This window comes from Herminiimonas contaminans, assembly GCF_015645465.1.
GTDB lineage: Bacteria > Pseudomonadota > Gammaproteobacteria > Burkholderiales > Burkholderiaceae_D > Oxalicibacterium > Oxalicibacterium contaminans.
This window is the reverse complement of sequence record NZ_JADOEL010000020.1, coordinates 1-57671: the sequence shown is the minus strand read 5'-3', so window position 1 is coordinate 57671 and position 57671 is coordinate 1. Positions and strand designations below refer to the sequence as shown.

The following is a 57671-nucleotide window of genomic DNA, read 5'->3' as shown; positions in this document are numbered from 1 at the left end:
CCCTGTTAGCGCGCCGCCTCTGCCAGCGTAAATGCCAGTGCATTGTGGCGTTCAATGACATGTCCGAGGTCTATTGTTGTAATCTGGCCATCGCGGATGACGACGCGGCCATTAATGATGCTGCAGGCAACATTTGGCGGGGTGCAAAACACCATTGCCGCGACCGGATCGTGCAAGGCACCGGCGAAGCCGATTTGCCGCACATCGAACATGACAATATCGGCCGACATGCCGGGTTTGAGCGCACCGATATCGTCGCGATTCAAGACTTTGGCACCACCCAGCGTGGCGACTTCCAGCGCCTGCCTGGCGGTCATCGCATCCGGCCCGAAGCCGACCCGTTGCAATAGCATCGCCTGTCTGACTTCGGCCATCATGTGACCGGAATCGTTGGAGGCGCAGCCATCGACGCCCAGGCCGACAGACACGCCCGCATCCAGCATCTTGCGTATCGGTGCGATACCGGATGCCAGTCGCATGTTCGAGCAAGGGCAGTGCGCGATACCGGTATGGGTGTGAGCAAATAAATTGATACCTGCGTCGTCCAGCTGCACGCAGTGTGCATGCCAGACATCGTGCCCGACCCAGCCGCAGTCTTCTGCGTATTCGGCTGGTGTCATATTGAATTTTTCACGGCTGTAAGCAATGTCGTTGACGTTTTCCGCCAGATGGGTATGCAGCGATACATTGAAGCTGCGTGCCATGCTGGCAGACTCGCGCATCAGGTCGCGTGATACCGAAAAAGGCGAGCACGGTGCAACCACGATGCGCTGCATCGCATGACGTCCGGCATCGTGATAAGTCTCGATCAGGCGCTGCGTATCGCGCAGGATGTCGGCTTCCTGTTCCACCACACGATCCGGTGGCAAACCGCCTTTGGACTGGCCCACGCTCATAGCACCGCGCGCCGCATGGAAGCGCATGCCTATCTCTTGCGCTGCTTCCAGGCTGTCGTCGAGGCGGCAGCCGTTGGGATAGATGTAGAGGTGATCGCTGCTGGTGGTGCAGCCGGACAGCATCAGTTCCGCCATCGCAGTCTGCGTCGACACCTGGATCATTTCCGGCGTCAGGTTGGCCCAGATCGGATACAGATTGGTCAGCCAGTTGAACAATTCACCGTTCTGCGCAGCAGGAACCGCCCGCGTCAGGCTTTGATACATGTGGTGATGGGTATTGATCAGGCCGGGCAGTACGACGTGATGGCTGGCGTCTATGACTTCATCGGCAGTCTGTGGCAGCGTAGCGCTGGGACCGACTTGTTCGATTACGTTGTCGCGAATAAATACTGCGCCGTTGCTGATTTCTTCGCGTTGCTCGTTCATGGTGACGAGTACGCGGGCATTCTTGATGAGCAGTGTTTTTGACATGATGGTACCTGTCTGTTTAAGACTCTATTTGGACGATGGCCATCATCAGACAGCCCCGCCGACATTGCCGGTGGTGGACCGGTTGCCAGTTACCTTTTTTGTGTCGCCAAAAAAAGGTAACCCAAAAAGGGTTTAAGACAGGTGCAACGCGCTGCTGGCGGCAGCGTCGATACGGTGGTGGGCGAATTGCAATTCACGTCGTCGCCGCATCGAAAAACATGCATGTATAGATTAAGGCATGTCAGCTGGTTTTTTCAACGATTTTTATCAAATATCTGATGATCGTTTTTTGTTTCAATTCGACATCAGGCTGGCGATCCTGCCGTCTTGTTTGGGTGCTAACAGGGCTGTCGATGTGGCTACCAGGCGCAGCTTTTCCGGTGCGGTCGGGGCGGTGGCCGCATGGTTGCGTTCCAGTTTGAAGATGCTGACCAGTTGCATCAGCTGATCAGCCTGGTCCCGCAGCGATTGGGCGGCAGCGGCAGACTGCTCTACCAATGCGGCGTTCTGCTGCGTCCCTTCATCTATCAGTACGACCGCTTGCCCGACCTGTTCTATGCCTGCACTTTGTTCCTGGCTGGCATTATCGATGGCGGCGATGATGCTGCTGACGCGCGCCACGCTAGTGACGACTTCATCCATGGTCAGGCCAGCCTGCTGTACCAGTTTGCTGCCCTTATCAACTTTCGCTACCGAATCATCGATCAGCGCCTTGATTTCCTTTGCCGCCGTGGCACTGCGCTGCGCCAGGTTGCGCACTTCGGATGCGACGACGGCAAAGCCGCGCCCCTGTTCGCCGGCACGCGCTGCTTCGACCGCTGCATTGAGTGCCAGGATATTGGTCTGGAAGGCGATGCTGTCGATCACGCCTGTGATGTCCATGATCTTCTTTGATGAGGTATTGATGGCTGTCATCGTATCGATCACTTCATGTACCACGCTACCGCCTTGCCGCGCTATATCCGAGGCAGACGCTGCCAGCTGATTGGCTTCTTGCGCATGGCCGGCATTTTCCTTCACGGTCGAGGTCAGTTCTTCCATCGCCGATGCAGTTTCTTCGAGCGAACTGGCTTGCTGTTCCGTGCGTGACGAGAGATCCATATTGCCGCGTGCGATTTCACCTGAAGCGCTGGCGATGGTATCGGTGCCATTGCGTACCTGGCTGACGATATGGTGCAGATTGTCATTCATGGCTTTCAGTGCGGCCATCAGTTGCCCGACTTCATTGGTCGTTTTGACGTAGATAGGACCGCCCAGGTCACCCTGTGCCACCCGACGCGCGACGCTAATAGCGGTATTCAGCGGACGGGTGATGCTACGCGTTACCCACCAGCCGACGGCGAGCGCCATCAGCAAGGTAAACCCAGCGAGGATGTTGATGATCCAGCGCGCTTGTGCGGAATTGGTGCTGGCATCGTCGCCTGCCTGACTCATCAGGCTGCCCTGATAGTCGAACATGGCGTCCAGCGCGATGAAGTATTTGACCTGCACCGGCATAAATACCTGATCAAGATAAGTTTTGGCTTCGTTGGTTTTACCGTCTAGCGCCAGTTGCAGCAAAGCATCGCGTGCCGGTACGTACTGGTCGCGTGCGGCGATGGCAGCGTTGACGTAGCGTTGGTCTTCTTCGGTCTGCGCAATGGACTTGAGCTGCTCCAGGCCTTGCTTCATTTTCTTGTCGGAAGCTAGGGTATCGGCCGCCAGGTTTTTAATCTTGTCAGGATCACTGCCGAGCATCATGTCACGCAGGTTGAGTGCGATCTTGTTGACTTCTATCTGTACCGCGTTTGCCAGTATTGTTTTCGGGTAGCGGTCTTTGCTGATGAGGTTGATGCTGTCGTTCAGCTGGTTCAGCTTGATGTTGCTGAGTACAGTAATGGCGACCAGCAAGGCAAATACAATGCCGAAGCTGAGTGTCAGTTTCTGTCTGATTTTGAGGTTGGCTATCATTTTCATGGCTGTACCTTCAGGAAGGGCGCGCAGTCGACAAAAGAAAGCGGATCAAAAAATATTTGATCCGCCCAGGCTATTCAGACTTACTGTTTTAGTTATTTTTCTTTGAAATTGCGCAGGAAATCCAACAGGATTTGCGCTGATACTTCGGTGTCATCGGCTGTCATCGTTTCCAATGGATTGTGGCTGATGCCGCCATTGCCGCAGCGAGTGAAGAGCATGGCGACGTCGGTCATCTTGGCGATGGTCATTGCATCATGACCTGCACCCGATGCCAGCTCAAATGGCCGTACCCCGGCGCGTTCGGTCGCTGCCGACAGTTGCTTCATCAGCCACGGTGCGCATGGTGCGGCCGGTGCGGCGACGGTTTGCTCAGCCTTGTACTCGATGTTGCGACGTGCGCAAACACTGTCTATGTGTTGCAGGATGTCGGCGGCCGCTGCATCGCGTACCGAGTCCACCGCAGCGCGTATATCCAGAGAGAATACGCAGCGACCCGGGATGACGTTGGTAGAGCCATTCGGTACCTGCAGCTGACCGACAGTGCCAACCAGCGACGCCTGCTGATCCAGTGCACAGCGCTGTTCCACGTAGAGGATGATTTCAGCGGCAGCCGCCGCAGCATCCTTGCGCATCGACATAGGCGTGGTACCGGAATGGCTGGCGACACCGCGCAGTTCAACCTGGTAACGCGAGCTGCCTGCAATCGAAGTGACAATGCCGACCGGCAGGTCGTGTTGCAACAGGACCGGACCCTGTTCGATATGTACCTCGACATAACCGAGCACGTCGGCCGGATTACGGGCGATTTGCGGAATCGCGTTCACGTCATGACCTGCCTGCGTGATGGCTTCACGCATGGTGATGCCATCTTTATCGGTAATGTCGAGCAATTCCATATTGAACTGACCGATGACTGCATTGCTGCCGAGGAAGGTGCTTTTGAAGCGCACACCTTCTTCTTCCGCGAACGCAATGACTTCGAAATGGAAGGGCAGGGTTTCGCCGCGTTCATGCAAATGCTTGACCACGGCTATCGCCAGCAGGATGCCTTCGCGGCCATCGTATTTGCCGCCATTGCGAACGGTGTCGTAATGCGAACCGGTGATTAAGGTCTTGGCGCGAGGATCGGTGGACAGATAGCGTCCGACCACATTGCCGACCGGATCGATGTGCGCATGCATGCCAGCTGCGCGCATCCAGTCCGCGATTTGATTGGCGGTGCGTCTATGCGCATCGCTCATGTAGGTACAGGTCAGCGCACCTTCGTCTTCAGTCCAGGCGGCGATGTCTTCCGCCCAATCCATCACGGTGGCACCGATGGCAGGCGCGTAACCGAGCAAGTCATTAATGCGCATTTCAGCGATACGACCGATTTGTCGCAGCGCTTCGCGTAATTCATCTTCCGGCTGGTTGCGCAGGCGGCGGGTGAAGGTCGCGATGATTTGCTGACGCGTCAGGCCCTTGCCGGTTGCTCCCTTGACCGCGAGGATGAAGGGGAAACCGAATTTGCTGTTGTAGTCGCTATTGAGCTGTTGCAGCGTGGCGAATTCTTCCGGCGAGCACAGATTGAGTCCGGCCTTGGCCTGCTCACCGGTGGATTCAGCCGTCAACGTACCCGCAATGGCTGCCTTCCCAGCTAACTCCGGGTGGGCACGGATGAGTTGCAGTTGCTCGGCGCGCGTGGCACTGGATACGACACCCTGCATGGCTTGCTTGAGCGCCGTGATATTGCCAAACGGTGCGAGCTTCGCCGCGCGTTCAGGGATCCATGGCGAGTGCTCGTAAATGCCATGCAGAACGTCGACAAAAGCCGGTACGTCACTTGCAGCCAGACGGTTCAATTGTTCTAGTGTGCTCATCTTGATACCTATTTCCTGCAGTTGCTCATAAGAGTAAAACCGACCGGAGGTCCCACCTTCCGGTTCGCATTATTCCCCTGCGCGTGGGACGCGCTATGCATCATTTGTTTCAGTGTTCCGAACTCTGTGCTGCCGCCATCGCGAATGCCGAAATATCTTCTTCCGTGCCACGACCATTGAAGTACAGGTTCAGTACTACTGCAGTTGTTGTTGCCAGCAGGATGCCGCTATGGAAGATGGTCGACAGGAAGTCTGGCAATTGGTTGAAGAAAGACGGCGCGACAGTAGGAATCATGCCTGCACCTATGCTGACCGCGACGATGAAGACGTTATGACGGTTACCGTTGAAATCCACTTTGCCGAGGATTTTGACACCGGTCGCAGCAACGATGCCGAACATCACGATGCCAGCGCCGCCCAATACGAATTGCGGAATCGAAGCGGCGACGTGCGCCATTTTCGGAAACAGGCCGAACGCAACCAGGATCAGACCGGCGGCGACGCAGACATAGCGGCTGCGGATGCCGGTAACCCCAACCAGACCGACGTTTTGCGAGAACGAGGTGTAAGGGAAGGTGTTGAAGATACCGCCTATGAGTGTACCCAGGCCATCCACACGCAAGCCGCGCCCCAGGGTCTTGTCATCGACTTTCTTGTCGATGATGTCGCCGAGTGCGATGAACATGCCAGTCGATTCAATCATGGTGACGATCATGACCAGGCACATGCTGATGATGGAGCCTATGTCGAACTTTGGCCAGCCGTAGTGGAAAGGCGTGATCATCGCGAACCAGTCGGTGCTGCCCAGGCCATCGAAGCTGACTTTGCCGAGCGACAGTGCAATCACGAAGCCGATGATCATGCCCATTAATACCGAGATATTAGCGATGAAGCCTTTGACGTATTTGGTAATCAGCAGGATAGAGGCCAGCACGATGGCGGCGACGGTCAGGTTGAGCGGCGAGCCATAGTCAGGATTCGGCATGGTGACCATCGCGCCATCAACCATCGCGTGGATCACAGGCTGTCCACCTGCTGCCCAGTTGATACCGACGCCCATCAGCGAGATACCGATAATGGTAATTACAGTACCGGTTACCACGGGCGGGAAGTAGCGCATGAGTTTGCACATATAGGACGCGGCAAAGATACAAAATATCCCTGACGCGATCACCGCCCCGTAGATGTGCAGGATGGTCAGTGAAGGATTGCCTGCCATCGCCACCATGGGTCCTACCGCAGCGAAGGTCACGCCCATCATTACCGGCATGCGGATGCCGAAATTCCAGATGCCGAGACTTTGAATAATGGTAATCAGGCCGCAGCAAAACAGGTCGGCGCTGATGAGGAAAGCGATGTCAGATTTGGGAAGATTTAATGCACCACCGACGATGAGTGGGACTGCGATTGCACCCGCATACATTACAAGAACATGCTGTATACCAAGTGCGGCGAGCTTAGGGATCGGTAGTATTTCATCTACCGGATGGCTGCTGGTTGTCATGGCTGTCTCCGTTTTTTATATGGAGGCTGCTGCAAGATGAATCTGGCGAATCTTCCCGTCAGCTCCATTTTGCAACAGCCTCTGAGTGAGTCCTTGTGCGGAAGGGGCCGATGTTCAGCATCATCTTTCGTACAGGCTCGAGAGCCGATACTAAAGTAATTAAACCAGTCCAATATATGAGCCAGGCTATACCCGATCTTTGGGTGCGGATATAGGTGCGATGACTTAAATGTGTATATCCGTCATTAATCCGCAAGTACTTTCGCCGCGGCACTTACCTGTGCGCGCAACCACTTGTGTTCAGTCGCCTGATGCACGCGTTCATGCCATAACTGATAGAAACGCAGGGGCGGGAATTTGATGGGGACGCTGTAACTTTTCAGTGACAGGGTCTTTTCGTAGAAGCTGGTGAACTGCTGTCCGGCGGTGAGTACCAGGTCAGTTTTTTCCACCATGTAAGGCAGCATGCGGAAGTGCGCCGACTCGACCACGATGTTGCGTTGCAGGTTTTGTTTTTCGAGATAGGTATCGATAGTGCCGTGATAGCCGGGCAGGATTTGTGACGGCGCAGCATGCGGCAGGCTGAGGTAATCCTCTATCGTCATCGCATCCTTGGCGGTGCGCTTGGCGTACGCGCAGTCGGAACGCATCAGGCAGACGATAGGATCGTCGAACAGTTTGGACATATGCAGGTGTTCCGGCATTTCATCCCAGTTCGCAATCACCAGATCCAGTTCGCCATCTGATAACAGGCGTACATAGTCGGTCTCTGGTCCCAGTGCATGGATCACGATATGACTCTTCGGCGACTCACGGCGCAAGCGTGCTATCACTTCAGTGAAGAATTGCGTATTCATATAATCCGGCGCCGCGATATGGAAGGTGCGCGCTTCTTCCTGCGGGACAAAGGCCGTCTTTGGTATGAACAGATGCTCGGCCTCATCGAGTATGCGTTTGGCCGATTTCATCAGGCTTTCGCCGTGCTGGGTCGGTACCATGCCGCGCGCGCCACGCACCAATAGCGGATCGCCGGTCAGCTCACGCAGTTTGCGCAGGGACGCGGATATCGATGGCTGTGGACGATTCAGTTTCAGTGCCACGCGCGAAACATTTTTCTCGCACAGCAGTAAATAAAGAATACGTATCAGGTGTATATCGAGGTGATCGGGCAGCCTGGACATATTTTTGTCTCCGTTTTTGTCACCGTTAATACTGCTGCGCAGGCAGGCATTCGGATCTAGTAATAATTTTTATCGAATGTCTCATATAACGAGTTCATTGTTGTATATCAAATTTGATATGTCAAATATAAGGCTAGTGCAATGTTTTACGCGACGTAGGCGTTTATCGTTCCAGCATTCTGTACGCAACTAGAAGCAAAAGTAGCAGTGAAACTGGTAGTCAAACTGTTGCTATTTAATTGCGTGGGCGTACGGAATGGAGAGCATTAGGTCGCAGCGGCATGACCGGTAGCGCGAGGAGGGCAAGCATGATTCCTTGCGTATATTCATTATTACCGGCAGATACGGCCAGTCGGGACGTATAGTCCCGCTCATCTGCAGAGCGCGCCGTGGCGGATGAGAGTCAAATGTGGGGAAGACATGGAAGCATTATTTGTATCGTACGGCGTTGAATGGCTCAACCTGTTGGTGCGCTGGCTGCACCTGATCACCGGGATCGCGTGGATAGGCGCATCCTTCTATTTCGTCTGGCTCGATAACTCGATCCGGCCACCCAAGCCTGATAGTGAACTGGCCAAAAAAGGCGTGTCCGGTGAGTTGTGGGCGGTACACGGCGGCGGTTTCTACAATCCGCAAAAATACCTGGTCGCTCCGGCCGAGCTGCCACCCGAATTGCACTGGTTTAAATGGGAAGCGTACGCGACCTGGCTGAGTGGTTTTGCCATGTTGTTTATCGTCTACTACTTCAATGCGTCAGCGATGATGATAGATAAATCGGTCGCCGATTTGTCCTCGACGCAGGCGATAGGTGTCGGTCTCGGCACGTTGGTCGTTGGCTGGATTGTCTATGACTTGCTGTGCCGTTCGCCGCTGGGCAAACGCGAAGGCTTGCTTGGCATCGTCATGTTTGTATTTATCGTTGCCGCATCATTCGCACTGACACATTTGCTTAGCGGTCGTGCAGCGTATATCCACGTCGGCGCGATGATAGGTACCATGATGGTCGGCAATGTGCTGATGGTGATTATCCCGGGTCAGCGCAAGCTGGTGGAAGCAATGAAAGTCGGCAAGTCACCCGATCCGGTCTACGGCAAGCGTGCGAAACAGCGCAGCGTGCACAACAACTATTTCACATTGCCAGTGCTGTTCATCATGATCAGCAATCACTATGCGATGACATATACGCATAAATACAGCTGGTTGGTCTTGGCGGCGATCATGGCTGCCGGTGTACTGATCCGTCACTTCTTCAACCTGCGGCATGCGGGCCGGGTATCGATTGCGTATCCGATCGCTGGTGTTGCCTTGCTGCTGGCGGTCGCCGTTGCAATTGCGCCACGTCCGGCTCCCAAGGTCGCTGCGGTACCGGGTGCTGACACAGCGGCGATTGCTGCGGCTGACTTTGCCAAGGTGCAAGAAGTCATTACGCAACGCTGCGTCAACTGCCACTCTGCGAAGCCGACGTTTGAAGGTTTTGCTACCGCGCCTGCAGGCATGATGTTGCAGACACCTGAATTGATACGTCAGCACGCAGCACGGGTTTATCAGCGTACCGTGCAAACCAAGGACATGCCGCTGGGTAACCTGACTCATATGACTGATGACGAGCGTAAATTGGTCGGTGCCTGGTTTGAGGCGGGTGCTAAATAAGCTGTATCTTAGCCAGATATTAAATAAGAATATAAAGAGGAAACGCAATGAATAAGATCACGATCGATGGTTTCACGCTGACAGCGGAGCAAGTCCTGGCGGTAGCGCGCGCACCGCACCTGCCGGTCGCGCTGGCAGACTCTTCGCGCGCTGCGCTGAAGGAAAGCCGCGACTACATCGAAGCTACCTGGATGCATGATGAAGCACCGATGATGTACAGCTTCAACACCGGTGTCGGTTTGCTCAAAGACACACGCATCAAGGTCGAGAACATTGAACTGTTCCAGACCCAAATGATCAAGGCGCACTGCGCCGGTATGGGTGAACCGTTCTCGGAAGAAGTCAGCCGCGCCACCATGCTGCTGCGTGCGAATGCTTTCGCCAGCAATTACTCGGCACCACGCGTAGAGGTAGTTGATCGTTTAATCGCCTTCCTCAATGCCGGTATCCATCCGATCATGCCGCAAAAGGGTTCGGTTGGTGCTTCCGGTGATCTGGCACCACTGTCTTACCTGGCAGCTGCGATCGCAGGTTTCGATGAAGCTGAAGTCATGTACCAAGGCCAGCGCATGTCGGCACCGCAAGCGATTACCAAAGCCAACATCGGCCCGGTCAAATTTGACCTCAAGGCCAAAGATGCTTCTGCCCTGATCAACGGCTGTACTGCATCGCTGGCCGTTGCTGTACTGGTCGCTAACGATGCACGCAACTTGCTGACTGATGCCTGCCTGTCACTCGGCCTGACGCTGGAAGCCATGCGCGCAGAAATGGCAGCCTTCGATGACCGCATCCAGCAAGCTCGTCCACACGCCGGCCAGATCAAAACAGCAGCCATCATCCGCAATCTGCTGTCCGGTTCGACCCGTACCACGCATGAAGCACGCTCAGTGCAATTCCCGGAAGAACTGCGCCGTACCGACATCCCGTACACCGCACGCATCCAGGACGTCTACTCGCTGCGTTGCTCGCCGCAAGTCTATGGCCCGGTCTTTGATGCACTGGACTACATCGACAACATCGTCGACAAGGAAATCAACTCGGCGACTGACAACCCGCTCATCTTTGGTAAGCAGGGCGGTGGCTTTGAAATCATCTCGGGTGGTAACTTCCACGGCCAGTACCTGGCGCAAGCGATGGACTTGCTGGCGATGGCGATCACTGACCTCGGCAGCATTTGCGAACGTCGTGTCGCCCGCCTGATCGATCCAACCCTGTCCTGGGGTTTGCCACGCAACCTCATGAGCGGTATCCGCGGTGTCAACACCGGCTATCCGGTGGTGCAATGCTCGCTCAGCTCACTGGTGATGGAAAACCGCACCTTGTGCATGCCGGGCAGTGTCGACAGCATTCCGGCCAAGGGTAATAGCGAAGATCACGTCTCCAATTCAACCTGGTGCGCGCGCAAGGCGGCAACCGTGGTGGCGAATACGCAGTACATCATCGGTGTCGAAATGCTGCTGGCAGCACAAGCACTGACGATGACCGAAGACTTGTTACCGGGTGTGGTGCTGGGTCAGGGGACGCAGGCTGCCTATACTGAAATCCGCAAACAAATTCCAGCCTGCCTCGATGGTGATCGCTGGTTCCACAACGATATCGCGGTAGCGCAATCGTTTGTGGTCAGTGGCTCTGTGCGAGACGCAGTTGCCAGGAAAATAGGTGATTTCGTTTAAGGACAAATCAGGGAGAGGGACAGCATCCTGCGCTGTCCTGTCATAAAAAAGGGAGTCACGGTAACGTGACTCCCTTTTTTACTTACGCTAGCAAGCTAGCCAGGCATCAGAAGCGATGGCGGATACCGACCGCAAAACTGTTGCCGGCCGATTGCTGGGTGATCTTGTCGTACATATAGATCGAGTAGATATCGGTACGCTTGGACAGATTGTAGTCATAGCCAAACGATGCGGTATTGCGCTTCAAGTCCATGCCGACTGCTACACCGTCGCGTTTGGTATTGGCCCAGGATGCCAGGATGGCACCTTGTCCCAGCGGGATGCTGGTACCGAGCTGGAAGGTCTTGTCCTTCAGGTCAATATCGTGTGTCGACTGGTTATAGCTGGCAAACAGTTTGGCGACGGCAAAGTCATAGGCGCCGCCGACAAACCAGGCTGTCTGGCGCGCCGCCGTCATGCCGCTGGCGAATGGAATATTGGTCGCCGGCTGCACATTGTTGGGCGACAAATCCATTGGGTTGTTGACTTGCACTTTTTGGTAATAAGCAGTTAATGCCAGCGGACCGTTGAAATAGATCAGGTTACCACCGACATTGTTTTTGCCAGATTTACCCGCAACTTCGCCAAACTGGTAATTGATGCTCGCCTTCAGGCCGCCGATATCCGGCGTGGTATACATGATTTCATTACTCCAACCCGTATCGCCCGCTACCGAGTTGGTCCATCCCGAGGCATTGAACAAGGGGACATCCTTGTGCAGGATCAAAGGCGAGAATTGGAAGGAATCACCGAATGGATTGGAAATGACTGATGGCAGGAAGTTCGGTGACAAATCACGACCCAGCGAGATTGCGCCAAACTTGCCGCGCAATCCTACATTCGCATCACGCGAAAAGAAGGTTTCATTGCCGTTGAATCGGCCTATCGCACCGATATCGCTACGGATATATGAAGTCAGGTTGAAGGTAGCCTTCAAGCCGCCGCCGAGGTCTTCCGTTCCTTTGAAACCAAACCATGAAGTGGTCATGCCACCGCCGTTGACGGAACTGGTGCGGCCTGCATCACCGCTTTGTTTCATCGAACCGAGGTAAGTATCGACCACACCTGTGACCTGAACCGAAGTCTGTGCCATGGCCGGCAGTGCGAATGCCGAACCTAATGCCATAGCGAGTTGTAGCTTTTTTAGTTTTATTTTGTGCATCTTTGTCTCCCGATTTTTTATATGTATGAGAAAAACGAACTGCCTACTCCTTTCATCCGACAAGACACGGCTCCGCGTCTTAACGGTTTTCCGTGGAACCGCCACGGCCGGTAATGCCTGTGAATTCAGTTTGAGAATGGATGCCTGGCGCGCCAGTGATTGGCGATGTCTATGCGACGGGTGATCCAGACCTGTTCATGGTTTTGTACATAATCGAGGAAGCGCGCCAGGGCGGCCGCGCGGCCAGGACGACCGATGAGGCGGCAATGCAAGCCGACTGACAGCATCTTCGGCTGGTTCAATCCTTGCGGGTCACCTTCGCGGTACAGGACATCGAAAGCATCTTTCAGGTAATCGAAAAATTGCGTGCCGGAATTGAAGCCTTGCAATGCGGCGAAGCGCATGTCATTGCTATCGAGCGTATAGGGCACGATCAGTTGCGGTGCCGTTACCTGCTTGCCGTTTGCATCACGGTGGGCAACCTGTTCCCAGTACGGCAAGTCGTCGGCATAGCTGTCGGCATCGTAGGCGAAGCCGCCGTGTTCCATCACCAGCCTGCGCGTATTCGGTGAATCACGTCCGGTGTACCAGCCGAGCGGGGCGCTGCCGGTCAGTTCACGGATGATGGAAACTGCTTCTGCCATGTGTTTGCGCTCGGTTGCTTCATCCATGTTTTGATAGCTGATCCAGCGCAAGCCGTGGCAGGCGATTTCATGACCCAGCTCACGGAAGGCGGCCACTGCATCAGGATTGCGCTGCAAGGCACGCGCCACGCCGAAGACAGTCAGCGGCAATTTGCGCTCTTCAAACATGCGCAGCAAACGCCACAGCCCGGCGCGTGAGCCGTATTCGTAGATGGATTCCATGCTCATATGACGCGCCGGGAAGCTTTGCGCACCTATGATTTCGGAGAGGAAGGTTTCGGAACCGGCGTCGCCGTCCAGCACGCAGTTCTCCGCACCTTCTTCGTAATTCAGGACAAATTGCACCGCGATGCGAGCTTGCCCCGGCCATTGCGCGTGCGGTGGCGTGCGACCGTAACCGGTCATATTGCGAGGGTAGTTTGGCTTGCTCATATATTCAGCCTTTTTTAATAATGATTTCTAATTTGGCTTTAACTGTGTCGACTGAATTATGTCTGCTGAATGTATGGCTGATATAAGCCGAGGCGTATATGGATTAAAGGCTGGCGGTATATGATCTGAGCCGGAGATGCAGCCAATTTTTAACGAACAAAAAAGGGAAAACCATGGGCAAGCTGAGTACACACGTGCTGGATATTACGAAGGGGAAACCTGGCGTAGGCGTGAGAGTGGCGCTGTATGCAGTCAACGATGCGGGTAATAGGACTTTGCTTAAAGCAGCTGTCACCAATCAGGATGGGCGTTGCGATGCGCCTTTGCTGGAAGGAGCAGAGATGAAGGTCGGCAAATACGCATTGGTATTTGCCGCCGGGGATTACTTTGCGGAGCAGGGTGCCGTTGTATCGTCGCCACGCTTTGTTGATGAAGTGGTGCTGGCTTTCGGGATTGCTGATGCCGCGCAGAATTACCATGTGCCGCTGGTGGTGTCGCCGTGGGCTTATTCGACTTATCGCGGTAGCTGAGCACAGTACCGAGTAGAGTGCGGGCGTCTGCCGCCCGCCGCTCGTTTTTCATACTGCAGACTTCGTGCCGTCTGGCCGGAGATCCAACTGGCATGCTCACCCGTGCCAGACGCACTGCCAGGGTTTAGCGCAGCTGCTGTCAGTCATTCGCATAAATGGGCGGCGCCCATTCTACGCCTGGTCGCAAATATTGCTTGTAGAACATTTGTTCTACATACAAGGCAAGCCAGACTACCTATAGTTTTCCCGTTTTTACAATACTTTTAGCGCATTTGGGCTGTTTCAAGGCATCTGGTTTTGCCGCGAGTACCCGCCTGACCGTCGCCTACCAACAGGGAAAACAAGAATGAAAACCACCAGGCCGCAACGCACGGTCATCAGTCTCGCCATCGCAACCGCGCTAAGCGCAACGGGGCCGACCACGGCGTTTGCTCAAACCGTCATTTCGGTTGATACCAACGCGACTCAGCGTTGGAGCAACGACGATTTCATGGTCAATAGCGGGGTCACGCTGAACTCGGATGCGGGTGAGCACGCGGTTTATGCGGATAGCGGCGGCACCCTGGGGAGTCTGATTAACAACGGCACCATTAGCGGCGCGGATGGCGGGGTTGCAATCAGCGGTTACATCAACCAGCTACACAATAATGGTTCAGTGTCGGGGGTAACTTACTACGGGATAGCCAATTTCCTGGGCGCGCGGATCAATGAGTTCCGCAACAGCGGGTCTATCAGTGGCAGCCCCGCAGGCTTAATGAATGCAGGTCGGATCGATAATTTCGCCAATCAGCAGACGGGTGTCATCTACGGGCTGGAGAATTCCACTGGTGCGATCATTACCGATCTGTTGAATGAGGGCACGATCACCAAGCTGGAAAACAGTGGCAGCATAAGGAGCTCCAGTCCTTGGGGCATCGGCCTGGCTAATACCGGCACGCTTACTTTGCTGGAAAACAAAACCGGTGCTTCGATACAAAGTCTGTACAACAGCGGTTCGATCGTCACTTTAAATAATGAAGGTACGCTGACTGGCTTGTTTGGGCTGATCAACGGCGGCGACGTCTATTTCGGCGTCGGGATGCTGAGTGGCAGCGGCAGTATAGGTGAGCTGAACAATAGCGGCAGCATTAAAGGCACCGGTGATGCCGGTATTGCCAACTACGCCGGTACCATCAGCATCCTGAAAAACAGCGGCACCATTTCCAGCGACGTGACTGACGCGATTTTTAATAATAGCGGCAGCGAGATCACTGCACTGACCAATACGACAGACGGTATCATCGGCGGTTTGGCTACCGGCATCTTCAATGGTGGCCAGATCACAGACCTGACCAATCATGGCGACATCAATGGCTATACCGCGATCAGCAATGGCGGAGTGATCGACGTGGGCGGCTCCCCGGTGGGTTACAGCGGCGCGATAGGCACCCTGGTCAATACCGGCACGATCAGGAGTAGCAGCAGCTCCAACGATGCCATCGCCATCCTGAATGCGAGCAGCCTCAGCACCATAGGCTTGTTGAGTAATAGCGGCAGCATCAGCAGCGACATGATCGCTATTTTTAACGTTGGCACCATCGATAAACTGGACAATGGCACGCTGGGAACGATCACGGGCGCGATTGGTATCGCGAATTCAGGCACTCTCACCGAACTGATCAATAGCGGAAAGATTTCTGCATCCGGAACACCGCCTGTGATGTACAGCGCAGGTGTATTCAATAATGGCCTCATCACCTCGCTGGTCAATAATCAGAGCGGTATTATTTCGGATGGCTATGCCGGTATCGCTAACCTGACGGGTGGGATGATTACCACCTTGTCGAATAACGGCCTGATCAAAGGTACGGATATCGGTATTTTCAACGATGGTGGTGAGGTAGTCACACTGACCAACAACGGCGCGATAGAAGGCGACAATCAGTCAGGCATACTGAACCGAGGTGCTATCGGTACGCTGAACAATACGCATCGTATTTATGGCTGGAGCAGGGGCATCGATAATTCCTCTGGCGCTATCATCACCGAGTTGAATAACACCGGCACTATCAGCAGCGACGATGAGGCAGGTATTAGCAACAGCGGCACCATCTCCACCCTGAACAACAAGCTCGGCGGTCGCATAGAAAATGGTCTTTCCAATAACGCTAGTGGCATCATCGATACACTGAATAACAAAGGAGCAATAGCCGGTTCCAGTAGCAATAATTCGTCGTACGCCTTGTATAACGAAGGTTATATAGGTGAGTTGAATAACAGTGGCTTGTTGACCTCGCCAGTCGACGCGGTTTACCTCGATGCAGGCAGCAACATCGGCAGTTTTATCAATAGCGGCAAGATAGCGGGTAGCTTCAGGAATTACTCCGGTGAGCCACTTGTCCTTCATGGCGGCACTGGCACGATATTCGGTGTGCTGACTGGTTCCAGCGGTGGCATAGGCGCGGCGGACATAGGCCTGATAGATAATCCGGGCGCACAGTTCGTGTTCAACTCTGGCAATCAGTTATTGAACGACCATATCAATGTCGGTACGAATGGTTACTCGGTCATCAATGCTGCCGGTGTATTGCAAGTCAATAATCACATCAATATCACCGGCAATTATTCGCAGCTCGCCGCCGCAACATTGAATGTCGGCGTGGCGAGCAATGCGGTAGCCAATGGTGTAAGTGGTGATCTTGGTTATGGTCGCCTGATCGTTTCCGGCAGTGCCGATATCATGAGCGGATCCAGCATCATGCTCAAAAACACGGGTAGCTACCGCTTTGCCAATGGTCAGCGTTACCTGGTGGTGCAGGCCAATAGCGTAGGCACCAACTATAACCAAACAGCATTGAATTACGGTGCAAGCGGTTTTAACGGCACGATCACCGGCAGTGCCGTTGCCGATGGCGCCAACCTGTCACTGGTACTGACGCTGGATGGCGGAACCGAGAACCAGGCCACGAATGGCAATGCACAAAATACCTTGAACGGCCTGTTCAACTACAGTGGCACCGATGCTGGCTTGATGAACTTGTTCAATGCCGCTGCAGCAGCTGGCTCCAGTGAAGAAGGCAATCGTGCCGGAGGGCAGTTGAATCCGGCCGCTGGTCAGGCTGGTGTGGCAGGTGCCAGTACGGCTATCTCCACACAAGTGCAGGGCATAGCGTTTGAGCGTTTAAACAATAGCTCGCCTGTTGCCAGTCTGGGCAGCAACGGCTTGTCTGCTGGTGACGGCATGCGTGACCGCGCAGCGTGGGGCCAGGCTTTCGGCGGTAAGGCTTCGGCTGATGCGCGCGATGGTGTATCCGGTTATCACGCCAGCTATGCAGGCTTGTTGCTGGGTGCGGATACTGCGTGGAACGATCAGTGGCGCGTCGGTGGCTTGTTTAACTATGCAAGCACTTCTGTTTCCAACGATGACGACAATGCCGGTAGCTACTCGCGCGTAAATTCTTATGGCCTGAGTGCCTATGCCGGCTACACCGGCGAGCCGTGGTATCTGAATGTATCTGTCGGTGCAATGCGCAGTGATGTGCAAGCACATCGTCTGGTCGATTTCACCGGTTTCCGTGGCATCGCCGACAGCAGCTATAAGGGCATGCAGTACATCGCAGCGGCGCAACTTGGTTACCCGATCAAGATCGATCAGGTCTTGCCGGGCGTGGTGCTGACACCATTGGCAGGTCTGGTCTATAGCAGCTTGCAGCAGGATGGTTACACCGAAACCGGCGGTAATGGTGCAGCTTTGCAAGTGGGCAAGTCCAGCACGCACTCAGTAAAAAGCGATCTCGGCTTCAAGCTGGAGCGCGCGTACAAGACAACATACGGTTTGTTGAAACCATCGGTGCAATTGTTGTGGCGTCATGAGTACAGCGACACGCGTTTGCAATCGATAGCTAACTTCGCGGCAGATACTACCGGAGCAACCACGTTCACGACGCAGGGAGCCAAACCGGTAAAAGATACTGGCGTCCTGTCGCTGGGGGCGACCTTGCTGCGCAGCGATACGCTCACACTCTCGGCCAACTACACGCTGGAACAGGGCGGTGGCTATAGCTCGCAAACCGGCAGCTTGTTGGCACGCTGGCGTTTCTGAGTCACCCATGCAGACAGGAAATACCATGCGTTTGGTCAAATCAGAAACGGTGACAACTGTCAGCTCGAGGCGCAGTGCCTTGAGTCTTGCGCTATCCGCAGCTTGGGCGTTGATGGCGGCCACTTCGGCGCATGCAGATGCGCCGATTTCAGGAGCAGTGTCTGGTGACTATAACTGGAACAACGGCGACCTGACGGTAGAAGGAAGTGGTCATTTGAGTGGCGGCAGCTCAGGTGTCTACACCGATGGCAGTACTCTCGGCACACTCAGCAATAGTGGTTACATCAGCGGCGCATTTGCAGCTATCGAGAACGACAAGACTTTAAGCGCGATCAATAATGCTAGCGGTGCATCTATCAGAGGCGGTGACTACGGACTCTACAACGGTAGCGGTAGCCGGATAGGCAGTATCGTCAATCTTGGAGCGATACAGGCAGCGACGAATGGTTTTAACGGTATCAGCAACCAGGGAACGATCACCAATCTCAGCAATGGCAGCAGCGCTGTGATTGCCGGTGGCGAGATGAATGCGGGGATACAGAATTCGCGCGGGCAGATCAGTGTGCTGGACAACAGCGGCACGATACGCGGTGGCGACAGCAGTCTGGGCAGCTATAGCCATGGTATCGATAACAGCAACCGCAGCACGATAGGTACGCTCAACAACAACAACGGCGCCACCATCTATGGCGCATATAGTGGCGTTTACAACTACAGTGGTTCCGGTACTTCGCTGATTACCGAACTGAACAATAGTGGCTTCATCACTGGCACGGTAGCCGGGATATATAACGATGACCGCGGCCGGATTGCGACGTTGAATAATTTGAGCGGTGGCACCATCAACGGTGGTCTGATCAATAGCGCCACGATTAACGTTCTCAACAATGCTGGCACCATCATAGACACCAGTACGGTCGTGACCAGTATTAACGGCGGGTTTGCAAGCGATGGTATTACAGCGCTCCATGCGGTAGCCGGAACCATAGGCAACCTGAACAACAGCGGCCTGATCTCGGGCATCAACGCGATCATGATCGAATCAAGTGCAACGATTAGCACCTTGACCAACTCGGGAACCATCTCTGGCAACATCTTGAATAATTCAACCCGGGCGCAAACCATACTTGGTGGCACGGGCACGGTGTTCGGTACCCTGACCGGACAAAACGGCAGCATAGGCCTGATTGCGAATACGCGTTCCAACTGGATATTCGGTGGTGGCAACCAGCTACTCAACAGCAATATCGATGTCGGCAGCAACAGTGTCATCAATTCTGCGGGCGCGCTGCAACTCAATAATCAAATCAGCGTAACGGGAAACTACCAGCAAAGCGCGGCTGCAACCCTGAATATAGGTGTTGCCAGTGGTGCGATTGCGGACGGCGGCAGCAGCGATAGCGGTTACGGGCGTCTCATCGTTTCGGGCAGCGCCGTGATCGATGCCGGTTCCAGTGTGGCACTGAAAAAGAATGGCAGCTATCGCTTCGCCAATGGCCAGCGCTATCTGGTGATGCAGGCGGCCAGCGCGGGCAGCAATTACAACGAAGCGACGCTGCGTTACCTGGCCGATGGCTATCGTGGCGACATCACCGGCAGCACCATACTCGATGGCAGCAATCTGGGATTGCTATTGACGCTGGATGGCGAAATCGTCAATCCGGCGAGCGAGGTGAATGCGCGTAACACGCTGGATGGCTTGTACAAATACACGGGTACCGATGCGGCGCTCATGAATCTGTTCAATGCCGCTGCTGCACTGGCGACTCCAGCGGATGCAAATCGCGCAGGTTCACAACTGAGTCCGTCTTCCAGTACCTTCGGCATAGTCGGTGCCACCGACGCTATCGGCAAGCATGTGAATGGGATGGTATTCAGTCGACTGGACTCCAATACGCCGAATGCTACTTCTGCTGGCAGCGGTTTGTCCGGCGGTGACGGCATGAGTGATAAGGCCGCCTGGGGGCAGTTATTCGGCGGACGTGCTTCCGCAGATGAGCGTGATGGCGTCTCCGGTTATCGCGCCAGTTACAACGGATTGCTGCTGGGAGCCGATGCTGCATTGAATGAACGCTGGCGCGTCGGTGGCTTGTTTAACTACGCCAGCACTTCGGTTTCCAACGATGGTAACAATGCGGGCAGCTATGCCCGTGTTAATACATATGGCTTGACCGCTTACGCCGGGTATCAGGGTGAACCCTGGTATCTGAATATGTCAGCATCCGCGATGCGCAGCAATATCGATGCACATCGTGTGCTGGACTTCACTGGCTTTTCGAGTGCCGCGAATAGCAGTTACAACGGTATGCAGTACACCGCTGCCGCTCGTATCGGCTACCCCATCAACGTGAACGAAATGATAGTCACGCCGCTGGCAGGCATGACATACAGTAGCCTGCGTCTCGATGGCTACCAGGAAACTGGCGGCAACGGTGCGGCATTGAATGTGGCCGCGAGCGATACCCATTCGATCAAAAGCGATCTTGGCTTCAAGCTGGAGCGCGGCTATCAGACGGCCTATGGCGTGTTCAAACCTACGCTGCAATTGTTGTGGCGGCACGAGTACAGTGACACGCGTTTGCAATCGGTCGCCAACTTCGCTGCAGATATATCCGGTACCACGAGCTTCGTGACCCTGGGGCCGACCCCGCTTAAAGATACAGGCGTGTTGTCCTTGGCTGCGACCTTGCTGCGTAGCGACCAGCTCACGTTGTCTGCCGCTTATACGCTGGAAAAAGGCGGTGGCTATACTGCGCAAACCGGCAGCCTGTTGGCACGCTGGCGTTTTTAACGGTGGGTGATGCAGGGCAGACTCTCATCTGTATCAGGACTTCCAGACGGAACAAGGGCGCGTGCGTAGTTAAACGCATGCGCCCTTGTTCATATGGTCAGGCTATATGCCCGATCCTATGATCGCGATTTATATGCGGCTATAGATGCTATCGCTATCGCTCAGTTTAAATGTGCCGTCGCTTTGCGGTTGTGCAATGCGATCCGTGTACTTGACGCGATATCCCTGGAAGTCGCGTGGCAAATGCGTCATGCCGAAATCCAGATAGCTGATGCCGGTGGTGAGGTTTTGCAGGATAACGGTATGACCGGATGCATTTTTAACCTTGAATTCCTCTTTGACTACCATGATAAAACCTCCTGTTTGAGTAAAGCTACTTGAAAGGCTGACGAGGGAAACAGCTCCTCGCGCCCAACCCTGACCAGCATTGCAACTGGTCGATACTGCAAAAAAATCCGTATGTGTTTATCTGCAAAAACTGCCGATGTGTTGGTAAGCGTCCGGCATTACACGCGTGTACGGCGATAACCATCACGCACGCCTTCTTTCGATAGCACCCATTGCCACAGCTGTATGTCGCGTGCGCGGAATGCGCCAGCGCAAGACAGCAGGTAATAGCGCCACATACGGTAAAAACGATTGCCCAGATCCTTTTCAAAACGCGGCCACGCATAGCTGAAATTGCGATACCAGGCCATCAGGGTCTTGTCGTAATCAGCCCCGAAGTTGTGCAAGTCTTCGACCACGAATAAATTGTCTGCTGCATCACCGACTTGCCCTATCGATGGCAGGTCGCCATTCGGAAAGATGTATTTATCTATCCATGGATCGGGGGCGGATTTGCGCATGTTCTTGCCTATGGTGTGCAGCAGGAACAAACCATCTTTCTTCAGGCAGCGATGTGCGATTTCCATATACGTGCGGTAATTCTTGCGGCCTACATGTTCAAACATGCCGACGCTGGCGATCGCATCGAAGGGCTCGTTCAATTCCCGGTAATCCTGCAGGCGGAATTCCAGTGGCAGATGCGCGTAGCGTTGCTGTGCCCAACTGACTTGCTCTTTCGAAATGCTGACGCCTACGCAATGCACACCATAGTGTTCGGCCGCATACGACATGAAGCTGCCCCAGCCACAACCGATGTCGAGTACATGCATGCCGGGTTTGAGCTGCAATTTGCGGCAGATCATGTCCAGCTTCGCGGTTTGCGCTTCTTCGAGGTTGCTGGCGTGTTCCCAGTAGCCGCAGGTATAAGTCAGACGGCTATCCAGCATCGCCGCGTAGAAGTCATTGCCAAGGTCGTAATGGACTTCGCCCACTTGCCGGGCGCGTTTCATATCCTGCCGGTTCAGTAGCTTGGCGGCCAGTACATGGCCGAGCAGGCGCAGCGGCTTGATCTGGTCGGTCATACGTGTGCTGAGGAGGCGGGCGAAGAATTCGTCCAGTTCTTCCGCTTCCCATGCGCCATCCATATACGCTTCGCCCAAACCGAGGTTGCCTTGCGAAAAAGCACGTTCCGGCACGCCCGGTGCTTTCAGTTGCATATCCCAGGGGTGTGGTCCGTTGATCTTGATCGCGGCCTTGCCCAGCAAATCGGCAGTCGCGCGGTGCAGACGTGTGTGGTCGGGAATGAAGGGGGCGGCATCCTGGGAAAACATTTGGGACGACATGTACATGGCTCCTTTCCGGCATGGGCAAGCGCACGAAGTTTTAAGTTTCGATTGCTTGGCGTTAAAATATGTATAAATTATGCATATTTAAACTGGGTATTAAAAATGAAATTTAATGCGATTTATTATCAAGAAAATTGCACTGAAAGCTGGCCATGGACATAGAACTTGCCCGCACCTTCCTCTACATCGTCCGCTCCGGCAGCTTCATCGCCGCCGCCACGCGCCTGCATGTGACGCAGACCACGGTCACTGCCAGGGTGCAAAACCTGGAGTCGCAACTGGGTTGTTCCTTATTCGTCCGCAATCGCGCCGGGGCGCGCCTGACCGACGATGGTGAGCGCTTCGTCGGTTATGCCAGTCAACTGGTGCAAACCTGGGACGCGGCGCGCCGTGATTTGCCTTTGCCGGATGGTTACGGTGATTCGCTGGCGCTGGGGAGTGAGGTCAGCCTGTGTAATCCGCTGATGCTGCAATGGACTTTGCAATTGCGGCGTGAGTTGCCGTCGCATGCGATACGGGTCGAAGTTGGTGACGGCGCCAGCCTGCAATCCAAGCTGGAGCGGGGTTTGCTGGATGCGGCACTGGTTTATCGCCCCGAATACTGGACCGGCATGCAGGTAGAGCAATTGCTGGAGGAAAAGCTGGTGCAGGTGTCTTCGACTAAAAATTCCGAGCCATACGTGTATGTCGACTGGGGACCGGACTTCCGCAAGCAGCACGACGCGGCCTTGCCGGACAAGGCGAAGAATGTGCTGTCCTTCAACCTTGGGCCGCTGGCTTTGCAATACCTGCTGCAATGTGGCGGTACCGGTTACTTCCGTACGCGGGTAGTGCGGCGCGCGCTGGCAGAAAATTTTCTGCAACTGGTAAAAAGCGCGCCTGAGTTCTCATATCCGGTTTATCTGGTCTATACGCGGGAGAAGGAGACAGAAGTGATGCAAAAGGCGTTTGATATGCTCCGTAGCGTGGTGAAGGAGGAAGCAGACTGGTCCGGACACTGGGATTTCGTGCCCTGATTTTGCACGGAAATGATGCAAATTTTGATCTAACGCAAGAAAAATATTCCCTACGGGAATATAGTTGCTACGAAGTATTATTCTTGCAGTCGATCTTGTGACTGGTTTTTTGCGGTTCCAGTCATTGCTACGTTCTACCCATTCCCAGCCGGAGATGTACTTATGCGCACCAATTTGCCTGTTACGAGTAACGAATATTTCCTCCAGGACGGAATGTCGCTGGTCTCGAAAACAGATACCAAGGGCCGGATCACTTATGTGAACCCTGCTTTCATGGAAGCCAGTGGTTTCCATGAAGAAGAATTGATCGGCAAGCCGCATAACCTGATCCGTCATCCCGACATGCCGGAACAAGCATTCGGTGACATGTGGCAAACGTTGAAGCAAGGTTTGCCATGGACCGGCCTGGTCAAGAACCGTCGCAAGAATGGTGACTTCTACTGGGTGAACGCTAACGTCACGCCGGTACGTGAAAACAATGAAATCGTCGCCTTCATGTCGGTGCGCAGCAAGCCCAGCCGTGAGCAGGTCGAAGGTGCAGGCGCTATCTATGCACGCTTCAAGGCGGACCAGGCCAAAGGCCTGGCCATCAAACGCGGTGCGGTAGTACGCACTGGTATCTTCGGCAAACTGGCCGCATTGCGTGACATCGGCCTCGGCGTCAAACTGGGTCTGGGCATGCTGACGTTGACTGCATTGATTGCGGCGCTGGGTTTTGTCGCGACGACAGCAGCAGAGAACGCAGCGAATATGGGCTGGTACGCAGGTGCGACGGTCGCAGGTGTTTGTATTTCCTTGTTGTTGTGGGCTAGTTTGCACGCGTCTATCGTGCGTCCTTTGCGCAAGCTGATCGCGGAAACCCGCGTCATTGCAGGTGGTGACCTGACGGTGGATTTCGAAATTGACCGTCATGACGACATGGGTCAATTGCAGCAAGCGCTGCAACAAATGAATGTCAACTTGCGCTCGGTCATGGGTGATATCCGTACCAATGTGGATTCCATCACCATCGCCACGCGTGAAATCGCCGCTGGCAATATGGATCTTTCCGGTCGTACCGAATCGCAGGCTTCCAGCCTCGAAGAAACGGCATCCAGCATGGAGCAGTTTGCGTCGACGGTGAAACAGAATGCAGACAGCGCCAGCCAGGCCAATGAGCTGGTGCAATCGGCTTCCGAAGTCGCTGGCAAAGGTGGTGCGGTGGTTGAAAAAGTCGGTGCGACCATGGATGAAATCAGTGCTTCCGCTAAGAAGATCGTCGACATCATCAGCCTGATCGACGGCATCGCATTCCAGACCAACATCCTCGCGCTGAATGCAGCAGTAGAAGCGGCGCGCGCCGGTGAGCAGGGCAAAGGCTTTGCGGTGGTGGCGGCGGAAGTGCGCAGCCTGGCGCAACGTTCGGCCAGCGCAGCAAAAGAAATCAAAGGCCTGATCGACGATTCGGTAGAAAAAGTCGACGCCGGTAACCGCCTGGTCAGCGATGCAATGACCACCATGGATGACATAGTGAGCTCGGTGCAGCGCGTGACCGGTATCATGAATGAAATCACGGTTGCCAGCCGTGAACAAAGCAATGGCATAGACCAGGTCAACCTGGCAGTGTCGCAGATGGATGAGGTGACCCAGCAGAATGCGGCCCTGGTCGAGCAAGCTGCTGCAGCGGCCGCCAGCCTGGAAGAACAAACCTTCCACCTGACGCAATCGATCGCGGTATTCCGTACCGGCCGTAGTGTCAGTCCGCATGCCGCACATGCCGGCAACAAACATGCGCAGCACGGATCGTCGCAACGTTTGCCGGCCAACAACGAGGCTTTGCGCCTGACTGCCTGATCAGCTCAGGCTCAAATAATCGGGGCTGGATTTGCTTGTTGGCAACTCCAGCCCCTTTTGTCTTCCGACTCCCCATCGTATGCCATGCCGCAGTGCGTCAACTGCGGTTTGTGCCAGATTTCCCCCTTTTTAGCGGCTACATACCGATAAATCACGGGAAATTGCCGTCCAGCGTATAATGCTGACTGTCCTGTCGAGGGTAGTGGTGGCGGTTGAGCTGGTCCCGGTTTTCTAGAGCGGCCTGCGCCCGCACATGCACCTCGTTTCATCACCACAGAAATAATTCAAATTTATCGAAAGAGCCGGGTCTTTTTCGGATTGCTTGTGCGGTTTTATTATCGGCATCGATCATGTCGCCTCGCAAGGGCAAGACCTGCTAAACATCATGTCTGATAGTCAGCCTGTAATCCCAACGACCACTCCGTCAGCCGCCGCGGCCGATGCTCACCCTGCCGTCCGTTTTGAAGACTTCGGCCTGGCGCCGGAAATCCTGCGTGCCCTGGGTGAACAGGGCTATGTGCACCCGACGCCTATCCAGGCCGAAGCGATCCCGGTCGTCCTGCAAGGTGTGGACGTCATGGGTGCGGCGCAAACCGGTACCGGTAAGACGGCTGGTTTCTCGCTGCCAATTATTCAATTGCTGATGGCACATGCCAACAGCAGCGCATCGCCTGCGCGCCATCCGGTGCGTGCACTGGTGCTGACACCGACGCGTGAGTTGGCCGATCAGGTTGCCGATAACGTCAAAGCATATTCGCGTCACACACCGCTGCGTTCAGTAGTGGTCTTCGGTGGTGTCGACATGGCACCGCAAAGCGCAGCCCTGCGCTCCGGCGTCGAAATCGTGATCGCTACACCGGGTCGTTTGCTCGACCACATTCAGCAAAAAACGCTGAACCTGTCGCAGACACAAATCCTGGTGATGGATGAAGCGGATCGCATGCTGGACATGGGTTTCCTGCCTGACTTGCAGCGCATTATCAATCTCTTGCCTAAGCAGCGCCAGAACCTGATGTTCTCCGCGACCTTCTCGCCGGAAATCAAAAAACTCGCAGCGACCTTCCTGAAAGATCCGGTCACCATCGAAGTGGCGCGCAGCAATGCCACCGCCGAGAACGTGACGCAAATCGTCTACAAGATGGAAGAGGGCGACAAGGGTGATGCAGTGTCTTACATCATTCGTGAACGCGGCCTGAAACAAGTGATCGTGTTCTCCAACACCAAAATCGGTGCCTCGCGCCTGGCGCGGCAGCTGGAAAATGAAGGCGTGAAAGCGTCGGCCATCCACGGTGACAAATCGCAAGCCGAACGTATGACGGCGCTGGATGCATTCAAAAACGGCACGATAGAAGTACTGGTGGCAACCGACGTTGCAGCACGTGGTTTGGACATCGCTGAACTGCCGTGCGTGATCAATTACGATTTGCCATACAACGCTGAAGATTACGTCCATCGTATCGGTCGTACTGGCCGTGCTGGTGCTTCGGGTGATGCGATCTCGCTGTACTCGGATAAGGATGCGCGTTTGCTGGTTGATATTGAAAAACTGATCAAGCACAAGTTCATACCTGCGCATCTGGCTGGTTTTGTGCCTGCTGCTCATCGTGTCAGTGAGCGTAAGGAACGTGGTCCGCGTCGGGATGAGGGTGAATCGCGTGGGCGTGGTGCGGAGCGTCGTGAATCGTCGGCGCGTGATTCGTCCGGTGGTCGTGATACTTCTAGCCGTAGTGCGTATGCTGCTCCGCGTAAGGAGAAGATAGATCCGTTCTTTACCAAGCCTTATGAACCTGCGCCGTCTACTGTTAGTGAGGCTAAGCCTGTGGAGCAGGCTCCGGCTAAGGCGCCTAAGCATAAGATGGCGGCTTTGTTGGGTGGGGCGCCTAAGAGGTAGTTAGATCTGTTTTTAAAAAAGGACGCGAGTTTGCGTCCTTTTTTATTGGTGGGTTGATTTCGTTTCTCTTTAATTGATGTTGTACTTTCTTCGAGGAGAAGTGCGTTGCCGGGTGTGGCCCGGCGGCCACTCACTTTCTTTGCTTCGCCAAAGAAAGTAAGCAAAGAAAGGCGACCACGGCGCCGCTGCCCCTGCGGGGTTCCCGTTTGTGCAGGACAAAAAATGGGAAGTGCGCGAAACTCGCTACGCTCAGACAACGCCCACTTCTTTTTCCATTTTCTGTCCCGCACAAACGGCATCGTCACAGTGGACTCACAACCACAGCCTTTATTGCTTACGTTGTTCAGGTGCAAAAACGTTGTGCCCACGCAGCCGTGGCGGCCTGCCAAAATTCGGCTATTGATTGCGCAGGCGGTAGCGATAACTCAAGAAAGCGCGCTGCTTTGATCAGTTCATTCATTGGATGCGCAAGATCAAGTGCAAGTGCACCAGTCTGCTTCGACAACTTCTCGCCGACGTCATTTAATACGACAGGTACGTGCATGTACTCGGGCGTCGGATAGTCCAGCATGCGCTGCAGATAGATTTGTCTGCCTGTCGATTCCAGCAAGTCGGTGCCGCGCACGATGTGTGTCACGCCTTGTTCTGCATCGTCAACAACAACTGCTAGCTGGTAAGCCCAGAAACCATCTGCACGTTTTAAAACAAAGTCACCGACTTCGGTCGACAGGTGTTGCGTGAGTGGCCCCAGCCAGCGATCGTTGAAGTCTATGGTTTCGTTGGCTTCATTCGCATCCGGCACGCGTACGCGCCAGGTGCGCGCAGTTTTACCTGTCGCGACGCCGTGGCGGCAAGTGCCCGGATAAATCGCTGCGCCATCAGCCGCCACGCCCAGTCGGGAATCTGCAATTTCGCGGCGGGTGCAACCGCATGGATAGACCAGTCCGTTGAGACGTGTGAATGCCGCCTGATACAAATCCTTGCGCTCACTTTGCACCACTACTTCACCATCGTGCTGCATGCCGAATACGGTCAGTGCTTCCATGATGGCGGCTGTGGCATCGGCGACTGTGCGGGTTTCGTCTATGTCTTCTATGCGCACCAGCCACTGGCCCTGATGCGCTTTCGCATCCAGATAGCTGGCCATCGCCGCGACCAGCGAACCCGCGTGCAAGGGACCGCTGGGTGACGGCGCGAAACGTCCTATGTATTCCATCTTCTTATTCGTCATGCTTACTCCGCCAGCAATGCGCGTTGCACATCGGGATCTGCCAGTTTGTTGAGGAACCATTTCAGGCATTTGCCGCGCGAGGAGTTGCGCCATGCGTATTGCGGTAGTCCTGTGGGTTTGGTTTCTATCGTGGTTTTTTCTATCAACTCGCCTGATGCAAGATAGGGCGCTGCCCATTTGCGTGGCAAGTGGCCACAACCCAGTCCGGCTAGCTGTGCTTTTAGTTTTTCCTGCAGATCAGGAACGGTCAGCGTTGCTTGACCGGTCAGCAAGCCGACGCTGACGCTGGGCAGGAAGCGGCCGCTGTCGGCGGCTACCACCGTGCGATGTTGTTGTACCAGTTGTGGTGATAAGGGATCTTCTGCCGTTGCCAGCGGATGTCCAGGGGCTACGGCAAAGACCCAGTCGACTTCTCCCAAGGGGCGCACGCGGAAGTCGCCGCTGCCGCGCACGACGTCTGGGCCGTCTGAAGAAACGCCGATGGCGAGGTCTGCCGCACCGCTGGTCAGGGTTTCCCACACACCGGACAGGACTTCAGTGGAGAAGCGCAGCTGTGTGCCTGAGCCTTCAGCATCGAATTCACGTATTAGCGGCAACATTTTTTCAAACGGAATGATGCTGTCGAGCACGATACGCAGCTCGACTTCCCAGCCGCTGGCGGTGCGCTTCACCCTTTGCTCCAGTTCATCGGCGGCGCGCAGCAGGTGGCGTCCCTCGGTCAGTAGCTCCTGTCCGGCTGCGGTCAGCTTGGCGCGATGGCCACGCCGGTCGAATAGCAGCACGTCCAGGTCTTCTTCCAGCTTGCGCACGCTATAGGTCAGCGCCGACGGCACGCGATCCAGCGCTACTGCGGCGGCGGCGAAGCTGCCCTTGCGGTCTATGGCGTCGAGTATGCGTATGGCTTCCAGTGTCAAATTCATCAGATTTTCTTTTATTCAAAAAAATTGAACAACTTGTCCTGAATTATGCCCTTATTTAATCGGTTTTGAACGTCTATAGTGTCACTCATAGGTTAAAAATTAAGTCGTACAATAAAACTCACCGAAAGGAAATAATCATGCTTGAAATTCGTAAAAGTGAAGACCGGGGCCATGCAAATCACGGTTGGCTGGATTCGCACCATACCTTTTCCTTCGCTGATTACTATGACGAAAAACATATGGGTTTTGGCCCGCTGCGCGTGATCAATGAAGACCGCGTGCATGCAGGACAGGGCTTCGGTACGCATGGTCATCGCGACATGGAAATTATCAGCTACGTGCTGGAAGGCGAGCTGGCGCACAAAGACAGCATGGGCACCGGCAGTGTCATTCGTCCCGGTGACGTGCAACGCATGAGCGCAGGCAGCGGCGTACGCCATTCGGAATTCAACCATTCCAAAGACCAGACTACGCACTTCCTGCAAATCTGGATCCAGCCGAATGTGAATGGCATCCCGCCTAGCTATGAAGAGAAGCATTTCTCTGCAGAAGAAAAACGCGGTCGTTTGCGCCTGATAGCAAGTGAAGATGGTGCTGATGGCTCAGTGCTGATTCATCAGGATGCGAAGCTGTATGTCGGTTTGTTTGACGCTGCTGAAACGGCAGAGCTGACGTTGGCCAAAGGACGTCGTGCCTTGATTCATGTGGCCCGCGGTTCGGTTACGGTCAATGGCGTCGCGCTGAAAACTGGTGATGCATTGAAAGTGACTGATGAGCAAAGCCTGAAAATCAGTGACGGCCAGCAGGCTGAAGTATTGGTGTTCGACTTGGTGTAAGCCAATGGCAATAAAAAAAGCGCAGCTCCTTTATGGAGACTGCGCTTTTTTATTTGTACAAAACTCTTAGGCTTCGATATCCAGCGGGGCAAATGATTTAACCAGATCATCCAGTTGCTTCAGTTGCGCGAGAAAGGGTTCCAGCTTGTCCAGTGGCAGTGCGCTTGGACCATCGCATTTCGCTACTTTTGGATCTGGATGCGCTTCGAGGAACAGACCCGCCAAACCAACGCCCATGCCAGCACGTGCTAGGTCGGCGACCTGTTCGCGGCGACCGCCGGATGCCGCGCCCATGGAGTCGCGTTGCTGCAATGCATGGGTAACGTCAAAGATGATGGGCAGGTTGTTGGTGACTTTTTTCATCACGCCAAAACCCAGCATGTCGACCACCAGATTGTCGTAGCCGAAGCAGGTGCCGCGATCGCACAGGATCAGTTGCTCGTTACCGGCTTCGCGGAATTTTTCCACGATGTTGAACATCTGCGGCGGGCTGAGGAATTGCGGTTTTTTGATGTTGATGACGCGGCCGGTTTGCGCCAGTGCGACGACCAGGTCGGTCTGGCGCGCGAGGAAGGCTGGCAGTTGTAGTACGTCTATGACTTCAGCTGCGATCTTGGCCTGATACGGTTCATGCACGTCGGTAATCAGTGGCACGCCGAAAGTTTTTTTCACATCTTCAAAAATGCGCAAGCCTTCTTCCAGTCCCGGGCCGCGATACGAATGTATCGATGAGCGGTTGGCCTTGTCGAACGATGCCTTGAAGACGTAAGGGATGCCGAGCTTGCTGGTGACGCGCACGTATTCTTCGCAGGAACGCATGGCGAGATCGCGCGATTCGAGCACGTTGATACCGCCGAACAGGACGAAGGGTGCTGCGTTGTCGACCTTGATTTCACCGTTGATATTGATCATTTTATTTGGCAGCTTAAAAGTACATTGAGTTAAACAGCATGGTCCTGTAGCCGGTGGCTATAGGTGATTATTTCGCGCAGTGCGGGCAAGCGCTGCCTTCGACAAATTCGGGTGCCAGTTGCTCGCGCGGTGTGACGGTTGCGTTGCAGCTGGGGCAGGTTGTTGCCAGGCTAGGTTCGAGGCGCGGATTCAGCGCGGTGCGGTGGTCGAATACGAAGCAGTCGCCGGTGTAGTGCGCGCCGCCGACTTCTTCGAAGTATTTGAGGATGCCGCCGTCGAGCTGGTAGACGCTGTCGTAGCCGACGTTTTTCATGTGGATCGCCGCTTTTTCACAGCGTATGCCGCCGGTGCAGAAGGTGACCACGGTTTTATCCGCCAGTTCGTCCTTGTGCTGGGCCACCACTGCAGGGAAGTCGCTGAATTTTTCAATGCGGTAATCAAGAGTGTTGTCGAAGGTGCCGACATCGACTTCGAAGGCATTCCGGGTTTCCATCATGACGACAGGTTTGCCCTCGTCATCATGACCCTGGTCCAGCCAGCGCTTGAGGGTAGCCGGGGTGACGGCAGGGGCGCGGCCTTCTTCCGGCTTGATCAGCGGGTGCTTCATCGTAATGATTTCGCGCTTGAGCTTGACCAGCATGTATTTGAACGGCTGGTCGTCGGAGAAGCTTTCCTTTACTTCCAGATCGGCAAAGCGTGCATCCGCGCGCACCCAGGTCAGGAAGCTATCGATGTTGGCGCGGGTACCGGCCAAAAACATGTTGATGCCTTCCGGGGTTAGCAGGATCGTGCCTTTTAGTGACAATTCATTGCATTTGGCGAGAAATTCCGGGCGTTTCTCTGCCGTATCGTCAAAAGTGATGAATTTGTAGGCGGCGATGTTAACGAAGGTGGCGGTAGCTTGCATGCTGATGTATTTCTTTACTGTGCTTGTTCTTGTGAGAAGAACAATAATTCGGGCGATTATTCTGGCTGCTGGCCTGTATGCAGCACCAGGTCTGGCGATGACTAATGGCTAAGACATCGGGAGCGGGCAACTGCGGTCAGGCTGGAACAAGCCGACATTATAAACTTCCGCTTTAGGAATGATGAAATGTCTGATCAAGGGGGTGGTCGCGGTAGAATACGGCCATGATTTCTCCGCAATTTATTCATCTCCGTCTCCATTCCGAATATTCGATCGTTGACGGCCTGATACGCATCGATGATGTGATCCAGGCCGCCGCTGCCGATATGCAGCCGGCGCTCGCAATTACCGACCTGGCCAACCTGTTTGGCATGGTCAAATTCTATAAAGAAGCCCGCTCCAACGGCATCAAGCCCATCGTTGGCTGCGATGTCTGGATCAGCAATGACAATGACCGCGACAAGCCGTCGCGCCTGTTGCTGCTGGTTAAGAACAAGGATGGCTATCTGCAATTGTGTGATTTGCTGTCCCGCGCCTGGCTGACTAATTTGCACCGGGGCCGTGCCGAAATCCGTCCTGAGTGGCTGGAAGAGATAGCGGCCGAAGGCAAGCAAGGTTTGATCGTGCTGTCCGGTGCGCATTTTGGCGACGTCGGGATGGCGATTGATAACGGCAACCTGGCTGGCGCGGAACGTTGTGCGCAGCGCTGGGCCGATATGTTCCCCGGACATTTTTACATCGAAGTGCAGCGTGCCGACCAGCCGAATATGGATGGTCATGTGCGGCAGGCTTCGGTGCTGGCCGCCAAGCTGAACCTGCCACTGGTGGCGACCCATCCGGTGCAGTTCCTCGGGCCGGAAGAATTTACCGCGCATGAAGCGCGTACCTGTATTTCCGAAGGCGAAATCCTCGCCAATCCACGCCGCATCAAACGCTTTAACGAGCAGCAACGCTTCAAATCGCAGGCTGAGATGGCGGAATTGTTCGCCGATATGCCGAACGCCTTGCAAAACTCGGTCGAGATCGCCAAGCGCTGCAACCTGGTGCTGGAACTGGGCAAGCCCAAGCTGCCTAATTTCCCGACGCCGGACGGCTCGTCCATCGACGAGTTCCTGGTCAAGGAAGCGCAGCGCGGCCTGGACCAGCGCATGGAGCATTTGTATCCGGATCCTGCAGTACGTGAAAAACACCGCGAGCGTTATCAGGCGCGCCTGAAGTTCGAGACCGACACCATTATCAAAATGGGTTTCCCGGGCTACTTCCTGATCGTGGCTGACTTTATCAAGTGGGCCAAGAACAATGGCGTACCGGTCGGACCGGGCCGGGGTTCGGGTGCGGGTTCGCTGGTTGCGTATTCGCTCTTGATTACCGATCTGGATCCGCTGCAATACAACTTGCTGTTCGAACGCTTCCTGAATCCTGAGCGGGTATCCATGCCCGACTTTGATATTGATTTCTGTCAGGAGGGGCGTGATCGCGTCATTCAGTACGTGAAGGATCAATACGGCAAGGAAGCGGTATCGCAGATTGCGACCTTCGGTACCATGGCGGCCAAGGGTGCGGTGCGTGACGTGGGTCGCGTACTGGATTTCGGCTACAACTTCTGTGATGGCATTTCCAAGCTGATCCCGTTCAAGCCGGGCAAGCTGGTCACGATTTCGGATGCGATCAAGGAAGAGCCGCTGCTGGCCGAGCGCCTGGAGAATGAAGAAGAGGTCAAGCAGTTGCTGGACCTGGCGCAACAGGTTGAAGGTATTGCCCGTAACATCGGTATGCACGCCGGTGGCGTGTTGATCGCACCGGGCAAGCTGACTGATTTCTGCCCGCTCTATACACAGGGCGGCGATGCCGGTGTGGTCTCGCAATACGATAAGGATGACGTGGAGGCGGTCGGCCTCGTGAAGTTCGACTTTTTGGGTCTGACCACGCTGACTATCCTAGACCGTGCGGTGCGCTACATCAAGGATCTGGATCCCGCGATGTCGGAGTTCGCGCTGGAGAAGTTGCCGCTGAATGACCGGCCATCGTATGAACTATTGACCAAGGCGAAAACCGTCGCTGTATTCCAGCTGGAAAGCCGCGGCATGCAAGGCATGCTGAAGGATGCGCGGCCGGATCGCTTTGAAGACATTATTGCGCTGGTAGCGCTGTATCGTCCGGGTCCTATGGATCTGATCCCGGATTTCTGCCGACGCAAACACGGCGAACGTTTTGAATATCCTGATCCGCGTACCGAGTCCATCCTGTCTGAAACCTACGGCATCATGGTTTATCAGGAACAGGTTATGCAGATGGCGCAGGTCATCGGTGGCTACTCGCTGGGTGGTGCTGACTTGCTGCGTCGTGCGATGGGTAAGAAAAAAGCCGAAGAGATGGCGCAGCATCGCGAGTTGTTCCGTGCGGGTGCAGCGAAGAATGATTTGTCCGCAGAAAAAGCGGATGAGATCTTCGACTTGATGGAAAAATTCGCAGGCTATGGTTTTAATAAATCACATGCTGCTGCCTACGCTTTACTGTCGTACCACACCGCCTACCTGAAGGCACATCATCCCGCCGCGTTCATGGCAGCCAACTTGTCGCTGGCGATGGATGACACCGACAAGATCAAGATCCTGGTCGAAGATGCGATCGATATCTGCGGACTGACCTTGTTGCCGCCGGATATCAACCAGTCCGATTATCGCTTCACGCCAGTCGGTGTGCCGGGCAAGAAAGCGACGCAAATACGTTACGGCCTGGGTGCGGTCAAAGGTTCGGGTAAGGGCGCTATCGATGCAGTCATCGAAGCACGCAAGGAACGTCCGTTCACTGATTTATTCGACTTTGCCAAGCGCGTCGATAAGCGCCAGATCAATCGTCGTACGATAGATTCGCTGATCCGCGCCGGTGCCTTCGATTGCTTTAATGTAGATCGCGCCATCTTGCTGGCATCAGTTGCCTTTGCGATGGAGTGCGCGGAGCAGGCCGAGGCGGCGGCGAACCAGGTCAGCCTGTTTGGTGGTGATGACAGCGATCTGGAAACGCCGCCGGAATACGTCAAGGTATCGCCATGGAGCGACAAGCAAAGACTGACGGAAGAAAAAGGTGCGCTCGGCTTTTATCTGTCCGGTCACCTGTTCAATGCCTATGCCGAAGAAGCGAGTCGCTTTGCCCGTACCAAACTGAGCAAGATCGAACCATCGCGCGATCCACGCACCATCGCCGGTGTGATCTCGGGTTTGCGTACGCAAATGACACAACGTGGCCGTATCACTATTGTCACGCTGGATGATGGCAGTGCGACGGTAGACGTCACGGTCTATAACGAGTTGTATGATGCCAACCGCCATATGTTCAAGGAAGACGAATTCCTCGCGGTGACCGGCAAGGTGTCGGAAGATCGCTTCTCTGGTGGTTTACGCATCAGTGCCGAGAAAGTCATGGATATAGCAGGAGTGCGCATCCAGTATGCAAGCTGCGTGCGTCTGTGCTTGCCGGCCTCGACGGATATCAATGTGCTGAAGGCGGCGTTGCAACCAGCGGCGCGCACGGATGGCAGCCGGGTCGTGATCCAGTACCAGAATCCCAAGGGTGTATCGGAATTGTGCTTTTCAGAGCAATGGCGTATCAATCCGGACGACAACATAAAACAAAAACTAATCGATTTATATTCGGACAAAAATGTACAGATCGCCTATGACTGATCGTTTCAAACTGCTGACTTCAACTGACGGAGATATGGCGCAATGATAGTTTCTCCACATTTGAAGCGCCTGTTCGGCATGCTGGCACCATACAAGAAGCGCCTGGCCGTGGCCCTCCTTGGCATGATCATGACGGCTTTGACCGAGCCAATGTTCCCTGCCGTGATGCGGGTGTTGCTGGATAAAGGCTTTGGCGGCAAGCCGTCATTTTCCTTGTGGCTGGTGCCGGTCGCCATCGTCGGTATTTTTGTCTTGCGTGGTATATCCACATTTACCACGACTTACATGATGACCTGGGTCTCGTCACGTCTGCTCACTACTTTACGCAAGCAGATGTTCGAGCGCATGCTGGATGTGCCACTCGGATTTTATGCGACGCATTCAGTGGGTCGGGTTATTAATTCGATGATGTTTGAAGTACAGCAAATCATTGAAATGATCACCAAGGTTTACACCTCCATCATTCGCGATTCGTTGACGGTTGTCGTCCTCTTGTCTTTCCTGTTTTGGCTGAACTGGCGTTTAACCCTGGTAGCACTGGTATTGTTGCCGCTGATTGCCATCGTCGTACGGGCAACCGGCCGCCGCCTGCGCAGATTGACGCGTGAGTATCAGACGGTCAATGGCGAGATGACGCAAGTCATAGAAGAAACCACACGGGCCAATCAGGTCATCAAGATTTTTGGCGGCCATCGGTATGAAGAAGAGCGATTCGAGGTGCGTGCCGATAAATTGCGCGGTTACACGATGCGCATGGCTACCGCAATGGCAGCAACGACTCCGGTGACCCAGGTCATGGCATCTACCGCGGTGGCAATTGTGATCGTGATTGCCTTGATCCAGTCAGGACAAAACCAGACGACGGTAGGCGGTTTCGTATCCTTTATTACCGCAATGCTGATGTTGCTGACGCCTTTGAAAAATATCGCCGAGGTGAATGGCCCCTTGCAACGCGGCCTGACTGCGGCGGAAGCGGTGTTCAAACTGATAGATGCTGAACCTGAGCGTACCTCCGGCAAGGAACTGACTGCACGCGCAGCGGGTCGCCTCGATTTTGTCCAGCTCGGCTTTACTTATCCTGGTCAGCAAACCATGGCCTTGCAGGATATTAATCTGAGCGTGCAACCGGGCGAGACCATCGCGTTCGTTGGCATGTCAGGTGGCGGTAAGTCGACGTTGGTAAATTTGGTGCCCGGCTTTTATTCAGCAACTGCTGGTGAGATCCAGCTGGATGGTGTGTCGATAGAAGAAATTTCACTGAGCAGCTTGCGCAAGCACATCGCGATGGTGAGCCAGCATGTGGTCTTGTTTGATGACACGATTGCGGCGAATATCGCTTATGGCGATGCCAATCCGGATCAGGCACGCATCCTGGCTGCCGCGCATGCAGCGCATCTGGATGAAGTGATCGCTGGTTTGCCGGAAGGCCTGGAAACAATGATAGGCGATAATGGCTCGCGTCTGTCCGGTGGACAGCGTCAACGCCTGGCGATTGCACGTGCGATCTACAAGGACGCGCCTATCCTGATCCTGGATGAAGCAACTTCGGCACTGGACTCGGAATCCGAGCGCGCAGTACAAGCTGCCCTCGATGAATTGATGAAAGGTCGTACCACGCTGGTGATTGCGCACCGCCTGTCAACCATCGAGCGCGCAGACCGTATTGCAGTATTGGCCGAAGGCCATATCGTTGAACTTGGTTCGCATCAGGAATTGCTGGCCAGGAACGGCGTGTACGCGAATTTGTATCACCTGCAATTTGCCAAAGATGCATTTTGAAATGGCGCAGCAGGTGTTGTGTATTTTGAGTAAAGATTTTTATCAAGCCTGGTGTGCTGGAGAAAATGTATGACAGAGAAGGCCAATATGGAACATGTAGCAGTCGGTAATGAGCGCGTTATCCTGTGCATGAAATGGGGCACGAAGTACGGCCCGGAATACGTCAATCGCCTGTACGCGATGGTACGTCGTAACCTGACCGGCGATTTCCGCTTTGTCTGCCTGACCGATGACGGTACCGGCATACGTTCCGAAGTCGAGTGTTTCCCTATTCCTGACCTGAAGTTGCCGGATGGTTTGCCGGAGCGCGGCTGGAAGAAGCTGACGACGTTCGAAGCGGACCTGCACGGTCTGACCGGCACCGCCTTGTTCCTCGACGTAGACGTCGTGATTACCGACAAGATCGATGCCTTCTTTGAATATCCGGGCGAGTTCCTGATCATTCACGACTGGAAGCGTCCGTGGCGCGTGACGGGTAACTCGTCCGTTTATCGCTTCAAGCTGGGTGCGCATGCTGACGTGTTGCAGCAATTTCGCACTACGCAGGCCGATGCACGCAGCGCTTTCCGTAATGAGCAGGCTTTCCTGTCGGATGTGCTGCACAAGCAGGGCAAGCTGAGTTACTGGCCGGCGTCGTGGTGCTGCAGCTATAAATACCACTGCATCCCGACCTGGCCGACCAATTACTGGCGTGAACCTTTCGTGCCTGAAGGCACCAAGATTGTGATCTTCCACGGTGAAGTAAATCCACCAGATGCGCTGGAGGGGCGACGCAACCGTGCCCTGCGTTTCGTGCGCAAAGCGCCGTGGATCGCTGATTACTGGAAAGAATAAACGCGATCAGCAACACAATAAAAAACGGAGCCTTGTATATGGCTCCGTTTTTTTATTGCAGCAAGTTTTGTGACTTACATCAGGATGACGTCGTACTGTTCCTGGTGATAAACCGTTTCGACCTGCAATGAAATCGGTTTGCCGAGGAAGGCACCCAGCATCGCCAGATGTTGTGATTCTTCTTCGAGGAACATGTCGATCACGACTTGCGACGCGAGGATACGGAATTCGCGTGGATTGAACTGCTTGGCTTCGCGTGTCAGTTCACGCAGGATTTCATAGCAAATGGTGCGTGCCGTTTTGACTTGACCCTTGCCGCCGCATGCGGGGCAGGGTTCGCACAGGATATGCGCCAGTGATTCACGGGTACGCTTGCGTGTCATCTCGACCAGGCCCAGTGCGGAAAAGCCGGAGACCGATACCTTGGTACGATCGCGTGAGAGCGCACGGTTCAATTCACTCAGCACCGCGCTCCTGTGTTCGGCATTTTCCATATCGATGAAATCGAGGATCATGATGCCGCCCAGGTTACGCAGGCGCAGCTGGCGTGCGATCGCATGCGACGCTTCCAGATTGGTTTTGAATATGGTGTCGTCGAAGTTACGTCCGTTGACGAAGCTGCCGGTATTCACGTCGATAGTGGTCATGGCTTCGGTCTGGTCGACGATCAGGTAGCCGCCGGATTTCAGGTCGACGCGACGGCCCAGCGCACGCTGGATTTCTTCTTCCACGCCATACAGATCGAACAATGGTCGTTCACCCGGATAGTGCGCCAGCTTGGGTAACAACGATGGCGTATACAGTTCGGCGAATTGTTGCAGCTTCAGGTAGTTCTCACGCGAGTCGACCTGGATGCTGGCGGTTTCATCATTGACGAAGTCGCGCATCACACGTTGGGCGAGATCCAGATCCTGGTACAGCAGGGCAGGCGCAGGTTTGGTTTTCGCTTGTTGCAGGATATTCGCCCAGGTCTTGCGCAGGTATTCGACGTCGGACTGCAGGTCGGCATCGGAGGCGTCTTCCGCCATGGTGCGGATGATGAAGCCACCTTTTTCTTCCGGCAGGATCAGCTTCTGTACTTTCTCGCGCAGGATTTCGCGTTCTACTTCGTTTTCTATGCGCTGCGAAATGCCGATGTGCGATTCCTGCGGCAGGTACACCAGCATGCGGCCAGCGATAGAAATTTGCGTGGACAGACGTGCACCCTTGGTACCTATCGGATCCTTGATGACTTGTACGGTGACAGACTGGCCGTCGTACAGCATGCGCTCGATCGGTGTCGGTGAACTGGGTGGCGTCTCATTCGAACGGGCGTCCCAGATATCGGCAACATGCAGGAAGGCTGCACGTTCGAGCCCGATGTCGACGAAGGCGGATTGCATGCCTGGCAGTACGCGCACGACTTTGCCGAGATAAATATTGCCGGCCATGCCGCGTGACAAGGTACGTTCGACGTGCAGCTCCTGCACAGCCCCTTGCAAGACCAGGGCGACGCGGGTTTCCTGCGGCGTCACGTTGACGAGAATATCTTCACTCATAGAATGTGGATCCCTGCCTGTTCCAATAATTTTCCGGTTTCAAAGATGGGCAGACCCATAATGCCTGAATAACTGCCGGCTATGTCTTGAATGAAGAGTGCGGCCTGGCCCTGGATGCCATAGCCGCCTGCCTTGTCATACGGTTCAGAGGTCGCGCAATAGGTGCGTATGACCTGATCCGGGATGGCAGCAAACGCAACGTCGGAGCGCTGGGTTAGTTGGAAAGTCTTGTCATTGTGCAGGATCGCGACATGCGTCAACACCTGGTGTGTGCGTCCGGACAGCGAATGCAGCATGTCGATTGCTTCGGCTTCGTTCGCCGGTTTGCCGAGGATGCGACCATCGAGTACGACGGTGGTATCTGCCGCCAGTATCGGGCGCACCGGCAGCTTGCGCCACCACATAGTCTTTTGTGCGAACTCTGCTTTTTCCAAAGTAACGCGTGCGACGTAGTCTTCCGCGCGTTCATCTGGTAGCACGATTTCACTGACTTCAGGTCCGCGCGGGGTCTGGTCGCGTAGCAGGAGTAATTCGAATTCTATGCCCATCTGCCGCAGCAATTCGCGGCGGCGCGGGCTTTTGGAGGCCAGGTAGATTTTCTTAGGCAGAGGTTTCATGCGGCCGTTACACCCGATGATAAGGATGGTTCTGCGTGATGGACCAGGCGCGATACAACTGCTCTGCCAGCATCACGCGCACCATGCCGTGCGGTAGCGTCATGCTGGAGATACGGATCAGCATATCAGCGTTCTTTTTGAATTCGGCATCCAGGCCGTCGGCGCCGCCTATGATGAAGGCGACATCGCGACCATCCTGCTGCCATTGTGTCAGCTGTTGCGCCAGTTGTACCGAAGTCAGGTCTTTGCCGTGTTCGTCCAGCGCAATGATGCGTGCGCCTTTCGGCAGCACCGCTTCGATCTTGGCACGTTCGAGTGCCATCGCAGTCTCAGCGGTTTTACTGCCGGAGCGTTCAACCGGTTTGATTTCTTTCAGATGAATGCGGCAGTCGGACGGCATGCGTTTCACATACTCGCCGAAGCCGCTTTCTATCCAGGCGGGCATCTTGTGCCCGACGGCAGCGATGACGAGCTGCATAGGCGGTCCGCTTACTCTGCAGTTTTGGCTTTAGGCTTGGCCGGTGCGCGCGTTTTGGCGGCTGCCTTGCTCGCTACCTTTTTGGCCGGTGCTTTCTTTGGTGCTGCCTTTTTATAGGCTTCTGCAGTTTTGGTAGCCGCTACCTTGATGGTTTTGCCGACTGCCTTTTTGGCCGGTGCTTTTTTCGCTGGTGTTTTCGCAGCAGCAGTTTTGCGCGCCGGTTTCTTCGGTTCGTCGTCGTCCAGTGTGGTCTGGCTTGCGGCGAGGTGACGGCCTACTGCTTTCTTCGGTGTTTCGTCTGACTCAGCCGTGATGCGTTTCGAAGTACGTTTGGCAGCGCCGAATTTCACTTCCTTTTCGCCCCAGATTTCTTCCAGGCGGTAGTAAGCGCGGATCGCGGGTTGCATGATGTGGACGATCATGTCGCCCAGATCGACCAGTACCCATTCGCCGGTGTCTTCGCCTTCGATGCTGACGATTTCACCGCCATTCGATTTGACTTTGTCGCGCACGGATGCTGCCAGCGCCTTGGTTTGGCGGTTGGAGGTGCCGGAGGCGACTGCGATACGGTCAAACAGGCTGGTCAGATGTACGGTATCGAACACCTTGATATCCTGTGCTTTGACGTCTTCGAGTGCGTCGACTACCAGGGCTTGCAGTTTTTTGATGTCCATTAGCTTTTATATAGGTGATGTTGTTCAATATAGTCTAGCACCCCGGGAGGCACCAGCGAAATCGGTCGTTCTCCGCGTTGCAGGGCTGCGCGGATTCCAGTGGCAGAAATATCGACTGCCAGATTGGGTGCAAGATAGGCCAGGCCTTGCGGGGTACTGCGTATTTGTTCCGGCGTGCCTGCGCGTCGGGTGAATTCCAGGTTCACCTCGGCCGGTACATGCGCTGCATCCATCGCGAAACCCGGACGCGAAGCAGCACATATATGCGCATAGTCAAACATGTGTTGCCATTCCTGCCATGTATTCAGGTGTTGCAATTGGTCGGCACCCATCAGGAAAATGATGGAAACCTGCGGCCCCAGTTCCTCGCGGACCGCACGCAGGGTGTCTATCGTATAGGTTGCGCTGTCACGCCGGATTTCTTGCTGATCGATACAAACAGCGGTCTTTTGCTCGTTGAATGCACTGCGCACCATCGCTACACGGTCCGCACCGGTGGCCTGCAAACCATGTTTTTGCCATGGATTTCCGGCTGGAATGACGCGTAATTCATCCGGTTTCAGCAAGTCTACGAAATAATTCGCCAGGGCAACATGGCCATTGTGCACCGGGTCAAAGCTGCCGCCGAGTATGGCTACGCAGCGCGTAGCGGCTAGGGCTGTGGTCTTCAATTCAGACCCAATCGCGATGTATCAGGAAGTCGGAATACAGGCGGGCTTCCGCGCTACCGGCTTCCGGCTGCCAATTGTAGCGCCATGTTACCACTGGTGGCATCGACATCAGGATAGATTCGGTGCGACCACCCGATTGCAGGCCAAATAAAGTGCCGCGATCGAACACCAGGTTGAATTCCACATAGCGCCCGCGTCTATAGGTCTGGAAGTCGCGTTCGCGCTCGCCGTACGCCATATCCTTGCGTTTTTGCAGGATGGGCAGGTAAGCGTCGATGAAGCGGTCACCGACGCTTTGCTGCAAGGCGAAGCATTGCGCGAAATCAGGCGTATTCAAATCATCGAAGAAAATACCGCCGACGCCGCGTGGTTCCTGGCGGTGCTTCAGGTAAAAATAATCGTCACACCATTTCTTGTAGCGCGGATGCACATCATCACCAAAAGGCTGCAGCGCATCGCGGCAGGTTTGATGGAAGTGCTGCGCATCTTCTTCAAAGCCGTAATACGGTGTCAGATCCATGCCGCCGCCAAACCACCAAATGGGGGCCTGGCCTTCTGCCGTCGCGGTAAAGAAGCGCACATTCATGTGCACGGTAGGTGCGTACGGATTGCGCGGATGCAGGACCAGCGACACACCCATCGCTTCCCAATTGCGTCCGGCCAGTTCCGGGCGATTCGCTGCTGCAGATGGTGGCAAATTCTTGCCCATCACATGTGAAAAGCCGACACCGCCGCGCTCGAACACATTGCCGTTTTCGATAATGCGCGAAATACCACCACCACCTTCTGGCCGTTGCCAGCTATCAGTGCCAAAAGCCTGGCCGTCGACAGCCTCCAGCGCAGCGACGATGCGCGCTTGCAGGCCCAGCAGATATTCTTTGACAGCAGCGGGTGTAGGGAGGGAAGGGGTCACTATATAAAGGCTAAAAAGGTTTAGGGCGGATTGTACCTTGTGCATGGTACTTGCCGGAATACGGCGCCCTGAATGCAGCAAGGTCATTCCCGCCTGCGCCGGAATGACCTTGTCGGAACTGCTTTATGCTCAGGAACGCTTCAGTGCGCGCCAGCCGATGTCGCGGCGGAATTGCGCGCCGTCGAAATGGATCTGGTCGAGAACCTGATACGCCTGCTTCTGCGCAACCTTGACGCTGTCACCGAGGCCGACTACGCACAGCACGCGACCACCGGTCGTGGTCAGCTGGTCGTTGTTCAGCGCGGTACCAGCGTGGAAGGTAACGCTGTCTGCGTTTTCTGCCGGGATGCCATTGATGACGTCGCCTTTGCGTGGTGCATCCGGATAACCGGCAGCAGCCATCACGACGCCGAGTGCAGTACGACGATCCCATTCCAGTTCTATCGTATCCAGCGTGCCGTTGACGGCGTGCTCCATCACGGTGACCAGGTCGGTTTTCAGGCGCGCCATGATAGGTTGGGTTTCCGGATCGCCCATGCGGCAGTTGAATTCCAGGGTTTTTGGATTGCCCTTGTCATCTATCATCAGGCCCGCATAGAGGAAGCCGGAGAATGGAATGCCGTCCTTGGCCATGCCTTGTACCGTCGGCTGGATGATTTCGCGCATCACGCGTGCATGCAGTGCCGGGGTCACGATAGGTGCCGGCGAGTAAGCGCCCATGCCGCCAGTGTTCGGACCTTCATCATTGTCTTGCAGGCGTTTGTGATCCTGGCTGGTAGCCAGCGGCAAGATGTTTTTGCCATCGACCATGACGATGAAGCTGGCTTCTTCACCAGCGAGGAATTCTTCAATCACGACACGTGCACCAGCATCGCCGAGCTTGTTATCGGATAGCATCATGTCGACTGCCTGATGCGCTTCGTCCAGCGACATCGCAACCACCACGCCTTTACCGGCAGCCAGGCCGTCGGCCTTGATGACGATAGGTGCGCCTTTTTGATTGATGTAATCGTGCGCGGCGTTTACTTCAGAGAAAGTCTGGTATTCCGCGGTCGGAATCGCGTGACGTTGCATGAAAGATTTTGCGAAATCTTTCGAGCTTTCGAGTTGCGCGGCTTCTTTGGTCGGGCCAAAAATTTTCAGGCCGAGATTGCGGAAGATATTCACGATACCGGCAGCCAGCGGAGTTTCCGGGCCGACTACGGTCAGCGCGATGTGCTCTTGCTGCGCGAATTGCGCGAGTTCCTGCGGATCGGTGATCGCAATATTCTTCAATCTGTCGTCCAGCGCGGTGCCGCCGTTGCCAGGTGCAACATAAACGGTTTGGATGCGTTCGGATTGGGCCAACTTCCAAGCCAGTGCGTGTTCGCGGCCGCCTGAGCCGACTACCAGAATTTTCATGTGATTACTTTTCAAAATTGCGGCACCGCTGTGTTGCGCTGCCGCTGGTTACTTTGCTGATTCTTCTGTACTGCGTATGAATATTTCGCGTCATTAAAAAAAGCGGAGTGGGTCCGCTTTTAATGAATGTGGCTTAGCCTTCGATGACCGCATTGGTATAGATCTCTTGTACGTCGTCGAGATTTTCCAGCGCATCCAGCAATTTTTGCATCTTGATCGCGTCATCGCCCTGGAACACGGTTTCGGTAGCCGGTTTCATCACGACTTCAGCCAGGTCGGCCTTGAAGCCAGCCGCTGCCAGTGCATCCTTGACCGCAGAAAAATCATGCGGTGGGCAAATTACTTCGATGCCGCCTTCTTCATCGGTGGTGACATCGTCGGCGCCTGCTTCCAGTGCTGCTTCCATCAATTTGTCTTCATCGGTGCCCGGGGCAAAGAAAAACTGGCCGCAATGCTTGAACATGAAAGCGACTGAACCTTCGGTACCCATATTGCCGCCAAATTTGGCGAACGCATGGCGCACTTCAGCAACGGTACGTACGCGGTTGTCAGTCATGCAGTCCACCAGCACGGCTGCGCCGTTGATGCCGTAACCTTCGTAACGGATCTCTTCGTAATTGACGCCTTCCAGACCGCCGCTGCCGCGCTGGATGGCGCGTGTGACGTTATCTTTCGGCATATTTGCATCTGCCGCCTTGTCGACAGCCAGGCGCAAACGCGGGTTGGACGCGACATCGCCGCCGCCCATACGTGCTGCCACCGTGATCTCCTTGATCAGGCGGGTCCAGATTTTGCCTCGTCTTTCGTCCTGACGGCCCTTACGATGCTGAATATTGGCCCATTTACTATGTCCTGCCATGACGAATCTTTCCCGATGAGTTAGCTATAATGAAGCGCGGATTTTACCATATCGCCCCCGCTGCAAACCGACCCACCTTTGGACCAGAACATGCCAAATCCTCTGCTGATTGCTAAAAACAAAGAACATGAATTAACGCTGCTGCCTGAGCTTGCCAACCGGCATGGTTGCATCACGGGTGCAACCGGTACCGGCAAGACGGTCACCCTGCAGACGCTGGCGCAGGCCCTGTCGGATATAGGTGTGCCGGTTTTCATGGCGGACGTGAAGGGCGATTTGTCGGGTATCGCCAAGGCGGGTACGGCCAGCGGCAAGGTCAAGGAACGCTTTGACATGCTGGGGCTGGAGCATCCGGTCTGGGCTGGGGTGCCGGTCACTTTCTGGGATGTGTATGGCGAAAAAGGTCATCCGGTACGTGCCACGATTTCCGACCTCGGCCCTTTGCTGCTGGCGCGCATGCTCAATCTCAACGATACGCAGCAAGGCGTACTGCAGCTGGTATTCAAGATCGCCGACGATAACGGCTTATTGCTGCTGGATACCAAGGATTTGCGTGCGATGCTGCAATACGTCGGCGATAACGCGGCGACGTTTCAGACTGAATACGGCAATATTTCCAGTGCCAGCATAGGTGCAATCCAGCGTGGCCTGATTAGTGTGGATGAGCAGGGGGGCGACAAATTCTTTGGCGAACCCATGCTGAACATCGAGGATTTGATGCAAACCGATGCCAAGGGCAAAGGTGTGGTCAACATCCTGGCAGCGGACAAATTAATGAACTCGCCGCTGCTGTACTCGACTTTCCTGCTGTGGATGCTGTCCGAACTGTTTGAGCATTTGCCTGAGGTTGGCGATATGGATAAGCCTAAGCTGGCTTTCTTCTTCGATGAAGCGCATTTGCTGTTCAGCGAAGCACCGAAGCCATTGTTGCAAAAGATAGAACAAGTAGTGCGCCTGATCCGTTCCAAAGGCGTAGGCGTCTACTTCGTCACGCAAAACCCGCTGGACATACCGGATACCGTACTTGGCCAGCTCGGCAATCGCGTGCAGCATGCGCTGCGCGCCTACACACCGCGTGACCAGAAGGCGGTACAGGCGGCGGCCCAGACTTTCCGTCCGAATCCGGCGCTGGATGTGGTGCAAGTCATTACCGAATTGGGTGTGGGCGAAGCGCTGGTGTCCTTCCTCGATGAAAAGGGTCGCCCAACCATAGTCGAACGTGGTTTCGTCTTGCCGCCGGCATCGCAAATCGGTCCGATCACGGATGCAGAGCGTACTGCGCTGATTAATTCTTCAGTGGTTGCAGGTGTCTACGAGAAAGCGGTAGACCGTGAATCCGCCTATGAAAAGCTCAAGGCAAGAGCAACACAGGGCAAGGAAGCAGCGGCCAAGGAAGAGGAAGAAGAAGGCGGTCTGGGCGGTATGCTGGGTGGCATATTCGGCGGCAGCTCGAATGGCAGCGGTAAAAAAGGCAGCGCACGTCGCAGCGACACGGTAGTGGAAGCGATGCTGAAATCCGCAGTACGCACCATGGGTTCGACCGCAGGTCGTGAAATCATCCGCGGTGTGCTCGGCTCACTGCTGAAGAAAAAGTAAGACGTTTGCAGCTGTCGTCATTGCAGCAGATGCTGCAATGACGCGGTATTTCTACCTCTCTATTGTTCTTCGTCGGGTGGATGATCGACGAAGTACTGCATCAGCCAGCGTCCGGCCACACCCGGCGCTTCATCGACCCGGTTAATCATATGCAGCGAATACTGGCCACTAATCATGTGCGCCAGTTGCAGATGTATCAGGCGACCATTTTGCAGGTCAGCCTGGACCATCTCTTTCGGCATCGAGCCCCAGCCCAATCCATTCAGCAGCAGCATGTGTTTGGCGCCGAGATCGCCGAGACGCCAGTCGCGCAGTGCGATCACACCAAAATTCTGTCCGGAAGTCAGCTGGCTGCGATCCGTCAGTACCAGTTGTATATGGTCGCGTGCGACTTCGGTCGGGATGACACCTGTCATCTTGCCGAGCGGGTGATCGGGTGAGGCGACCGGGATCATCTTGATATGTCCCAATTGCTGATGCTGGAAGGCGTCGGAAAACTCCAGCATGGGCCCGGTAATGCCGATCTGACATATGCGTTCACTGACCAGATGCATGACTGCACCCAGTGCTTCTATACGCAATCGCAGCGCGACGGTCGGGAATTCGCGCTGGAAGGCTTCCAGTGCGCGCACCAGTCGGCAGTTCGGAAACATCACGTCCACCACCAGTGACACTTCCGCTTCCAGCCCCTGTGCCAGGGTTTTCGCCCGCGCTCGCATGGCATCTACTTTCATGCCCACGGTACGGGCATCGGCCAGCAAAGCCTTGCCCGCTTCGGTCAAGGTTGGTTTGCGCTTACTACGGTCGAAAAGCTCTACATTCAACTGAGCTTCCAGATTGGCGATGGTATAGCTGATGACCGACTGGGTGCGGTGCAGCTCACGCGCGGCACGTGAAAAACTGCCGCAATCGATGACCGCAACGAAGACGCGCAATTGGTCGAGGGTGGGGAGGCCGGGTTCTCTCATATCGAAATTATCGATGCTAACAAGTTAAACAATGTGGGTTTTCTTGATGCTAATCCTGTTCTACGATGGTTGCAAGAAATCAGTCATCACTGATTTGGCAAAAAACACGTCGAACAGCAGCCTGGCTAGGACGCTCAAGACATAACCCGACCAGAAAGCGAGTTTTATTATGACCAAGATCCTCAATATCAACAGCAGCGTACGTAACGGCGACTCCATCTCCCGCAAAGCAACCGCTGAATTCATCAGCAAATGGAAAGCCAAAGAGCCTAACGCAGTCGTCGTCGAGCGTGACGTCGCAGCCCAGCCTTTGCCACACATAGATGGACAGACTCTGGGCGCATTCTTCACGCCAGCGGAAAACCGCACAGCAGAACAGGCGCAAATCGCCAAGCTGTCGGAAACCCTGGTGCAAGAGCTTTTTGACGCGGACGTGATCGTAATCGGCGCTCCCATGTACAATTTCTCCATTACATCGGGTCTGAAAGCCTGGATAGACCACGTTGCCCGTGCCGGCGTGACCTTTAAATATACCGAGAAGGGCCCGGTTGGCCTGCTGACTGGTAAAAAAGTCTATATATTTACTGCCAGCGGTGGCGTCTACAGCGAAGGTCCGGCGCAAGCCATGGACTTCACCAGCACCTATTTGCGTGCTGTTCTGGGCTTTATCGGCCTGACTGATGTGACATTTATTCAGAGCGAAGGTATCGCAATGGGTGCGGAAGGCGTGCAAAAAGCGCAAGCCAAAACCAGCGACGCAATAAACGAATTGCTCGCAGCCTGATATCCTTCGTCTTCTGAGCAACAATGCGGTAAATGCCGATGGTCGGTATTTACCGCATTTGCTGGTTGATTGAAGCGTTTACTCATGAATACAAGTCTTACCCCGAATGCCGCAGTGGAAGCGGCAGTCTCCTCTGAAGTTGAACTCGATTACGCTGCGTCGTGCGAACTGCCGACGCCGTGGGCAACCTTTCGCCTGCATGCTTTCGTCGAACCTGGTACCGGCAAGGAGCACGTCGCCATTACCCTGGGCGATGTCACTGACGGCGAGCCGGTATTGTCACGCATCCATTCCGAATGCCTGACCGGTGACGGCTTGTTCAGCCTGCGTTGTGATTGCGGCCCGCAACTGGAAGCCGCGTTGAAGCGTATCGCCGAAGAGGGGAGGGGCGCCTTGTTTTATTTGCGACAGGAAGGACGCGGCATTGGCCTCGTCAATAAAATCCGTGCCTATCAATTGCAGGATGCTGGTGCCGATACCGTTGAGGCCAACGAAGCGCTGGGCTTCAAACCGGATCAACGCAATTACAAGCTGTGCCAGCCTATGCTGCGCCACTTGAAAATTTCGACACTGCGTCTGATGACGAACAATCCGCGCAAAATCAAGGCGATGGAGCAACTCGGCGTCAAAGTGGTGGAGCGCGTACCGCTGGTGATCACACGCAATCCGTTTAACGAGCGTTACCTGACTACCAAGGCGGCCAAACTCGGCCACCTGTTCTAAGTCGGGCAGGGTGGAAAAGGTCATTTGGGCGGGTGGCGACGTGAAAATCGCTTAACCTTTAAAATGACGGGATGGCCGATTCCACTTCCTCCGAACGCAAACAATTCCTTATAGGTCTGACGATCGCGCTGCTGGGCGCGATTTTGTTTTCTACCAAAGCAATCGTGGCCAAACTCATCTATCGCTACGGGGTGGATGCTGTCACGCTGATTGCTTTTCGCATGATGTTTTCGCTGCCTTTTTTCATCGCCATCGGCGCATGGAAGGCACGTACCGCAGTTCCGCTGACCCGCGCGGAAAAAGGGCAAATCGTCATCCTGGGTTTGCTCGGCTACTACCTCTCCAGTTTTCTTGATTTCCTCGGCCTGCAATATATTTCAGTCGGGCTGGAACGCCTGATCTTGTTCCTGACGCCTTCCTTCGTGTTGCTGATTTCCATCTTTGTCATGAAGCGGAAAATCACCATGCTGGAATGGGCTGCGCTCGGTATTTCTTATCTCGGTACGGTGCTGGTGTTTGTGCATGATGCGCGCATCGGTGGTTCCAATGTCGCACTCGGCAGCTTGCTGGTATTGGGTAGCGCTATTTCCTACGCGATTTATTTGCTCGGTTCCGGTGAGCTGGTGAAACGGGTCGGTGCCTTGCGCCTGGTGGCATACGCGATGTGTGTTTCCAGTGTTGCCTGCATCGTGCAATTCTTTGTGCTGCGACCGGCTTCTACGCTGATACAGCCGATGGCGGTGTATGGTTTATCCATGATTAATGGATTCTTCTGTACAGTGATGCCGGTGTTCCTGACCATGATTGCGGTTGATCGCATCGGTGCTGCGACGGCTTCGCAAGCGGGCATGATAGGTCCGGTGTCCATTCTTTTCCTGGCTGCGCTGATACTCGACGAACCTATCACCGGCATACAGTTGGCGGGCACCGCGCTGGTATTGTGCGGTATTTATCTCTTATCTAAAAAACGTGTGTAGGACGGCTAGATGGATTTAGGCATACGAGGAAAATCGGCATTGGTCTGCGGCGCGAGTCGCGGCCTCGGACGCGGATGCGCCGAAGCGCTGGCGGCGGAAGGTGTGAATGTCACGTTGGTGGCACGCAACCTGGAGGTCCTGCAAGCCAGTGCCAGTGAAATTCGCGCCGTATCGGACAGCATGATTACCATCGTGGCGTGCGACATTACGACTGAGGAAGGACGTGCGCAGGCGCTGTCAGTCTGTCCGCAGCCGGATATCCTGGTCACGAATGCCGCGGGCCCGCCGACTGGCGATTTTCGCGACTGGAGCCGGGATGACTGGATTGCTGCATTGGATGCGAATATGTTGACGCCCATCGAACTGATCAAGGCAACGGTGGATGGCATGATGGCGCGTGGCTTTGGTCGCATCATCAATATCACCTCGAGTGCTGTCAAGGCGCCGATAGACAGCCTGGGTTTGTCGAATGGCGCACGTTCCGGTCTCACTGGTTTTGTCGCTGGCCTGGCGCGCAAGACGGTGGCGCGTAATGTGACGATCAATAATCTCTTGCCCGGCCCGTTTGAAACCGACCGGCTGGCGGCAATATTCTCGGCGGCGGCTGAATCCAGCGGACGCACGGTAGACGAAGTCAGCGCGGCACGACGCGCGGCGAATCCGGCCAAACGCTTTGGTACGCGACAAGAGTTTGGCGCGACCTGCGCATTTCTATGCAGCCAGCATGCAGGTTATATTAACGGTCAAAACATCCTGCTCGACGGTGGCGGCTATCCCGGCACGTTTTGATTCATCTCCACTTCCATATTAAAGAGAGTTGCGCATGACAAAAGCGATCAGAATTTCTGCTGTCGGTGGTCCCGAAGTAATGGAGTACGTCGAAGTTGATCTGCCCGCACCGGGGCGCGGCGAAGCCCTGATACGCCAGCATGCCTGCGGCTTGAATTACATCGATGTGTATTTCCGCATGGGTACTTACCCGCAGCAACTGCCAGCCGGATTGGGCATGGAAGGTGCGGGTGTAGTGGAAGCAGTGGGCGAGGGCGTGACGCATATCAAGCCGGGCGACCGGGTAGCTTATGCCGGACGTCCACCGGGTGCCTATGCGGAAGCGCGCGTGCTACCGGCAGATGTCTTGGTCAAGCTGCCAGGCGCGATCAGCTTTGAAACTGCAGCAGCGATGATGTTGCAGGGTTTGACAGTGCAGTATTTGTTCCGTCGCACCTTCCGCTTGCAGGGCGGGGAAACTATTTTGTTCCACGCCGCGGCGGGTGGTGTCGGCCTGATCGCGTGCCAATGGGCGCGTGCATTGGGTGTGACCATGATAGGTACGGTAGGCTCGGATGAAAAAGCGGCGCTGGCGAAAGCACACGGCTGCGTACATACGATTAACTACAACAAGGAAAACTTCGTCGAGCGCGTCAAGGAAATCACGGAAGGCAAAGGTGTGCCTGTGGTTTATGATTCGATCGGCAAGGATACATTCACCGGCTCCCTCGATTGCCTGTCACCGCTGGGCATGATGGTCAGCTTTGGCGGTGCTTCCGGCCCGGTGCCGCCGTTCAGCCTGAATGAACTGGCGTCGCGTGGTTCACTATTCGTAACGCGGCCATCGCTGTTTAACTATATTGCCAAGCGCGATGACCTGGAAATGATGGCGGCTGAATTGTTTGGCATGGTGGAAAGCGGCAAGATCAAGATAGACATCAACCAGCGTTATGCGCTGAAAGATGTGGCGCAAGCGCATCGCGATCTGGAATCCCGTAAAACGACGGGCTCCACCATTTTGCTTCCTTAAGGATGGTGTAATGCAAGAATCAGACAAAAATCCGATGCAGCATCCGGAAGAACAGGCGACCGGTGCCGATGGCAATCCCAAATTCGGTCGTTTGCTGATAGTGCTGGCGTGTGGCGTGCTGATAGTAGTGGGCCTGACCTTCGGTTCGTTGGCGTATTACACGTCCTAAGTCCCTGTATTTGCACAAATAATTTTGCACCCATAAAAAATGGCGACTTATTTAAGTCGCCATTTTCATAAGGAGTTGCGTTTATTCCTTGATTTCCAGGTCTATGCGTCGAGGAACGCCATTCTTGCCCGGGAAGTCGCTGAAGGCACTGCGCACCATATAAGGCATTGCAAACGCGAGTGAACCATTGCCGCCGCTGCTATGTACGGTTACATCATAGAGTTTCTTGCCGCTCTTGATGTTCGTAATCAGTATATTCAACTGACGTTGGAACAGTTGGTACTGCACTTCACGATACTGGGTGACAGGGCCTGGATACCAGAACGGATCGTAGTAGCGGCCATAGCGCCAGCCAGGACCGTAGTAAGGACCGTACCAGTAAGGATCAACCACGTAAGGTTGTACGGTGCGGACGTCGCGGCTGTCTATGCTGTAGTTCAGCGCAACCTTGAGATTGGCTGCTGCAGGCGTTGTCGCTTCGGTAAAGCCGAGGCGGGTCAGCTCAGTGCGGACCAGGTTTTCGTAACTCTTCTCTTCCAGGTTGTTGTCCTGACCAGCTTTTCGCTCGAAGACATAGGATTTATTCTGCAAGTCTGCTGGCCATTCGTGGAAAGCAAGCACATCCGTCCTGATGACTGATGCACAGCCACTCAATAGCAGGCTCGACAATGCGATGCCCAACAATAACCAGCGTTTCATTTTTCGTCTCCTTAAGCAGATACGTATAGCATAGCGGTACTGGGTAAATCAGCCGTTACATTTTGTAACTGGGCAATACTGCTTATACGCAATACAGATATGGATTGTTATCCATATTTGCAATCCGCGTACAACTGCACTTTTTTCCCCTGTTCTGCTCAGACAAGCAGATTCCATTTTCAATCCCATGATTGGTAAAATGATTCTTTGCTTTGCACCCACCTACACAGACTCCTATGCGCACCGACACTACTCCGACGATTTATCGTAAAGACTACACACCACCGAGCTACTGGGTTCGTACCGTCGAGATGGGCTTTGACCTCGATCCGTCGGCTACCCGCGTCGCGACCCGCATGACACTGGCACGCAATCCGGCGAGTTCGGAGCAGGCAGTGGTATTGCATGGCGAAGAGCTGGAATTGGTGCAAATCCGCTTGAATGGTACAAACCTGAGCAAGCGCGATTACAAACTGGCTGATGGCATCTTGCGCATCCCGACCAAGGCGGAAGACATCACGCTGGAAATCGAAACCCTGATCCGCCCGGATAAAAACACCTCGCTGATGGGTTTGTACGTCTCCAACGGTAACTTCTTCACGCAGTGCGAAGCCGAAGGTTTCCGCAAAATCACCTATTTCCCGGATCGTCCGGACGTCATGGCGCAATACACCGTCATGCTGCGCGGCGATAAAAAGAAATATCCGGTCTTGCTGTCGAACGGCAATCTGATCGAGCAAGGCGACCTTGGTGACGGCCGTCACTATGCCTTGTGGGAAGACCCATTCAAGAAACCGTCCTACCTTTTTGCACTGGTAGCCGGTCAACTGGTGTGCCAGGAACGGACCGAAAGACTCAAATCCGGTCGCAAAGCATTGCTGCAGGTCTGGGTGGAAGAAGGCAATCTGGACAAAACGCAGCATGCGATGGATTCGCTGGTCAACAGCATCCACTGGGATGAAGAGCGTTATGGGCTGGAACTGGATCTGGATCGCTTCATGATCGTCGCGGTAGGCGACTTCAATATGGGCGCGATGGAAAACAAGGGTTTGAATATCTTCAATACCAAGTTTGTACTGGCCAATCCGCGCATCGCTACCGATACTGATTACGCCAATATTGAAGCGGTGGTCGGTCATGAATACTTCCATAACTGGACCGGTAACCGCGTCACCTGCCGCGACTGGTTCCAGTTATCACTGAAAGAAGGCTTGACCGTATTCCGCGATCAGGAATTTTCCGCTGACATGATAGGCACCGACAGCGGTCGTGCGGTCAAACGTATCGATGACGTGCGCGTGCTGCGCCAGGCGCAGTTCCCGGAAGATGCAGGCCCGATGGCGCATCCTGTGCGTCCGGATTCTTTCGTTGAAATCAGCAACTTCTACACCGTTACCATTTATGAGAAGGGCGCAGAAGTCGTGCGCATGTATCAAACCTTGCTGGGCCGTGATGGTTTCCGCAAAGGCATGGATCTCTATTTTGAGCGTCATGATGGCCGTGCGGTGGAGTGCGACGACTTCCGTGCCGCGATGATGGATGCGAACGGCCGCGACCTGACCCAATTCGAGCGCTGGTATAGCCAGGCTGGTACGCCGCGCGTGAAAGTGACGACGTCTTACGATGCCGCGCAAAAAACTTACGACATCACGCTGGCGCAATCCTGCCCGCCGACCCCGGGCCAGGCCAAGAAGCTGCCATTCCATATTCCGGTAGCCGTCGGTTTGCTGGATGGTCAGGGCAAAGATATGCCTTTGTCCTTGAATGGTCATAGTGGCCAGCCTGAAACACTGGTGCTGGAACTGACTGCGACCCAACAAACTTTCCGTTTCACCAATGTCGCCGAAAAACCGGTGCCATCCCTGCTGCGCAACTTCTCTGCACCTGTGGTGCTGGAGTATGACTACAGTGATGAAGACCTGGCTTTCCTGATGGCGCATGACAGTGATGCCTTCAATCGTTGGGAAGCGGGCCAGCGTCTGGCGACACGTCGTTTGCTGGCGTTGACAGAGACGGCACAACAAGCTGGCAGCACCCTGAGCGTTGATGTGGCACTGAGCGACAGCCTGCGTGCCAGCCTGAATGACCAGTCCCTGGACCCGGCTTTCCGCGAAACCGTGTTGACCCTGCCGGCAGAAACAGTCATTGCCGAACAAATGGAAGTAATCGATCCGCAAGCCATCCACACTGCGCGTCGTTTCCTGCGTCTGTCGTTGGCGCAAGACCTGCGCAAGGATTTCAGCGCTATATATAAGGCAAACCAGACCGACGGTGCGTATAGCCCGGATGCTGCTTCGTCCGGCAAGCGCGCGCTGAAAAACCTGGCGCTCTCTTATCTGGCGGAGCTCGACGATGCAGATGCGCATACTCTGGCACAAGCGCAATACGATGCAGCGAACAATATGACGGATAGAATGGCATCCTTGGCGGCACTGGCAAATAGCCAGGCACCGGGCAAGGCGGCTGCCTTGGCCAAGTTTTACAGTGATTTCGAGCTGGAACCATTAGTCATCGATAAATGGTTCAGCCTGCAAGCCATGGCGCGCACCACCGATGTAGCGGCGGTACGTACGTTGATGAAGCATCCTGCCTTCTCGATCAAGAACCCGAATCGGGCGCGCAGTTTGATATTCAGCTTCTGCAATGGCAATCCTTCGCGCTTCCATGCGGCGGACGGCAGTGGTTACGCATTCTGGGCGGAACAAGTGATCGCACTCGATGCCATCAACCCGCAAGTGGCGGCACGCCTGGCCCGCAGCCTTGATCGTTGGCGTAAATATGCGCCTGCCTTGCAGGCAAAAATGCGCACTGCCCTGCAGCAGGTTGCGGATACGGCCAAGCTGTCGAAAGACACGCGCGAAGTGGTAACCAAGTCTTTGGCCGCCAACTGACCGATAATAGATACCTATATAGATACAGCTATGCCGGGTTTGGGCGACAAAACCGGCGATTACAGAACTAACCAAAGATTAAAAGGACCACATGAAACGTATCAGTCTCACGCAATACCTGATTGAAGAGCAGCGTCTGCACAACAACATCCCGGCAGAATTGCGTTTGCTGCTCGAGGTCGTTGCCCGCGCCTGTAAAACGATCAGCCATGCGGTCGGCAAAGGCGCCCTCGGCGAAGTGCTGGGTACCGCGCAAAGCGAAAACGTCCAGGGCGAAGTGCAAAAGAAACTGGACATCATCTCCAACGACATCCTGCTGGAAGCGAATGAGTGGGGTGGTCACCTGGCGGCTATGGCATCGGAAGAGATGGAAACCATCCACCCGATCCCTAATCGCTACCCGATGGGTGAATACCTGTTGTTGTTCGATCCACTCGATGGTTCCAGCAATATCGACGTCAATGTATCGATCGGTACCATTTTCTCGGTGCTGAAAGCAGCGGACGGTATGGAATCGCCGAGCGAAGCGGATTTCTTGCAACCTGGCAGCAAGCAAGTTGTGGCTGGCTATGCGGTTTATGGTCCGCAAACAGTATTGGTGCTGACTACCGGTAATGGCGTGCAATGTTTTACGCTGGATCGCGAAATGGGCTCGTGGGTCATGACCCAGCGCAATATGCAAATTCCGGCGGATACCAAGGAATTTGCTATTAATGCATCGAATGCACGTCACTGGCACCCGCCGGTCAAGCGCTACGTTGATGAAATGCTGGCTGGCAGCACCGGTCCGCGTGCCAAAGACTTCAATATGCGCTGGATTGCTTCCATGGTGGCAGATGTACATCGCATCCTGAACCGTGGCGGTATCTTTATGTACCCGGCAGATGCGCGTGAACCGGACAAGCCAGGCAAGCTGCGCCTGATGTATGAAGCCAACCCTATGGCTTTCATCGTCGAGCAGGCGGGCGGTGCAGCGACGGATGGCCAGCAACGCATCCTCGACATCCAGCCGGAAAAGCTGCACCAGCGTGTACCGGTCTTCCTCGGATCGAAGAATGAAGTAGAGCTGGTCACCAGTTATCACAAGGCAAAATAAGCTTCCCTATATATAGAGAAGATCCCCCGGAAAAAGCGCTTTTAAAAAAGATTTAAAGTAATTTCTCAAAAGCGCTTGCCAAGTTCAAAGAAGCTTTGCTATAGTTCGGCTCCCGTCGCAGAACACGCAGCGAAACGCGCAGTAAGCGAGCTGAAATGTGAGTGTGATGGGGGAGTAGAAGTGGTGGTTTTCGAAGGTCGTTTCGGTGGTTTGGAAGCGAGTCTTTTTGAAGTGGTTTTTAGAAGAGTTAGTTAAAAAATCTTTTAAAAATAAAATCAAAAAGATGTTGACGAAAACTGAAACATGCGACATAATCTCGCTTCTCTGCTGCTGACGAACAAAACGATTCGCAGCGACGCAAACGACGCAAGTTGATAGCGAAGCAGAACAGGTTCTTTAAAAATTAACAGCCGATAAGTGTGGGCGTTTAATGGA

General features: G+C 54.7%; 44 protein-coding genes. 21 read left to right on the top strand and 23 right to left on the bottom strand.

Annotation, left to right across the window (positions count from 1 at the left end; translation table 11 throughout):
• Nucleotides 1-5 precede the first annotated feature (5 nt).
• The 5 genes from IXC47_RS17745 to IXC47_RS17725 all read right to left on the bottom strand — a co-directional run bounded on the left by IXC47_RS17745 (nucleotide 6) and on the right by IXC47_RS17725 (nucleotide 7867).
• Nucleotides 6-1367 carry an 8-oxoguanine deaminase gene (locus IXC47_RS17745; RefSeq protein WP_195876552.1) on the bottom strand — a complete coding sequence of 454 codons (1362 nt, stop codon included), beginning with the start codon at nucleotides 1365-1367 and terminating at the stop codon, nucleotides 6-8.
• 294 nt (nucleotides 1368-1661) lie between these two features.
• Nucleotides 1662-3323 (bottom strand): methyl-accepting chemotaxis protein, encoded by a 1662-nt coding sequence (locus tag IXC47_RS17740; RefSeq protein WP_195876551.1) that lies wholly within the window; start codon nucleotides 3321-3323, stop codon nucleotides 1662-1664.
• Nucleotides 3324-3415: 92 nt separating this feature from the next.
• The gene (locus IXC47_RS17735; protein WP_195876550.1) at nucleotides 3416-5182 is read right to left on the bottom strand and encodes an allantoate amidohydrolase; all 1767 of its coding nucleotides are present in this window, start codon (nucleotides 5180-5182) and stop codon (nucleotides 3416-3418) included.
• Between the two features lie 109 nt (nucleotides 5183-5291).
• Nucleotides 5292-6686: a nucleobase:cation symporter-2 family protein gene (locus tag IXC47_RS17730; protein WP_195876549.1), complete on the bottom strand. Its 1395-nt coding sequence runs from the start codon at nucleotides 6684-6686 to the stop codon at nucleotides 5292-5294.
• 245 nt (nucleotides 6687-6931) lie between these two features.
• Complete coding sequence (locus tag IXC47_RS17725; RefSeq protein WP_175627102.1) at nucleotides 6932-7867, bottom strand: LysR substrate-binding domain-containing protein; 936 nt, start codon at nucleotides 7865-7867, stop codon at nucleotides 6932-6934.
• A gap of 420 nt (nucleotides 7868-8287) precedes the next feature.
• Here IXC47_RS17725 and IXC47_RS17720 point away from each other — a divergent pair, with 420 nt between their 5' ends.
• Together IXC47_RS17720 and IXC47_RS17715 are read left to right on the top strand one after the other, a co-directional pair.
• A complete protein-coding gene (locus IXC47_RS17720; RefSeq protein WP_195876548.1) occupies nucleotides 8288-9517 on the top strand; it encodes a urate hydroxylase PuuD in 1230 nt (409 codons plus the stop codon).
• Between the two features lie 47 nt (nucleotides 9518-9564).
• A complete protein-coding gene (locus IXC47_RS17715) occupies nucleotides 9565-11190 on the top strand; it encodes an HAL/PAL/TAL family ammonia-lyase (protein WP_195876547.1) in 1626 nt (541 codons plus the stop codon).
• 106 nt (nucleotides 11191-11296) lie between these two features.
• Here the strand turns inward: IXC47_RS17715 and IXC47_RS17710 are convergent, their stop codons facing one another.
• Both IXC47_RS17710 and puuE read right to left on the bottom strand, forming a co-directional pair.
• Nucleotides 11297-12355 carry a porin gene (locus IXC47_RS17710; protein ID WP_230089639.1) on the bottom strand — a complete coding sequence of 353 codons (1059 nt, stop codon included), beginning with the start codon at nucleotides 12353-12355 and terminating at the stop codon, nucleotides 11297-11299.
• 161 nt (nucleotides 12356-12516) lie between these two features.
• Entirely contained in the window at nucleotides 12517-13467 is a 951-nt protein-coding gene (puuE, locus tag IXC47_RS17705; protein ID WP_195876545.1) for an allantoinase PuuE, read from the bottom strand.
• Between the two features lie 173 nt (nucleotides 13468-13640).
• On the opposite strand from puuE, the gene uraH reads away from it, so the two are divergent.
• The 3 genes from uraH (at nucleotide 13641) to IXC47_RS17690 (ending at nucleotide 20869) form a co-directional block, all read left to right on the top strand.
• Nucleotides 13641-13997: a hydroxyisourate hydrolase gene (gene uraH / locus IXC47_RS17700; protein ID WP_195876544.1), complete on the top strand. Its 357-nt coding sequence runs from the start codon at nucleotides 13641-13643 to the stop codon at nucleotides 13995-13997.
• 346 nt (nucleotides 13998-14343) lie between these two features.
• Nucleotides 14344-18078, top strand: coding sequence for an autotransporter outer membrane beta-barrel domain-containing protein (locus IXC47_RS19435; protein WP_230089638.1), 3735 nt, complete (start codon nucleotides 14344-14346; stop codon nucleotides 18076-18078).
• 25 nt (nucleotides 18079-18103) lie between these two features.
• Nucleotides 18104-20869: an autotransporter family protein gene (locus IXC47_RS17690; RefSeq protein ID WP_230089637.1), complete on the top strand. Its 2766-nt coding sequence runs from the start codon at nucleotides 18104-18106 to the stop codon at nucleotides 20867-20869.
• Nucleotides 20870-20998: 129 nt separating this feature from the next.
• Here IXC47_RS17690 and IXC47_RS17685 read toward each other — a convergent pair whose 3' ends face one another.
• Nucleotides 20999-21217 (bottom strand): hypothetical protein, encoded by a 219-nt coding sequence (locus IXC47_RS17685; protein WP_175627153.1) that lies wholly within the window; start codon nucleotides 21215-21217, stop codon nucleotides 20999-21001.
• Between the two features lie 158 nt (nucleotides 21218-21375).
• The gene (gene cfa, locus IXC47_RS17680) at nucleotides 21376-22539 is read right to left on the bottom strand and encodes a cyclopropane fatty acyl phospholipid synthase (protein WP_195876543.1); all 1164 of its coding nucleotides are present in this window, start codon (nucleotides 22537-22539) and stop codon (nucleotides 21376-21378) included.
• 155 nt (nucleotides 22540-22694) lie between these two features.
• Here cfa and IXC47_RS17675 point away from each other — a divergent pair, with 155 nt between their 5' ends.
• From IXC47_RS17675 to IXC47_RS17665, 3 genes are all read left to right on the top strand, one after another.
• Entirely contained in the window at nucleotides 22695-23558 is an 864-nt protein-coding gene (locus IXC47_RS17675; protein WP_195876542.1) for a LysR family transcriptional regulator, read from the top strand.
• A gap of 162 nt (nucleotides 23559-23720) precedes the next feature.
• Nucleotides 23721-25391: a methyl-accepting chemotaxis protein gene (locus IXC47_RS17670; RefSeq protein WP_195876541.1), complete on the top strand. Its 1671-nt coding sequence runs from the start codon at nucleotides 23721-23723 to the stop codon at nucleotides 25389-25391.
• A gap of 385 nt (nucleotides 25392-25776) precedes the next feature.
• Nucleotides 25777-27282, top strand: a complete 1506-nt coding sequence (locus IXC47_RS17665; RefSeq protein WP_195876540.1) for a DEAD/DEAH box helicase — start codon at nucleotides 25777-25779, stop codon at nucleotides 27280-27282.
• A gap of 343 nt (nucleotides 27283-27625) precedes the next feature.
• Here the strand turns inward: IXC47_RS17665 and gluQRS are convergent, their stop codons facing one another.
• Together gluQRS and IXC47_RS17655 are read right to left on the bottom strand one after the other, a co-directional pair.
• Nucleotides 27626-28513, bottom strand: a complete 888-nt coding sequence (gluQRS, locus tag IXC47_RS17660; RefSeq protein WP_195876539.1) for a tRNA glutamyl-Q(34) synthetase GluQRS — start codon at nucleotides 28511-28513, stop codon at nucleotides 27626-27628.
• Nucleotides 28514-28515: 2 nt separating this feature from the next.
• The gene (locus IXC47_RS17655; protein WP_195876538.1) at nucleotides 28516-29433 is read right to left on the bottom strand and encodes a LysR family transcriptional regulator; all 918 of its coding nucleotides are present in this window, start codon (nucleotides 29431-29433) and stop codon (nucleotides 28516-28518) included.
• 137 nt (nucleotides 29434-29570) lie between these two features.
• Here IXC47_RS17655 and IXC47_RS17650 point away from each other — a divergent pair, with 137 nt between their 5' ends.
• Nucleotides 29571-30269: a pirin family protein gene (locus IXC47_RS17650; protein ID WP_195876537.1), complete on the top strand. Its 699-nt coding sequence runs from the start codon at nucleotides 29571-29573 to the stop codon at nucleotides 30267-30269.
• Nucleotides 30270-30335: 66 nt separating this feature from the next.
• On the opposite strand, the gene kdsA is transcribed toward IXC47_RS17650, so the two are convergent.
• Both kdsA and IXC47_RS17640 read right to left on the bottom strand, forming a co-directional pair.
• The gene (gene kdsA / locus IXC47_RS17645) at nucleotides 30336-31181 is read right to left on the bottom strand and encodes a 3-deoxy-8-phosphooctulonate synthase (protein WP_195876536.1); all 846 of its coding nucleotides are present in this window, start codon (nucleotides 31179-31181) and stop codon (nucleotides 30336-30338) included.
• A 67-nt stretch (nucleotides 31182-31248) separates the two neighbouring features.
• Nucleotides 31249-32088: a sulfurtransferase gene (locus IXC47_RS17640; protein WP_195876535.1), complete on the bottom strand. Its 840-nt coding sequence runs from the start codon at nucleotides 32086-32088 to the stop codon at nucleotides 31249-31251.
• Nucleotides 32089-32312: 224 nt separating this feature from the next.
• Here IXC47_RS17640 and dnaE point away from each other — a divergent pair, with 224 nt between their 5' ends.
• The 3 genes from dnaE to IXC47_RS17625 all read left to right on the top strand — a co-directional run bounded on the left by dnaE (nucleotide 32313) and on the right by IXC47_RS17625 (nucleotide 38384).
• Complete coding sequence (dnaE, locus tag IXC47_RS17635; RefSeq protein WP_195876534.1) at nucleotides 32313-35771, top strand: DNA polymerase III subunit alpha; 3459 nt, start codon at nucleotides 32313-32315, stop codon at nucleotides 35769-35771.
• 42 nt (nucleotides 35772-35813) lie between these two features.
• Nucleotides 35814-37550 carry a lipid A export permease/ATP-binding protein MsbA gene (gene msbA / locus IXC47_RS17630; RefSeq protein WP_195876533.1) on the top strand — a complete coding sequence of 579 codons (1737 nt, stop codon included), beginning with the start codon at nucleotides 35814-35816 and terminating at the stop codon, nucleotides 37548-37550.
• A gap of 69 nt (nucleotides 37551-37619) precedes the next feature.
• Nucleotides 37620-38384: a glycosyltransferase gene (locus tag IXC47_RS17625; protein WP_175627141.1), complete on the top strand. Its 765-nt coding sequence runs from the start codon at nucleotides 37620-37622 to the stop codon at nucleotides 38382-38384.
• Nucleotides 38385-38458: 74 nt separating this feature from the next.
• Here the strand turns inward: IXC47_RS17625 and rng are convergent, their stop codons facing one another.
• From rng to IXC47_RS17585, 8 genes are all read right to left on the bottom strand, one after another.
• Nucleotides 38459-39922 carry a ribonuclease G gene (gene rng, locus IXC47_RS17620; protein WP_175627140.1) on the bottom strand — a complete coding sequence of 488 codons (1464 nt, stop codon included), beginning with the start codon at nucleotides 39920-39922 and terminating at the stop codon, nucleotides 38459-38461.
• Nucleotides 39919-40539: a Maf family protein gene (locus IXC47_RS17615; protein ID WP_195876532.1), complete on the bottom strand. Its 621-nt coding sequence runs from the start codon at nucleotides 40537-40539 to the stop codon at nucleotides 39919-39921. Before IXC47_RS17615 ends, rng begins: the two co-directional genes overlap by 4 nt.
• Before the next feature lie 7 nt (nucleotides 40540-40546).
• Nucleotides 40547-41017, bottom strand: coding sequence for a 23S rRNA (pseudouridine(1915)-N(3))-methyltransferase RlmH (rlmH, locus tag IXC47_RS17610; protein ID WP_175627138.1), 471 nt, complete (start codon nucleotides 41015-41017; stop codon nucleotides 40547-40549).
• A gap of 11 nt (nucleotides 41018-41028) precedes the next feature.
• Nucleotides 41029-41691, bottom strand: coding sequence for a ribosome silencing factor (gene rsfS / locus IXC47_RS17605; protein WP_175627137.1), 663 nt, complete (start codon nucleotides 41689-41691; stop codon nucleotides 41029-41031).
• Nucleotides 41691-42362 (bottom strand): nicotinate-nucleotide adenylyltransferase, encoded by a 672-nt coding sequence (locus IXC47_RS17600; protein WP_195876531.1) that lies wholly within the window; start codon nucleotides 42360-42362, stop codon nucleotides 41691-41693. The genes rsfS and IXC47_RS17600 overlap by 1 nt, the downstream gene beginning before the upstream one ends.
• Nucleotide 42363: 1 nt before the next feature.
• Nucleotides 42364-43362 carry an oxygen-dependent coproporphyrinogen oxidase gene (gene hemF / locus IXC47_RS17595; protein ID WP_407651159.1) on the bottom strand — a complete coding sequence of 333 codons (999 nt, stop codon included), beginning with the start codon at nucleotides 43360-43362 and terminating at the stop codon, nucleotides 42364-42366.
• Nucleotides 43363-43404: 42 nt separating this feature from the next.
• Nucleotides 43405-44676: a phosphoribosylamine--glycine ligase gene (purD, locus tag IXC47_RS17590; RefSeq protein WP_195876529.1), complete on the bottom strand. Its 1272-nt coding sequence runs from the start codon at nucleotides 44674-44676 to the stop codon at nucleotides 43405-43407.
• Between the two features lie 133 nt (nucleotides 44677-44809).
• The gene (locus IXC47_RS17585) at nucleotides 44810-45535 is read right to left on the bottom strand and encodes a YebC/PmpR family DNA-binding transcriptional regulator (protein WP_175627133.1); all 726 of its coding nucleotides are present in this window, start codon (nucleotides 45533-45535) and stop codon (nucleotides 44810-44812) included.
• Nucleotides 45536-45625: 90 nt separating this feature from the next.
• Here IXC47_RS17585 and IXC47_RS17580 point away from each other — a divergent pair, with 90 nt between their 5' ends.
• Nucleotides 45626-47131 (top strand): helicase HerA-like C-terminal domain-containing protein, encoded by a 1506-nt coding sequence (locus IXC47_RS17580; protein WP_195876528.1) that lies wholly within the window; start codon nucleotides 45626-45628, stop codon nucleotides 47129-47131.
• Between the two features lie 59 nt (nucleotides 47132-47190).
• On the opposite strand, the gene IXC47_RS17575 is transcribed toward IXC47_RS17580, so the two are convergent.
• On the bottom strand, nucleotides 47191-48099 hold the full coding sequence (locus tag IXC47_RS17575) for a LysR family transcriptional regulator (RefSeq protein WP_195876527.1): 909 nt from the start codon (nucleotides 48097-48099) through the stop codon (nucleotides 47191-47193).
• A 169-nt stretch (nucleotides 48100-48268) separates the two neighbouring features.
• Here IXC47_RS17575 and IXC47_RS17570 point away from each other — a divergent pair, with 169 nt between their 5' ends.
• From IXC47_RS17570 to IXC47_RS17545, 6 genes are all read left to right on the top strand, one after another.
• Complete coding sequence (locus IXC47_RS17570; RefSeq protein WP_175627130.1) at nucleotides 48269-48883, top strand: FMN-dependent NADH-azoreductase; 615 nt, start codon at nucleotides 48269-48271, stop codon at nucleotides 48881-48883.
• An 84-nt stretch (nucleotides 48884-48967) separates the two neighbouring features.
• A complete protein-coding gene (gene ribA, locus IXC47_RS17565; protein WP_175627129.1) occupies nucleotides 48968-49606 on the top strand; it encodes a GTP cyclohydrolase II in 639 nt (212 codons plus the stop codon).
• A 71-nt stretch (nucleotides 49607-49677) separates the two neighbouring features.
• Nucleotides 49678-50583: a DMT family transporter gene (locus IXC47_RS17560; RefSeq protein ID WP_175627128.1), complete on the top strand. Its 906-nt coding sequence runs from the start codon at nucleotides 49678-49680 to the stop codon at nucleotides 50581-50583.
• A 9-nt stretch (nucleotides 50584-50592) separates the two neighbouring features.
• Complete coding sequence (locus IXC47_RS17555) at nucleotides 50593-51372, top strand: SDR family oxidoreductase (RefSeq protein WP_175627127.1); 780 nt, start codon at nucleotides 50593-50595, stop codon at nucleotides 51370-51372.
• Between the two features lie 34 nt (nucleotides 51373-51406).
• Nucleotides 51407-52381, top strand: a complete 975-nt coding sequence (locus tag IXC47_RS17550) for a quinone oxidoreductase family protein (protein WP_175627126.1) — start codon at nucleotides 51407-51409, stop codon at nucleotides 52379-52381.
• 10 nt (nucleotides 52382-52391) lie between these two features.
• Nucleotides 52392-52550: a hypothetical protein gene (locus tag IXC47_RS17545; protein ID WP_195876526.1), complete on the top strand. Its 159-nt coding sequence runs from the start codon at nucleotides 52392-52394 to the stop codon at nucleotides 52548-52550.
• 81 nt (nucleotides 52551-52631) lie between these two features.
• Here the strand turns inward: IXC47_RS17545 and IXC47_RS17540 are convergent, their stop codons facing one another.
• Nucleotides 52632-53249 (bottom strand): DUF4136 domain-containing protein, encoded by a 618-nt coding sequence (locus IXC47_RS17540; RefSeq protein WP_195876525.1) that lies wholly within the window; start codon nucleotides 53247-53249, stop codon nucleotides 52632-52634.
• A 236-nt stretch (nucleotides 53250-53485) separates the two neighbouring features.
• Between IXC47_RS17540 and pepN the strand changes: the two genes are divergently transcribed.
• A complete protein-coding gene (pepN, locus tag IXC47_RS17535; protein WP_195876524.1) occupies nucleotides 53486-56140 on the top strand; it encodes an aminopeptidase N in 2655 nt (884 codons plus the stop codon).
• Between the two features lie 91 nt (nucleotides 56141-56231).
• Nucleotides 56232-57236 (top strand): class 1 fructose-bisphosphatase, encoded by a 1005-nt coding sequence (locus IXC47_RS17530; RefSeq protein WP_175627122.1) that lies wholly within the window; start codon nucleotides 56232-56234, stop codon nucleotides 57234-57236.
• Nucleotides 57237-57671: the final 435 nt, after the last annotated feature.

Coding starts and splice junctions, on each gene's coding strand:
- IXC47_RS17545 (WP_195876526.1), top strand. CDS start 52,392: ATGCAAGAATCAGACAAAAATCCGATGCAGCATCCGGAAGAACAGGCG.
- IXC47_RS17725 (WP_175627102.1), bottom strand. CDS start 7,867: ATGTCCAGGCTGCCCGATCACCTCGATATACACCTGATACGTATTCTT.
- puuE (WP_195876545.1), bottom strand. CDS start 13,467: ATGAGCAAGCCAAACTACCCTCGCAATATGACCGGTTACGGTCGCACG.
- IXC47_RS17615 (WP_195876532.1), bottom strand. CDS start 40,539: ATGAAACCTCTGCCTAAGAAAATCTACCTGGCCTCCAAAAGCCCGCGC.
- IXC47_RS17675 (WP_195876542.1), top strand. CDS start 22,695: ATGGACATAGAACTTGCCCGCACCTTCCTCTACATCGTCCGCTCCGGC.
- IXC47_RS17540 (WP_195876525.1), bottom strand. CDS start 53,249: ATGAAACGCTGGTTATTGTTGGGCATCGCATTGTCGAGCCTGCTATTG.
- IXC47_RS17560 (WP_175627128.1), top strand. CDS start 49,678: ATGGCCGATTCCACTTCCTCCGAACGCAAACAATTCCTTATAGGTCTG.
- IXC47_RS17555 (WP_175627127.1), top strand. CDS start 50,593: ATGGATTTAGGCATACGAGGAAAATCGGCATTGGTCTGCGGCGCGAGT.
- pepN (WP_195876524.1), top strand. CDS start 53,486: ATGCGCACCGACACTACTCCGACGATTTATCGTAAAGACTACACACCA.
- IXC47_RS17710 (WP_230089639.1), bottom strand. CDS start 12,355: ATGGCATTAGGTTCGGCATTCGCACTGCCGGCCATGGCACAGACTTCG.
- rlmH (WP_175627138.1), bottom strand. CDS start 41,017: ATGCAGCTCGTCATCGCTGCCGTCGGGCACAAGATGCCCGCCTGGATA.
- IXC47_RS17625 (WP_175627141.1), top strand. CDS start 37,620: ATGACAGAGAAGGCCAATATGGAACATGTAGCAGTCGGTAATGAGCGC.
- purD (WP_195876529.1), bottom strand. CDS start 44,676: ATGAAAATTCTGGTAGTCGGCTCAGGCGGCCGCGAACACGCACTGGCT.
- IXC47_RS17665 (WP_195876540.1), top strand. CDS start 25,777: ATGTCTGATAGTCAGCCTGTAATCCCAACGACCACTCCGTCAGCCGCC.
- IXC47_RS17685 (WP_175627153.1), bottom strand. CDS start 21,217: ATGGTAGTCAAAGAGGAATTCAAGGTTAAAAATGCATCCGGTCATACC.
- IXC47_RS17570 (WP_175627130.1), top strand. CDS start 48,269: ATGACCAAGATCCTCAATATCAACAGCAGCGTACGTAACGGCGACTCC.
- IXC47_RS17650 (WP_195876537.1), top strand. CDS start 29,571: ATGCTTGAAATTCGTAAAAGTGAAGACCGGGGCCATGCAAATCACGGT.
- IXC47_RS17745 (WP_195876552.1), bottom strand. CDS start 1,367: ATGTCAAAAACACTGCTCATCAAGAATGCCCGCGTACTCGTCACCATG.
- IXC47_RS17715 (WP_195876547.1), top strand. CDS start 9,565: ATGAATAAGATCACGATCGATGGTTTCACGCTGACAGCGGAGCAAGTC.
- ribA (WP_175627129.1), top strand. CDS start 48,968: ATGAATACAAGTCTTACCCCGAATGCCGCAGTGGAAGCGGCAGTCTCC.
- IXC47_RS17580 (WP_195876528.1), top strand. CDS start 45,626: ATGCCAAATCCTCTGCTGATTGCTAAAAACAAAGAACATGAATTAACG.
- IXC47_RS17585 (WP_175627133.1), bottom strand. CDS start 45,535: ATGGCAGGACATAGTAAATGGGCCAATATTCAGCATCGTAAGGGCCGT.
- IXC47_RS17720 (WP_195876548.1), top strand. CDS start 8,288: ATGGAAGCATTATTTGTATCGTACGGCGTTGAATGGCTCAACCTGTTG.
- msbA (WP_195876533.1), top strand. CDS start 35,814: ATGATAGTTTCTCCACATTTGAAGCGCCTGTTCGGCATGCTGGCACCA.
- cfa (WP_195876543.1), bottom strand. CDS start 22,539: ATGTCGTCCCAAATGTTTTCCCAGGATGCCGCCCCCTTCATTCCCGAC.
- dnaE (WP_195876534.1), top strand. CDS start 32,313: ATGATTTCTCCGCAATTTATTCATCTCCGTCTCCATTCCGAATATTCG.
- IXC47_RS17575 (WP_195876527.1), bottom strand. CDS start 48,099: ATGAGAGAACCCGGCCTCCCCACCCTCGACCAATTGCGCGTCTTCGTT.
- kdsA (WP_195876536.1), bottom strand. CDS start 31,181: ATGATCAATATCAACGGTGAAATCAAGGTCGACAACGCAGCACCCTTC.
- IXC47_RS17550 (WP_175627126.1), top strand. CDS start 51,407: ATGACAAAAGCGATCAGAATTTCTGCTGTCGGTGGTCCCGAAGTAATG.
- IXC47_RS17740 (WP_195876551.1), bottom strand. CDS start 3,323: ATGAAAATGATAGCCAACCTCAAAATCAGACAGAAACTGACACTCAGC.
- IXC47_RS17655 (WP_195876538.1), bottom strand. CDS start 29,433: ATGAATTTGACACTGGAAGCCATACGCATACTCGACGCCATAGACCGC.
- rng (WP_175627140.1), bottom strand. CDS start 39,922: ATGAGTGAAGATATTCTCGTCAACGTGACGCCGCAGGAAACCCGCGTC.
- hemF (WP_407651159.1), bottom strand. CDS start 43,362: ATGACCTTGCTGCATTCAGGGCGCCGTATTCCGGCAAGTACCATGCAC.
- rsfS (WP_175627137.1), bottom strand. CDS start 41,691: ATGGACATCAAAAAACTGCAAGCCCTGGTAGTCGACGCACTCGAAGAC.
- IXC47_RS17735 (WP_195876550.1), bottom strand. CDS start 5,182: ATGAGCACACTAGAACAATTGAACCGTCTGGCTGCAAGTGACGTACCG.
- uraH (WP_195876544.1), top strand. CDS start 13,641: ATGGGCAAGCTGAGTACACACGTGCTGGATATTACGAAGGGGAAACCT.
- IXC47_RS17530 (WP_175627122.1), top strand. CDS start 56,232: ATGAAACGTATCAGTCTCACGCAATACCTGATTGAAGAGCAGCGTCTG.
- IXC47_RS17670 (WP_195876541.1), top strand. CDS start 23,721: ATGCGCACCAATTTGCCTGTTACGAGTAACGAATATTTCCTCCAGGAC.
- gluQRS (WP_195876539.1), bottom strand. CDS start 28,513: ATGACGAATAAGAAGATGGAATACATAGGACGTTTCGCGCCGTCACCC.
- IXC47_RS19435 (WP_230089638.1), top strand. CDS start 14,344: ATGAAAACCACCAGGCCGCAACGCACGGTCATCAGTCTCGCCATCGCA.
- IXC47_RS17730 (WP_195876549.1), bottom strand. CDS start 6,686: ATGACAACCAGCAGCCATCCGGTAGATGAAATACTACCGATCCCTAAG.
- IXC47_RS17690 (WP_230089637.1), top strand. CDS start 18,104: ATGCGTTTGGTCAAATCAGAAACGGTGACAACTGTCAGCTCGAGGCGC.
- IXC47_RS17640 (WP_195876535.1), bottom strand. CDS start 32,088: ATGCAAGCTACCGCCACCTTCGTTAACATCGCCGCCTACAAATTCATC.